The 57,671-nt window shown below is 72.1% G+C and carries 35 protein-coding genes (2 of these 35 cut by a window edge); 16 read left to right on the top strand and 19 right to left on the bottom strand.

The annotated features are described in order from the left end of the window. The 3 genes from WMF22_RS24900 to WMF22_RS24890 form a co-directional block, all read left to right on the top strand. On the top strand, window positions 1–2,842 hold the 3' portion of the coding sequence (locus WMF22_RS24900; protein WP_437292494.1) for an nSTAND1 domain-containing NTPase. The gene continues 2,147 nt to the left of window position 1, outside the view; 2,842 of the gene's 4,989 nt are visible here — the last part of the coding sequence; its start codon lies off the left edge, out of view; it ends in the stop codon at window positions 2,840–2,842. A gap of 1,032 nt (window positions 2,843–3,874) precedes the next feature. After that, entirely contained in the window at window positions 3,875–8,317 is a 4,443-nt protein-coding gene (locus tag WMF22_RS24895) for an nSTAND1 domain-containing NTPase (RefSeq protein WP_438037280.1), read from the top strand. 506 nt (window positions 8,318–8,823) lie between these two features. After that, window positions 8,824–13,413: an nSTAND1 domain-containing NTPase gene (locus WMF22_RS24890; RefSeq protein WP_438037279.1), complete on the top strand. Its 4,590-nt coding sequence runs from the start codon at window positions 8,824–8,826 to the stop codon at window positions 13,411–13,413. A gap of 25 nt (window positions 13,414–13,438) precedes the next feature. Here WMF22_RS24890 and WMF22_RS24885 read toward each other — a convergent pair whose 3' ends face one another. Beyond that, window positions 13,439–14,689: an MFS transporter gene (locus WMF22_RS24885; RefSeq protein WP_438037223.1), complete on the bottom strand. Its 1,251-nt coding sequence runs from the start codon at window positions 14,687–14,689 to the stop codon at window positions 13,439–13,441. Between the two features lie 242 nt (window positions 14,690–14,931). Here WMF22_RS24885 and WMF22_RS24880 point away from each other — a divergent pair, with 242 nt between their 5' ends. Together WMF22_RS24880 and WMF22_RS24875 are read left to right on the top strand one after the other, a co-directional pair. Further along, entirely contained in the window at window positions 14,932–17,334 is a 2,403-nt protein-coding gene (locus WMF22_RS24880) for a hypothetical protein (RefSeq protein WP_438037222.1), read from the top strand. 47 nt (window positions 17,335–17,381) lie between these two features. Continuing rightward, on the top strand, window positions 17,382–19,601 hold the full coding sequence (locus tag WMF22_RS24875) for a hybrid sensor histidine kinase/response regulator (protein WP_437301604.1): 2,220 nt from the start codon (window positions 17,382–17,384) through the stop codon (window positions 19,599–19,601). A 102-nt stretch (window positions 19,602–19,703) separates the two neighbouring features. On the opposite strand, the gene WMF22_RS24870 is transcribed toward WMF22_RS24875, so the two are convergent. Beyond that, window positions 19,704–20,336 (bottom strand): COMM domain-containing protein, encoded by a 633-nt coding sequence (locus WMF22_RS24870; RefSeq protein ID WP_438037221.1) that lies wholly within the window; start codon window positions 20,334–20,336, stop codon window positions 19,704–19,706. A 35-nt stretch (window positions 20,337–20,371) separates the two neighbouring features. Between WMF22_RS24870 and WMF22_RS24865 the strand changes: the two genes are divergently transcribed. Together WMF22_RS24865 and WMF22_RS24860 are read left to right on the top strand one after the other, a co-directional pair. Further along, a complete protein-coding gene (locus WMF22_RS24865) occupies window positions 20,372–21,895 on the top strand; it encodes an AAA family ATPase (RefSeq protein WP_438037220.1) in 1,524 nt (507 codons plus the stop codon). Further along, complete coding sequence (locus WMF22_RS24860; RefSeq protein WP_438037219.1) at window positions 21,892–22,539, top strand: HNH endonuclease; 648 nt, start codon at window positions 21,892–21,894, stop codon at window positions 22,537–22,539. Before WMF22_RS24865 ends, WMF22_RS24860 begins: the two co-directional genes overlap by 4 nt. A gap of 126 nt (window positions 22,540–22,665) precedes the next feature. Here WMF22_RS24860 and WMF22_RS24855 read toward each other — a convergent pair whose 3' ends face one another. Both WMF22_RS24855 and hisS read right to left on the bottom strand, forming a co-directional pair. After that, complete coding sequence (locus WMF22_RS24855; protein ID WP_438037218.1) at window positions 22,666–24,453, bottom strand: hypothetical protein; 1,788 nt, start codon at window positions 24,451–24,453, stop codon at window positions 22,666–22,668. After that, window positions 24,450–25,712, bottom strand: a complete 1,263-nt coding sequence (hisS, locus tag WMF22_RS24850; RefSeq protein WP_438037217.1) for a histidine--tRNA ligase — start codon at window positions 25,710–25,712, stop codon at window positions 24,450–24,452. Before hisS ends, WMF22_RS24855 begins: the two co-directional genes overlap by 4 nt. A 138-nt stretch (window positions 25,713–25,850) precedes the next feature. On the opposite strand from hisS, the gene ruvX reads away from it, so the two are divergent. Next, complete coding sequence (gene ruvX / locus WMF22_RS24845; protein WP_437292487.1) at window positions 25,851–26,273, top strand: Holliday junction resolvase RuvX; 423 nt, start codon at window positions 25,851–25,853, stop codon at window positions 26,271–26,273. Between the two features lie 7 nt (window positions 26,274–26,280). On the opposite strand, the gene WMF22_RS24840 is transcribed toward ruvX, so the two are convergent. Continuing rightward, a complete protein-coding gene (locus tag WMF22_RS24840) occupies window positions 26,281–27,849 on the bottom strand; it encodes a serine/threonine-protein kinase (RefSeq protein WP_437292486.1) in 1,569 nt (522 codons plus the stop codon). 355 nt (window positions 27,850–28,204) lie between these two features. Here WMF22_RS24840 and rpsO point away from each other — a divergent pair, with 355 nt between their 5' ends. From rpsO to WMF22_RS24815, 5 genes are all read left to right on the top strand, one after another. Continuing rightward, window positions 28,205–28,471 (top strand): 30S ribosomal protein S15, encoded by a 267-nt coding sequence (rpsO, locus tag WMF22_RS24835; protein ID WP_012237174.1) that lies wholly within the window; start codon window positions 28,205–28,207, stop codon window positions 28,469–28,471. Window positions 28,472–29,035: 564 nt separating this feature from the next. Then, window positions 29,036–31,309 (top strand): polyribonucleotide nucleotidyltransferase, encoded by a 2,274-nt coding sequence (pnp, locus tag WMF22_RS24830; protein WP_437292485.1) that lies wholly within the window; start codon window positions 29,036–29,038, stop codon window positions 31,307–31,309. Between the two features lie 288 nt (window positions 31,310–31,597). Next, the gene (gene pyk, locus WMF22_RS24825) at window positions 31,598–33,025 is read left to right on the top strand and encodes a pyruvate kinase (RefSeq protein ID WP_437292484.1); all 1,428 of its coding nucleotides are present in this window, start codon (window positions 31,598–31,600) and stop codon (window positions 33,023–33,025) included. Further along, window positions 33,022–34,944, top strand: coding sequence for a serine/threonine-protein kinase (locus tag WMF22_RS24820; protein ID WP_438037216.1), 1,923 nt, complete (start codon window positions 33,022–33,024; stop codon window positions 34,942–34,944). The genes pyk and WMF22_RS24820 overlap by 4 nt, the downstream gene beginning before the upstream one ends. A gap of 85 nt (window positions 34,945–35,029) precedes the next feature. Then, window positions 35,030–36,091, top strand: coding sequence for a hypothetical protein (locus WMF22_RS24815; protein WP_438037215.1), 1,062 nt, complete (start codon window positions 35,030–35,032; stop codon window positions 36,089–36,091). Window positions 36,092–36,109: 18 nt separating this feature from the next. Here WMF22_RS24815 and WMF22_RS24810 read toward each other — a convergent pair whose 3' ends face one another. After that, window positions 36,110–36,868 (bottom strand): class I SAM-dependent methyltransferase, encoded by a 759-nt coding sequence (locus WMF22_RS24810; RefSeq protein WP_437292481.1) that lies wholly within the window; start codon window positions 36,866–36,868, stop codon window positions 36,110–36,112. A 96-nt stretch (window positions 36,869–36,964) separates the two neighbouring features. On the opposite strand from WMF22_RS24810, the gene WMF22_RS24805 reads away from it, so the two are divergent. After that, window positions 36,965–37,462, top strand: a complete 498-nt coding sequence (locus WMF22_RS24805; protein WP_438037214.1) for a hypothetical protein — start codon at window positions 36,965–36,967, stop codon at window positions 37,460–37,462. A gap of 64 nt (window positions 37,463–37,526) precedes the next feature. On the opposite strand, the gene WMF22_RS24800 is transcribed toward WMF22_RS24805, so the two are convergent. After that, window positions 37,527–42,647, bottom strand: a complete 5,121-nt coding sequence (locus WMF22_RS24800; RefSeq protein WP_438037213.1) for a translocation/assembly module TamB domain-containing protein — start codon at window positions 42,645–42,647, stop codon at window positions 37,527–37,529. 210 nt (window positions 42,648–42,857) lie between these two features. Then, window positions 42,858–44,564 carry a protein kinase domain-containing protein gene (locus WMF22_RS24795; protein WP_437292479.1) on the bottom strand — a complete coding sequence of 569 codons (1,707 nt, stop codon included), beginning with the start codon at window positions 44,562–44,564 and terminating at the stop codon, window positions 42,858–42,860. 329 nt (window positions 44,565–44,893) lie between these two features. Between WMF22_RS24795 and WMF22_RS24790 the strand changes: the two genes are divergently transcribed. Further along, on the top strand, window positions 44,894–46,417 hold the full coding sequence (locus tag WMF22_RS24790; protein WP_438037212.1) for a phytoene desaturase family protein: 1,524 nt from the start codon (window positions 44,894–44,896) through the stop codon (window positions 46,415–46,417). Window positions 46,418–46,598: 181 nt separating this feature from the next. Here the strand turns inward: WMF22_RS24790 and WMF22_RS24785 are convergent, their stop codons facing one another. Together WMF22_RS24785 and WMF22_RS24780 are read right to left on the bottom strand one after the other, a co-directional pair. Further along, on the bottom strand, window positions 46,599–47,954 hold the full coding sequence (locus tag WMF22_RS24785) for a hypothetical protein (RefSeq protein WP_438037211.1): 1,356 nt from the start codon (window positions 47,952–47,954) through the stop codon (window positions 46,599–46,601). 354 nt (window positions 47,955–48,308) lie between these two features. Continuing rightward, window positions 48,309–48,902: a hypothetical protein gene (locus WMF22_RS24780; protein ID WP_012237163.1), complete on the bottom strand. Its 594-nt coding sequence runs from the start codon at window positions 48,900–48,902 to the stop codon at window positions 48,309–48,311. A gap of 525 nt (window positions 48,903–49,427) precedes the next feature. Between WMF22_RS24780 and WMF22_RS24775 the strand changes: the two genes are divergently transcribed. Then, window positions 49,428–49,940 (top strand): GNAT family N-acetyltransferase, encoded by a 513-nt coding sequence (locus WMF22_RS24775; RefSeq protein ID WP_437292476.1) that lies wholly within the window; start codon window positions 49,428–49,430, stop codon window positions 49,938–49,940. A gap of 66 nt (window positions 49,941–50,006) precedes the next feature. On the opposite strand, the gene WMF22_RS24770 is transcribed toward WMF22_RS24775, so the two are convergent. The 9 genes from WMF22_RS24770 to WMF22_RS24730 form a co-directional block, all read right to left on the bottom strand. Then, window positions 50,007–50,813 (bottom strand): ferritin-like domain-containing protein, encoded by an 807-nt coding sequence (locus tag WMF22_RS24770; RefSeq protein WP_437292475.1) that lies wholly within the window; start codon window positions 50,811–50,813, stop codon window positions 50,007–50,009. A gap of 70 nt (window positions 50,814–50,883) precedes the next feature. Further along, window positions 50,884–51,921 carry a hypothetical protein gene (locus WMF22_RS24765; RefSeq protein ID WP_437292474.1) on the bottom strand — a complete coding sequence of 346 codons (1,038 nt, stop codon included), beginning with the start codon at window positions 51,919–51,921 and terminating at the stop codon, window positions 50,884–50,886. A 316-nt stretch (window positions 51,922–52,237) separates the two neighbouring features. Next, window positions 52,238–52,570 carry a cytochrome C oxidase subunit IV family protein gene (locus WMF22_RS24760; protein WP_437292473.1) on the bottom strand — a complete coding sequence of 111 codons (333 nt, stop codon included), beginning with the start codon at window positions 52,568–52,570 and terminating at the stop codon, window positions 52,238–52,240. A 26-nt stretch (window positions 52,571–52,596) separates the two neighbouring features. Then, a complete protein-coding gene (locus WMF22_RS24755; RefSeq protein WP_438037210.1) occupies window positions 52,597–53,259 on the bottom strand; it encodes a cytochrome c oxidase subunit 3 in 663 nt (220 codons plus the stop codon). Beyond that, on the bottom strand, window positions 53,234–54,892 hold the full coding sequence (locus WMF22_RS24750; protein ID WP_438037209.1) for a cytochrome c oxidase subunit I: 1,659 nt from the start codon (window positions 54,890–54,892) through the stop codon (window positions 53,234–53,236). Before WMF22_RS24750 ends, WMF22_RS24755 begins: the two co-directional genes overlap by 26 nt. Then, entirely contained in the window at window positions 54,889–55,977 is a 1,089-nt protein-coding gene (gene coxB, locus WMF22_RS24745) for a cytochrome c oxidase subunit II (RefSeq protein ID WP_437292470.1), read from the bottom strand. Before coxB ends, WMF22_RS24750 begins: the two co-directional genes overlap by 4 nt. After that, a complete protein-coding gene (locus WMF22_RS24740; RefSeq protein WP_438037208.1) occupies window positions 55,974–56,810 on the bottom strand; it encodes an SCO family protein in 837 nt (278 codons plus the stop codon). Before WMF22_RS24740 ends, coxB begins: the two co-directional genes overlap by 4 nt. After that, a complete protein-coding gene (locus WMF22_RS24735; protein WP_437292468.1) occupies window positions 56,810–57,202 on the bottom strand; it encodes a hypothetical protein in 393 nt (130 codons plus the stop codon). The genes WMF22_RS24740 and WMF22_RS24735 overlap by 1 nt, the downstream gene beginning before the upstream one ends. Beyond that, window positions 57,199–57,671, bottom strand: the end of a protein-coding gene (locus WMF22_RS24730) for a hypothetical protein (RefSeq protein ID WP_437292467.1). It continues 715 nt past the right edge of the window; the window shows 473 of its 1,188 coding nt (coding positions 716–1,188); its start codon lies beyond the right edge, outside the window — the gene reads right to left on this strand; the stop codon is at window positions 57,199–57,201. The genes WMF22_RS24735 and WMF22_RS24730 overlap by 4 nt, the downstream gene beginning before the upstream one ends.

Genomic DNA, 57,671 nt, shown 5'->3' with positions numbered 1-57,671 from the left:
GCAGTTCACGGCCGCGAAGCTGTGGGAGGCGCGGGATCGCGAGCACCGGCTGCTGACGCGAGACAGCTACGAGAGGCTGGGCGGCGTGGCGGGCGCCCTGTCCGCGCACGCGGACGCGGTGCTCTCGGCGCTGCCGGTGCGCGAGCAGCGGCTGGCCCGCGCGGTGCTCGTGCGCCTGGTCACGCCCGAGCGCACGCGCGCGGTGGTCAGCCTGGAGGAGCTCCATGGGGTGGCGCAGAACGGCAGGGGTCCTGCGGGCGAGGCGATCGATCAGGTGGTCCAGCACCTGGCCGGCGCGCGGCTGCTGCTGATCGAGACCGGGGGCGAGCGCGAGGGCACGACGGTGGAGCTGGTGCATGAGTCGCTGATCGAGCGGTGGCCCAAGCTCCGGCAGTGGCTCGCCGAGGGCGAGCAAGACGCGCAGTTCCTGGCCCGGCTGCGCGCCTCGGCGCAGCAGTGGGAGGCGAGCGGCTGGGCCGAGGGGCTGCTCTGGCGCGACCGCGCGGCCCAGGACGCGAGGGCATGGTACGAGCGCCGGCGCGCCGCGCAGGGCGCCGACGGGCGAGCGGGGCTGAGCAAGCGCGAGGAGCGCTATTTGCTGGCCGTCGTGGAGCTCGCCGAGCGCGCGCGGCGCTTGCGACGGCAGTTCGCCGTGGGCGTGATCGCGACGCTCAGCGCGTTCGCGGTCATGGTGTCGTACCTGGCGATCCGCGCGCAGGCGGACGCGCTCCTGGCGCGCAACGCCACCCGCATGGCCGCGGCGCGCGAGCTGCAATCCGATCCCACGACGGTGCTGGCGCTCTTGCGGGAGGTCGAGCCGCCCGAGGTGCCGCGCGGGTGGGCCACCCTCGCGCGCTGGGCGCTGCACAGCTGGGTCGCGCGCGTGGTGCTCACCCACCCGGATTTCGTCATCCGGGCGGCGTTCAGCCCCGACGGCAAGCACATCGCGACGATCTGCGCGGACAGGGCCGTGCGGGTGTGGAACGCGGACGGCACGGGCGAGCCGCTGGTCCTTCGTGGCCACGACGCGCCGATCAACTCGGTGGCGTTCAGCCCCGACGGCGAGCGCATCGTGACGGCGTCGGACGACAGGACCGCGCGGGTGTGGCGCACGGCGGGTGCGGGCGAGCCGCTCGTCCTCCGCGGTCACGAGGACGGGGTCTATTCGGCGGCGTTCAGCCCCGATGGCGGGCGCATCGTGACGGCGTCGTTCGACCGGACCGCGCGGGTGTGGAGGGCGGATGGCACGGGCGAGCTCGCCGTCCTTCGGGGTCATGCGGAGCCGGTCTATTTCGCGGCGTTCAGCCTCGACGGCGGGCGCATCGTGACATCGTCGTTCGACCGGACCGCGCGGGTGTGGAAGGCGGATGGCACGGGTGAGCCGGTCGTCCTGCCCGGTCACGAGGATGCCGTCTACTCGGCGGCGTTCAGCCCGGATGGCAAGCGCGTCGTCACGGCGTCGTGGGACAAGACGGCGCGGGTGTGGAACGCCGATGGGTCGGGCGAGCCCCGGATCCTGCGCGGCCACGAGGATGTCGTCTACTCCGCGGCGTTCAGCCCGGATGGCGAGCGGATCGTCACGGCGTCGTGGGACAAGACGGCGCGGGTGTGGAACGCCGATGGGTCGGGGGAGCCTCGGACCCTGCGCGGCCACCAGGATCGGGTCTATTCTGCGGTGTTCAGCGCCGACAGCAGGCGCATCGTCACGGCGTCTTATGACAAGACGGCGCGGGTGTGGAACGCCGAGAGCACGGGTGAGCCCCTCAGCCTCCGTGGTCATGACGATTCGGTCTCCTCGGCGGCGTTCAGCCCGGATGGCAAGCGCATCGTCACGGCGTCGTGGGACAGGACGGCGCGTGTGTGGAACGCCGAGGTCGCGGGAGCGCCCGTGATCCTCCGTGGCCACGAGGGGGAGGTGTTCTCGGCGGCGTTCAGCCCGGATGGCAAGCGCATCCTCACCGCGTCCGACGACAAGACGGCGCGGGTGTGGAACGCCGACGGCTCGGGCGAACCGCTGGTGATCCGTGGTCATGCGGACCGGGTTCGCTCCGCGGCGTTCAGCCCTGACGGCGAGCGCATCGTCACGGCGTCCTTTGACAAGACGGCGCGTGTGTGGAGCGCCGACGGGTCTGGAGAGCCCGTGACGCTCCGTGGTCACGCGGACAGGGTGCGTTCGGCGGCGTTCAGCCCCGACGGCGAGCGCATCGTCACCGCCTCGTATGACAACACGGCGCGTGTGTGGAACGCCGATGGCACGGGCGAGCCCGTGGTCCTGCGAGGGCACGATCGTTGGGTCGTATCGGCGGCGTTCAGCCCGGATGGCGAGCGGATCGTCACGGCGTCGTGGGACAAGACGGTGCGGGTGTGGAACGCCGACGGCACAGGCAAGCCCGTGGTCCTGCGTGGTCATGAGCACCTGGTCAATGCTGCGGTGTTCAGCCCGGATGGCAAGTATGTCGTGACCGCGTCCGACGACAAGACGACGCGGATATGGAACGCCGACGGCACGGGCGAGCCCCTGGTGCTGCGCGGGTCCGATGCGTCCGTCAACGCAGTGGCGTACAGCCCCGATGGCAAGCGCATCGTCACCGGGTCCGACGACAAGGTCGCGCGGGTGTGGACCGACCTCGAGCCGCTCCGCGGCGTCGATGATCCGAAGCTGTGGACGGCGACGACCTACTGCATGCCTGTCGAGCGGAGGATCGAGCTCCTTCGTGTGCCCGAGTCGGCCGCCCGGGCGAGCCAGGAGGCCTGTCTGCGGCAGGTCGCCGCGGTTCGCGCGGCCGCGCCGAGGGGGCAGGCGGATTCGGGGGGCCGGCTGCGCGGCACGGCCGGCCGATGACGAGCGTCGCTGCGCCGAGCGCGTGAGCGCGTCGAGGAAGCAGCGGGCTCTGGCGCTGCTCGCAGGTCCATGCTGCGTCTCGCGAGGAATGCGCGAGAGCGGCGGCGGGCCGGAGATTGTCGGAAAGAGAGCCGTAGAGACGTCCGGAGCGTCGATGTCGGGCGATGCGTGGGGGCGGATGCTATAGATCATTGAGGACAGGCAGCGAGGCTGCCTGAGCATGGGATCGGGTACGGTGTCGAGCTCTCTCGTCAGACAGGCGGGACAAGCCCGGCCGTCCGGATCGCTGCTTGTCGATTCGGGGTGAGGATGTTGCGCCTGAAGCTGGCGAGCGAGGCGACGGCGAGTCGAGGAGCCAGGATGAGCCGGCGGACACTCGCGCCAGGGGTGGTGTTCCAGGGCCGCTACGAGATCTTGTCATGCTTCCGGGCGAGCCGCCGAGCGGCGATCTACAAGGGGCGGCTGATCGAGAGCGGTCAGCCGATCGTCGTTCAGATCCTGGGCATGGCGCCGGACGGAGCTGGCGCGCATCTGGTGCGGCGTGGCCTGGCGCGATTCCTGCGGGAGATGCGTTGTTGCACGCGGCTCCACCACCCCCGCATCGGCTGGCCCATCGACTGGGGGCACGCTGGCGAGGGGCGGCTCTATGCCGTCTTCGAGCTCGTGCCCGGACGTGCGGCCGGTGTGGAGGGCAGCGGGTGGGAGGGGCGGGAGCCGAGAGGAGCGAGAGGAGAGGACGCGAGCGGAGATTCTGAGGTTCTGGTGCGGCGACAGCCGGACCACCGGAGCTCGATCAGCGCTTCTGTTGAAGAGGCCGTGTGCACGCTCGGTATCGCCGGCATGGCGCCCACGGAGGCCGCGGGAGACCCTATGCCCGAGGAGCAGGCGCAGGAGGCCGCGCTCCTGCCAGCGCAGGATGCGAGGGCGCTGGCGGGAGCGACGGTGGCGGAGCGCGCTCCGGGCTCTGCGCTGGCGGACGTCGGCGGTACGATCAAGCACTACGAGATCATCCGCAAGCTGGGCCGGGGCGGCATGGGGATCGTGTACCTGGCGCGGGACACGAAGCTGGGGCGCCTCGTCGCGATCAAGCTGCTGAGCGAGTACAGCGGGCAGGGGAGCGAGCGCTTCCTGGACGAGGCGCGGGCCACGGCGCGCTGCCGTCACGAGAACATCGTGGTGATCCACGAGGTGGACGAGATCCGTGGATACCCGTACCTGGTGCTCGAGTACATCAAGGGCCGCACGCTGAGCGAATGGCTGGCCCAGCGCGGGCGCCCCTGCGGGCCAGGGCCGGGTGGACCGATGGCGGTTGGCCAGGTGGTCGAGCTGATGATCCCGGTGGTCCGCGCGCTGGTGTGCGCGCACGAGCTCGGGATCGTGCACCGCGATCTGAAGCCGGAGAACATCCTCATCGACGACGCAGGGAGCATCAAGGTGCTCGACTTCGGGATTGCCAAGCAGGTCGATATCCACATGATGTCGACGATCACGGGGGCGCCGGCGGCGCTCGCGGGAGGCGGTGGCGAGGGCCATCGAAGCGCGATCATCGGCACGCCGGCCTATATGTCGCCCGAGCAGTTGCTGGGTGGGAACATCGATCCTCGCAGCGACCTCTGGGCTGTTGGCATCCTCCTGTACACGCTGCTCATGGGGGCGCACCCGCTCGACCCGTTCTCGGTCGCGCGACTCGCGGACATCGTGAACTTGGACGTTCCAATGCCTGGCGTGAGCGCGCGGCGGCCGGACGTGGGCGCGCTCGGCGACCTTGTCGACCGGTGCCTGAAGAAGCGCAAGCACGAGCGCATCGGCTCGGCCAAAGAGCTGCTCACGGAGCTCGAGGCGCTGCTGCCCGGTCGAAGGGCCCCCGAGCTGGGTGAAGGAGAGAGTCCGTTCGCAGGGCTGTCTGCGTTCCAGGAGTCGGACGCGGGGCGCTTCTTCGGTCGCGATCGCGATGTCGCCGCCATGACAGCGCGGCTTCGATACCAGCCGCTCGTGACGGTTGCCGGCCCCTCCGGGACGGGCAAGTCGTCGTTCGTGCGCGCGGGGGTGATCCCGGCGTTGAAGCGTGGCAGCGAGCGGTGGGAGACGTTCGTCGTGCGGCCGGGGCGCCGGCCGCTGGCGGCCCTCGTCGATGTGCTCGTGCAGGTGGCCGAGTCCGAGGTCGCCGGCACGGCGTCGTGTTCGGCCGAGCTCGCCGAACACGACGGGATTGTCGCCACCTTGCGCGCGCAGCCGGGGCACCTGGGCGCTCGGCTGCGCGCGCGTTGCCGCCGGGAGGGGAGGAGGCACCATGTCCTGCTCTTCGTCGATCAGTTCGAAGAGGTCTACACGCTCGGCGTTGGGCCCGAGGAGAGGGCTGCGTTCGTGGCCTGTCTGGAAGGCGCTGCGGACGACGCGTCGTCGCCCCTGCGTGTGCTGCTCGCCATCCGCTCGGACTTCCTCGATCGCATGGCCGGGGAACACCCCCAATTGACCGACGTGGCCCGCGGGCTCTCGGTCCTGCCACCTATGGGGCGCGAGGGCCTGCGCGACGCCTTGGCAAGGCCGATCGAGGCGACGGGTCACCGCTTCGAGACCGACGAGATGGTCGAGGACATGCTGGACACGCTCGAGAGCGCCCGTAACCCCTTGCCGCTGCTGCAATTCGCCGCCGCGAAGCTGTGGGAGGCGCGGGATCGTGAGCGCCGGCTGCTGACGCGCGAGAGCTACAAGAAGCTGGGCGGTGTGGCTGGCGCCCTGTCTGCCCACGCGGATGCGGTGCTCTCGGCGCTGCCGGCGCGCGAGCAGCGGCTCGCCCGGGCGGTGCTGGTGCGCCTGGTCACGCCGGAGCTCACGCGCGCGGTGGTCAGCCTGGACGAGCTTTACGGTGTCGCGATGGGTGGCGAGGAGGGCGCCCATCTGGCGATCCCGTACGTGATCCAGCACCTCGCCGGGGCGCGGCTTTTGCTCATCGAGACTGGCGGCGAGCGCGAGGGCACGACGGTTGAGCTGGTCCACGAGTCGTTGATCGAGACGTGGAGGCGGCTCGGGCAATGGCTTGCGGAGAGCGAGCGCGACGCGCAGTTCCTCGCCCGGCTCCGCACCGCGGCTCAGCAGTGGGAGGCGAGCCGCAACGCCGAGGGGCTGCTCTGGCGTGATCGCGCAGCGGAGGAGGCCCGAGCGTGGTACGAGCGCCGCCGCGCTGCGCAGGGCGCCGATTGGCGCGTCGGGCTCGGCGAGCGCGACGAGCGCTATCTTCGAGCGGTCGTGACCCTCGCCGAGCGCGCGCAGCGCTTGCGGCGGCGGCTCGCCATGGGCGTGATCGCCACGCTCCTTGCGTTCGCGGTCATCGTGTCGTGCATCGCCGTTCGCGCCGACCGGCAAGCCACGCGTGCCGACCAGGAAACGGCCCGTGCGCAGGCCGAAGCCCGAGAGGCGCGCAACGCCACCCGCATGGCCGCTGCGCGCGAGATGCAAGCCGATCCTACGACGGTGCTCGCGATCTTGCGCGAGATCGAGCCGCCCGATGTGCCGCGAGGGTGGGGAGCTCTCGCACGCTGGGCGCTGCACAGCTGGGTCGCTCGTGCGATGCTCATCCATCCGGACGGCGTGTTTCGGGCGAGCTACAGTCCCGACGGCAAGCGAATCGTCACTGCATGCTGGGATAAGACCGTGCGGGTCTGGAACGCGGGTGGTACGGGCGAGCCCCTTGTCCTTCGCGGTCACGAGAACGCCGTCCGTTCCGCGGTGTTCAGCCCCGATGGCAAGCGCATCGCGACGGCATCGGAGGACAAGACTGTGCGGGTGTGGGACGCGGAAGGTACGGGCGAGCCTTTGGTCTTCCGGGGTCACGAAGATCTGGTCCATTCGGTGGCGTTCAGCCCCGATGGCAAGCGCATCGTCACAGCGTCCTGGGACAAGACCGCTCGCGTGTGGAACGCGGATGGTGAGGGCGAGCCGCTGGTCCTGCATGGTCACGAGCACTGGGTTCATTCGGCGGTGTTCAGCCCCGACGGCAAGCGCATCGCGACGGCATCGTCCGACAAGACGGTGCGGGTATGGAACGCGGATGGCACGGGCGAGCTCCAGGTTCTCCGCCGTCACGAGAATGGGCTCACTTCGGCGGTGTTCAGCCCCGACGGCAAGCGCATCGCCATCGCGTTATCGGACACGACCGTTCGTGTGTGGAACGCGGATGGCACAGGCGATGTCATGGTCCTCCGCGGTCACGACGGTGGGCTCACTTCGGCGGTGTTCAGCCCCGACGGCAAGCGCATCGTCACCGCGTCCTGGGACAAGACGGCGCGGGTGTGGAACGCCGACGGCACGGGCGAGGCCCTGGTCCTTCGCGGCCACGAAGATGGCGTCCACTCTGCGGCGTTCAGCCCCGACGGCAAGAGCATCGTCACCGCGTCAACGGACAGGGCCGCTCGCGTCTGGAACGTGGATCGCATCGGTGTGCCCCTGGTCGTCCGTGGTCACGAGGAGTCACTCCATTCGGTGGCGTTCAGCCCCGACGGTGAGCGCATCGTCACGGCGTCCTGGGACAAGACGGCGCGGGTGTGGAACGCCGACGGTTCGGGCGAAGCCCTGGTCCTTCGCGGCCACAAGGATTTCGTCAACTCTGCGGCGTTCAGCCCCGACGGCGAGCGCATCGTCACCGCGTCTTGGGACAAGACCGTGCGGGTGTGGAGCGTGGATGACTTGGGCGATCCCTTGGTGCTTCGCGGTCATCAGAAGCCAGTCCCATCGGCGGCGTTCAGCCCCGACGGCGAGCGCATCGTCACCGCGTCCTGGGACAAGACGGCGCGGGTGTGGAACGCGGACGGCACCGGCGAGGCCCTGGTCCTCCGCGGTCACGAGGGGCCGGTCTCATCGGCGGCGTTCAGCCCTGACGGCAAGCGCGTCGTCACGGCTTCCAAGGACCAGACGGTGCGGATATGGAACGCCGATGGCACGGGCGATCCTATGGTGCTTCGAGGTCATGAGAAGCCGGTCTCATCGGCGGCGTTCAGCCTTGATGGCAAGCGCATCGTCACCGCGTCCCAGGACAAGACCGCTCGCGTCTGGAACGCCGACGGCACGGGTGAGCCCCTGGTCCTGCGTGGTCACGAGCACTGGGTCATTTCGGCGGCGTTCAGCCCCGACGGCAAGCGCATCGTCACGGCTTCCAAGGACCAGACGGTGCGGATATGGAACGCCGATGGCACGGGCGAGCCCGTGGTCCTTCGTGGCAGCGATTCCCCGGTCCATGCCGCGGCCTTCAGCCCCGATGGTCAGCGCATCGTCAGCGCGTCCGGCGACAGGGCCGTGCGGCTGTGGACCGATCTCGATCCGCTCCACGGCGTCGATGACCCGAAGCTGTGGACTGCGACGACCTACTGCATGCCCATCGAGCGGAGGATTGAACTCTTCCGGGTACCCGAGGCCACCGCTCGAGCCCAGCAGCATGCCTGCCTGCGCCGGGTCGATGCGGCCCGCGCGGCTGCTCCTTGAACTCGGCTGGACTCGGCCGTAGGACCGCGCGGCACGCCCGACCGATGACGAGCGTTGTTCCTCCGCGTCGTACATGCTGCCAGGGCGGGTCGGCACGCAGCGCAATATCGCGGTCTGCTCGGCGCCAGGTTGCCCACCCGAGGTGCGACTGCAATAACAGGGTGCCACGACCAGCAAGACCATTGCCCGGAGATCGCTGGAACGTCGAGTGAACTGAGATTGTGGGGAAGGGAGCCGCCTGGACCTCCAGAGCGGCGACGCCGGGCGGGGCGTGAGGGACGATGCCATCGAGCAAGGATAGGCAGCGAGGCTGCCTGAGCGTCGAGCCCGACGCGCCGTCGAGCTCTCTCGTCTCGCGCAGCGCTCCTGGTGAAGAGGCGGCGCGCACGCTCGTGCTCCCCGAGCTCGCGCGCGCGGAGGACGTGGTCGGCCGAGTGCCCGAGGACCGAGCGCAAGAGACCGCGGTCCGGCCATCGCCGGCGTCGACGACGCTGGCGGGCGCGACGATGGCGTACCGCGCTCAGGGCTCGACGCTCGTGGAGGTCGGCGGGACGATCAAGCATTACGAGATCATCCGCGAGCTGGGGCAAGGCGGCATGAGCATCGTGTACCTGGCCCGGGACACGAAGCTCGGGCGGCTCGTCGCGATCAAGCTGCTGCTCGAGTACAGCGGGCAGGGGATCGAGCGCTTTCTCGCCGAGGCGCGCGCCACGGCGAGCTGCCGGCACGAGAACATCGTGGTGATCCACGAGGTGGACGAGCTCCGTGGACACCCGTACCTCGTGCTCGAGTACATCAAGGGTCGGACGCTGAGCCAGTGGCGAGCCGAGCGCGAGCGCTCCGGCGCGCCGGGCCCGATGCCGGTCGGGCTGGTTGTCGAGCTGATGATCCCGGTGGTCCGCGCGCTGGTGTGCGCGCACGAGCTCGGGATCGTGCACCGCGATCTCAAGCCGGAGAACATCCTCATCGACGACGCAGGGTGCATCAAGGTGGTCGACTTCGGGATCGCCAAGCAACTCGATGCCAAGCTGCTGTCGACGCTCACGGAGGCGCGGGGGGAGCTCCCGGGAGAGGATGAACAGAGCTTTCGGAGCGCGCTCGTCGGAACGCCGTCCTACATGTCCCCCGAGCAACTGCTGAGTGAGGACGTGGACGCGCGCAGCGACCTCTGGGCCGTGGGCATCCTCCTGTACACGCTGCTCACGGGGGCGCACCCGCTCGACCCATCGCAGATCGAGCGGCTCGCGGACATCGTGAGCTTCGATGTTCCCATGCCGCGCGTCGGCGCGCGGCGCCCTGATGCGGGCGCGCTGGGCGCCCTCGTCGACCGGTGCCTGAAGAAGCGGAAGGACGAGCGCATCGGCTCGGCCAGGGAGCTGCTCGCCGAGCTCGAGGCGCTGCTGCCCGGTCGCAAGGCGCCCGGGCTCGGCGAGGACGACTGTCCGTTCGCGGGGCTCTCCGCGTTCCAGGAGTCGGACGCCGCGCGCTTCTTCGGCCGCGATCGGGACGTGACCGCCTTGACGGCGCGGCTGCGCTACCAGCCGCTCGTCACGGTCGCCGGCCCCTCCGGGGCAGGCAAGTCGTCGTTCGTGCGCGCGGGGGTGATCCCGGCGTTGAAGCGCTCCAGCGATCGCTGGGAGACGTTCACCCTGCGCCCTGGGCGCCACCCGATGGCGGCGCTCGTCGATGTGCTCGCGCAGGTGGCCGAGTCCGAGCGCGCGGGCGCGCCGGCGGGCCCGGTCGAGCTCACCGGGAACGGTGGGCTCGTCGCCACCTTGAGCGCGCAGCCGGGCTACCTGGGCGCGCGGCTGCGCGCGCGCTGCCGCCGTCAGGGGACGAGGCACCATGTCCTGCTCTTCGTCGATCAGTTCGAGGAGCTGTACACGCTCGGCGCGAGCCGCGAGGAACGGGCGGCGTTCGTCGCCTGTCTGGAGGGCGCGGCCGACGACGCCTCGTCGCCCCTGCGGGTCCTGCTCGCCATCCGCTCGGACTTCCTCGACCGCGTCGCCGATGACTACGAGTTCATGACCCACGTGACGCGTGGTCTCTCGTTGCTGCCGCCCATGGGGCGCGAAGGCTTGCGTGAAGCCCTGATGAGGCCGCTCGACGCGGCCGGTCTTCGCTTCGAGACCGCCGAGATGGTCGAGCACATGCTGGACACGCTGGACAGCACGCGGAGCCCCTTGCCGCTCTTGCAATTCACTGCCGCGAAGCTGTGGGAGGCGCGGGACCGCGCGCGCCGGCTGCTCACCCGGGACAGCTACGAGCAGCTCGGCGGCGTGGCCGGGGCGCTGTCCGCGCATGCGGACGCGGTGCTCTCGGCGCTGCCGGTGCGCGAGCAGCGGCTGGCTCGGGCGGTGCTCGTACGCCTTGTCACGCCCGAGCGCACGCGCGCGGTGGTCAGCCTGGACGAGCTGTGTGAGCTCGCACAGGACGGCGAAGACCACGCCGGTGAGGCGATCGCGCAGGTGGTCCAGCACCTGGCCGGGGCGCGGCTGCTGCTCACCGAGGCCGGCGGCGAACGCGAGGGCACGACGGTGGAGCTGGTTCACGAGTCGTTGATCGAGAGGTGGGCAAAGCTCCGGCAGTGGCTCGCCGAGAGCGAGCAAGACGCGCAGTTCCTTGCCCGGCTGCGCGCCGCGGCCCAGCAATGGGAGGCGAGCGGTCACGCCGAGGGGCTGCTCTGGCGCGATCGTGCGGCGCACGAGGCGCGAGCGTGGCGTGAGCGCCGCCGCGCCGAGCAGGGCGCCGAGTGGCGCTCCGGGCTTGGCCAGCGCGAGGAGCGCTATCTCCTTGCCGTCGTGGCCCTCGCCGAGCGCGCGCGGCGTGTGCGGCGGCGGATCGCCATGGGCGTGATCGCGACGCTCACCGCGATCGCGCTGATGGTGTCCTATCTCGCGATCAGCGCCGACCGGCAAGCCAGGCGCGCCGAGCAGCAAGCCGCGCGCGCCGACCAGGAAACGGCCCGTGCACAGGCCGAAGCCCTGCAAGCGCGCAACGCCACCCGCATGGCCGCGGCGCGCGAGCTGCAGGCCGACCCCACGACCGCGCTCTCGATATTGCGCGAGGTCGAGGCGCCCGACGTGCCGCGAGGGTGGGCCGTCGTGGCGCGCGGGGCGCTGCACAGCTGGGTCGCTCGGGCGGTGCTCACCCATCCAGGCGGCGTCATGGGCGCGAGCTTCAGCCCCGACGGCAGATACATCGTCACCGCGTCGTTGGACATGAACGCGCGCGTGTGGAAGGCCGATGGCACGGGCGAGCCGCTGGTCCTCCGAGGTCATGAGAACGGGGTCAGCTCCGCGGCGTTCAGCCCTGATGGAAGGTGGATCGTCACGGCGTCATGGGACGGGACCGTACGTGTGTGGAAGGCCGATGGGACGGGCGAGCCGCTGGTCCTCCGGGACCATGGGGGGCGGGTCAATTCGGCGGCGTTCAGCCCCGATGGCCAGCGCATCGCCAGCGCGTCCCACGACAGGACCGTACGTGTGCGGAAGGCCGATGGGACGGGCGAGCCGCTGGTCCTCCGGGGGCACGACGCTCCGGTCTATGCGGTGGCATTCAGCCCTGACGGCAAGCGCATCGCGACCGGATCGTACGACCACACCGCGCGCGTGTGGAGCGCGGATGGCACCGGCGAGCCAGTCGTCCTTCGCGGCCATGAGCACGAGGTTCAGGGGGTGGCGTTCAGCCCCGATGGCAAGCAACTCGTCACGGCGTCGTCGGACAAGACCGCTCGTGTGTGGAAGGCCGATGGGACGGGCGAGCCGCTGGTCCTCCGGGGTCACGAGGCGCCGGTCTATTCGGCGGTATTCAGCCCCGATGGCCGGCGCATCGTCACCGGGTCCAGGGACAAGACGGCGCGGGTGTGGAAGGCCGACGGGACGGGCGAGCCCCTTGTCATTCGTGGTCACCAGGATGCCGTCTGGGCGGCGTTCAGCCCCGACGGCAAGCGCATCGCGACCGCATCGTACGACAACACCGTGCGCGTGTGGAGCGCGGATGGCACGGGCGAGCCGCTGGTCCTTCTCCGTGACAAGGAGCCGATCGCTTCGGTGGCGTTCAGCCACGACGGCGGGCACATCGTGACGGCGCCCGAGGACAGGACCGCGCGCGTGTGGAACGCGGATGGCACCGGCGCGCCCGTGGTCCTTCGCGGTCACAGGGACGCGGTCCATTCGGTCGCGTTCAGCCCTGATGACAAGCGCATCGTCACGGCGTCGTGGGACAGGACGGCACGTGTGTGGAACGCGGATGGCACCGGCGATCCAGTGGTCCTTCACGGTCACGAGGCTCAGGTCTGTTCCGCAGCGTTCAGCCCCGATGGCGAGCGCATCGTCACGGCGTCGTGGGACAGGACGGCGCGTGTGTGGAACGCGGATGGCACCGGCGATCCAGTGGTCCTTCGCGGTCACGAGGCTCAGCTCTATTCAGCGGCGTTCAGCCCCGACGGCAAGCGCATCGTCACCGTGTCCTTCGACAAGACGGTACGGGTGTGGAACGCGGATGGCGAAGGTGAGCCGCTGATCCTTCGCGGTCACGAGGATGTCGTCTACTGGGTGGCGTTCAGCCCCGATGGCGAGCGCATCGCTACGGCCTCCTGGGACAAGACGGCGCGCCTATGGAAAGCGGATGGAGCCGGTGCCCCGGTGGTTCTTCGTGGTCATGAACACTGGGTTCTGGGGGTGGCGTTCAGCCCTGATGGCAAGCGCGTTGTCACCGGGTCCCAGGACGGAACGGTACGGGTATGGAATTCCGATGGTACTGGCGAGCCGTTGGTTCTTCGCGGCTCCGAGTCTCCGGTCAACAGCGTAGCGTTCAGCCCCGACGGCATGCGCATCATCAGCGCGTCGGATGACAGGGCCGTCCGGGTGTGGACCGATCTGGAGCCGCTCCACGGCGTCGATGACCCGAAGTTGTGGGCCGCGACGACCTACTGCATGCCGATCGAGCGGCGGATAGAGCTTCTCCGTCTGCCAGAAGCCCTGGCCCGGACCCATCAGGAAGACTGCCTGCGCCGCGTCGCGGCGGCCCGCGTGGCCGCCCCCGGGTCCCAGCCAGGCTCGGCTGCCCGACCGAGCGACACCGCCGATCGATGACGAGCACCCTCCATCGAGCGCGCCCTCACCCCGCCCGCAGCCTCCACACCGCGGGCCGCAGCAGCAGCAGCGGCGCGGCAAAACCCGCGATGACGAACGCCCAGACGGTCGCCTCCACGCCGATCCGCCCCGCGAGCCAGCCGGCCGCCAGGGTGCCCGCCGGCAGGAGCGCCCCGGTGAGCACATGGAGCGTGGCATCGACCCGGCCGAGCACGTGCAACGGCAACATGGATTGCCGGGCGCTCACCGCGTGGATCATGAACGCCATGAGGAACGCGTCCCCCACGAGCTGGTGCACCACGAGCGCAGGGACCGCGAGCCGCCCGAGCTGCGCCGCCAGCGGGATGAGCGCGCAGCCGGCCTGGCTCATGAACAGGCTGACGATCATCGCCGGCCCGGCGCCGAGGCGTCGGCCGAGCCAGCCCGCGAGGAAGCTGCCGCCCAGCGCGCCGATGCCGCCCACGCTGATGATCAGCCCGACCGTTGTCGTGTCCAGCCGCAGATGCTCCAGAAGAAAGAGCATGTACAGCGCGGAGAAGGCCCCGCCGAGCAGGAGGGCGTGGGCGCCCATCGCCAGGAACGTCGCCCCGACAACGGGGTGGCCCAGGCCGTGGCGCAGCCCCACCCGGAGATCCTCGACCAGCGAGGCGCCCCCATCGCCTCCGCCGCCCGCGGGGACGGCCGGCGCCTCCGTCGCCCGGATGCGCCCGAGGAGCGCCGCCGACACGAGGTACGACAGCGCGTCCACCACCATCGTCACCGGCGCCGTCAGCGCCTGGATCAGGATGCCCGCGGCGCCGGGGCCGGCGATCTCCGCGGCGGCCTCGGTCCCCTCCAGCCTGGCGTTGGCCTTGACCAGCTGCTCCTGCCCCACGAGCGCCGGCAAGTAGGCGTTGTCGGCGATCTGGAACAGCGACGTGGCCATGCCCACCAGCGCGGCCACCACGGAGAGCTGGAGCAGGGTGAGCGTGCCCGTCCAGGCCGCGATCGGGACCGAGAGGATCAGCGCCGCGCGCACGAGATCCGCGCCGACGAGGAGCGGCCGCTTGCGCGAGCGATCGACGAGCCCGCCCGCGAAGAGCCCCACGAGGACGCCCGGCGCGGTGGACACGGCGGAGAGGAGCGCCACGCCCGACGCGTCGGCCCCGAGGCTCACGATGGCGATCACGGGCAGCGCCGTCCGGCTGATGCGGCTGCCCACGGCGCTCACCGCCTGCGCCGCCCAGAGGCGCAGGAAGTCGGGGTGACGAGAGAGGCCGGCGGGGGGAGGGGACATCGTCTGGGGCGTGAGCAGAGCAGAAAGAAGGAGGGAAGGAGAAGCGCGCATTGTCGAACGCGGCGGATCGGCGGCCATGCGATGACCGCTCACGGTCGCGTCGGGTTCTCGGAAGACACCGCCCTCCTCCCCGGACCGTCCACCGAGAACGCAACTCGCTGGATTGCGTCGGGGCGCCCGCATCCCGCTCGCCTCTCCGGGCAGGCGCGGCTACGAAGGCAGGCCTGGAGTCCCACGCGACCATGCCCACGCTGCTGCGTTCACCGGCCACCAGGCTCGGCGCCGCGCTCGTCGCCATCGCGATGGCGCTCGTCGGCTTCCTGCCCCTCTTCGACGGCCCCGGCTACGAGAGCGCGCTCGCCGCCGGCCTGATCGTCCCGGGCGCCGCGGCGATCGTGACCGCCCTCGACGTCGCCGCGCATCGGCCGCCGCCTGTCGAGGCGTTCCGCCGCGGCGTCGCGAGCGGCGCCCTGCTCGCGGTCGTCGCGTACGCCACCACGCTGGCGCACGGACTGCGCGCCGGCTTCTGCGATGTGCTCGGCGGCTCGGCGCACTTCGCCCTCGGGCCCGGGATCGGCGCGGCGCTCGGCGGCGCCTGGGGCGCGGTCGCGGGCGAGATCGCCGCCGGCATCCGCCGCGACGACGCCGCGCCTCCCCGCCCGGCGTGGCGGCGCCGGCTCATCGCCGTCGTCGCGGCGCTCGCCGCCCCCCTCGGCGCGATCGGCGTGAGCGCCGTCCGCTTCTACACGAGCCCGATCGTCTTCGCCTACGACCCCTTCGCCGGCTTCTTCAGCGGCACCCTCTACGACACGGTCGTCGACGCGTCCGGGCTGCTGACGTACCGCGCGGGGACGCTGGCCACGCTTTTCGCGGCGTCGGCGCTCGCGCAGCACCTCGTGCACGACGCGGGCGGGCGGGTGTCGTTCCAGTCGCAGGGCCGGCCCGGGCTGCTCCTGCTCGGCGGCGTGAGCGCCGCGCTGAGCGCCGCGACCGTCCTGGAGGGCGCGCGCCTCGGCCACTTCCAGACCTCCGAGACCATCGCGGCCGAGCTCGGCGCGCTCTCGAAGGGCCAGCGCTGCGAGGTCGTCCACCCGCGCGGCATGCGCGAGGCCGACGTCCAGCGCTTCGTGCGCGAGTGCGACGCCCACATCGAGGCCGGCGAGCGCTGGCTCGGGGCGCCCGCGGTGGTCGACGGCCAGCCGCTCCGGGTCCGCGCCTACCTGTTCGAGAGCGCGGCGCAGAAGGGCGCGCTCATGGGCGCGTCGCGCACGTACGTCGCGAAGCCGTGGCGCCGCGAGGTGTACCTGCAGGCCGCCGGCTACCCGCACCCGACGCTCGGGCACGAGATCATGCACGTGCTCGCCGGCGCCTTCGCCCGCGGCCCGTTCAAGGTCGCCGGGCGGCTCGGCGGGTGGCTCCCCGACCCGGGGCTCATCGAGGGGATCGCCGTCGCCGGCTCGCCCAGGGAGGGCGAGGACCTGAGCCCGCGCGCGTGGGCCAGGGCGATGAAAGATCTCGGGATCCTGCCGCCGCTCGCGCGCCTGTTCGCGCTCGGCTTCCTCGCCGAGAACTCGTCGACCGCCTACACCGTGAGCGGCGCGTTCGTCGGCCACGTGCGCGCGACGTACGGCGCCGACGCGGTGCGCGCCTGGTACGGCGGCAAGGCGCTGCCGGAGATCACCGGCGCCTCGTGGGCCGTGATGGAGCGCGCGTGGCACGCCGATCTCGACGCGCTCACGCTCCCCGACGCGGCGAAGGCGCAGGCGAAGGCCCGCTTCGATCGGCCGGCGCTCTTCGAGCGTCGCTGCCCGCACGTGGTCGACGCGTGCACCCACGAGGCGGAGGCGCTGCGCGCGCGCGGCGACCACGAGGGCGCCATCGCCGCGTACCGGCGCGTGCTGTCGCTCGACCGGAGCCCCGCGCCGCGCATCGCCATCGCCGAGACGCGGCTCGCCAGCGACGCGCCCGGCGAGCGCAGCGAGGGCATCCGCGAGCTCGAGGGCATCGCCGGGGACGGGTCGATCCCGCGCCACCTGCGCGACCGCGCGGCCGAGCGCCTCGGCGACGTCGCGCTCGCCGCGGGCGACCGGGAGCGCGCGGCGGCGCGGTACAGCGAGGTCGCCGGCCGGCTCGTCGACGAGGATCGGCTCCGGACGCTCGACGTGAAGATGGCCGCCGCGAACGACGAACGCGCCCGCGCGGCCATCGTCGAGCTGCTGATCGGCACGCGCGGCGGCGCGCCCGACAGGATCCGCGCGGCGGAGCTCCTCGGCGCGTGGGCCGCGCAGTCCCCCGGCGACGGCCTGCCGAACTACCTGCTCGGCCGCCATTACCTGGGCGACGGCCGCTTCGATGAGGCCGCCGATCGCCTGGATCGGGCGCTCGCGGCCCACCTGCCCGTCCAGCGGGTCTGGATCGAGGCCGAGCGGCTGCGGCTCGTCGTCGCGTGCGGCGTCGAGGACGTCGAGACCGCCCGCAGGATGTTCGCCCAGTACGCAGCGCACGACGGGGCCGCCGGCACGGGGCCGGCCGTGAGCGAGGAGCGCCGGGACGCCGCCCTCCGCCTGCTCGAGCGCTGCGCCGGCGCGGCGGCCCGGCCTACGTCCCCGGCGACCGCGGGCGACCCGCCGGCCGGAGAAAAGTGAAGAATGCCTCTCGTCCCTGCGCGCTGACGTGGTGAGATGTCGTGGAAATGCACGCTGAGCCTGCGAGCGAGAGGGTTGGCCGCCTCGTCGCGCTGAACGCCGTCCTCACCGTCGTGGCCCGCCACTCGAACCTGCTCCTGCCGAGGCCGTTCGAGGAGCTCGCCGGGGCCGTCGGCCGGTTCGCCGCGTTCCAGGTCTTCGCGGTGGTGTTCCCGGAGCCGGAGGGCGGGCTCCGCGCGTACGCGGTCTTCCGCGGCGACGCGCTCGCCGCCGCGCCGTTCGGCGCGCGCCTGCCGGCGCCCGCGGCGCTCTTCCGGCGGGTGTTCGCCGAGGGCGAGCCGTTCTCCTGCGACGACGCCCGCGCGGGGAACGCCCTCGCCCAGATGGGGGCCGGCGAGGGGTGCCTCTCGTACGTCGCGCTCCCGGTGCGGGCCGCGCCTCCGGGCGCCGAGCCCGGCCACCCCGCCGCGCGCTCCGGGCCGGCCGGCGCCGCGGCCGGCGGCTTCGGCTGCCCGATCATCGCGGCGCTCGTCGTCGGCTACGGAGACGCCGGCGCGGCCGCCTCGGCGCCGATCCCGCTCCTCGAGGAGATCGCCGACGCGCTCGGCGCCGGCCTGGATCGCTCGCTGCGCGTCGTCGCCGGGGAGCGCGAGGCCGCCGAGCGGCTGCTCAGGATCCGCGAGCTCGAGGAGCAGCACCGGAACCTCCTCGACAACGCGCCGCTCATCATCTTCCGGCTCGATCCCGAGTCCGGCGAGCTCTCTTTCCTGAACCGGCACGCCGAGCGGCTCCTGGGCGTGCCGGTGGCCGAGGCGCTCAGGACGCCGGGCTTCCTCGGGGAGGCCCACGCCGACCCGGAGGGCGTGATGTGCTTCGAGGACGCGGTCGCGCGGGCCAAGCTCGGGGCCCCGTCGGCCTCCTACGAGGCGCGCCTGCGGCGGCGGGGCGGCGACGCGATCACCGCGCGCGGCACGGTGTACCCGCTCGTCTCGGATCGCGGCCGCGTCGTGGCGATCGAGGGCGTCCTCGCGGACGTGAGCACCGAGCACGCGGCGCGCACGCGGCTCATCCAGGTCGATCGCCTCTCGACGCTCGGCACGCTCGCGGCCGGCGTGGCGCACGAGATCAACAACCCCGCGGCGTTCATCCTGCTCGGCCTGGACATGCTCGACCGCCTCCTGCGCGGCCCGAACGTGCGCATGGAGGGCAGCGCCGCCTCCAGCGCGTCGGAGCTCGTGAAGGAGCTGCGCGACTCGATCAAGCGCATCGTCGACATCGTCCGCGATCTCAAGCTGTTCGCGAGCCCGCCGCAGCCCGAGGGCTCGCGGCGCACGCTGACGGACGCGAACCGCACGGTCGAGTCCGCGCTGAGCCTCACGCGCGGCCAGATCATCGAGCGGGCGCAGATCGTGAAGAACCTCTCCGAGGTGCCGCCGATCCTCATGGATGACGGCCGGCTCGGCCAGGTCATCGTGAACCTCCTCGTCAACGCGGCCCAGGCGATCCCGAAGCCGGGCTCGAAGCACGAGCCCCGCGACCAGACGGTGACGGTCGAGACGCGCAGCGACGGGGAGACGGTCGAGATCGTGGTGAGCGACACCGGCGCCGGCATTGCGGAGGAAAACCTGCCGCGCATCTGGGCGCCCTTCTTCACGACGAAAGGTCCGGAGGTCGGCACGGGGCTCGGGCTGTCGATCAGCCGCGAGATCATCGAGCGCGCGGGCGGGCAGATCACGGCGGAGAGCCCCGTCCCGGGGCGCGTCCCGCCCGGCGGCGCGCGGTTCATCATCTCGCTGCCCGCGGCGGGGCGGACGGACGAGGCGACGCCGAGCGTCTCGCCTGTGCCGCGGCTCGTCTCGAAGCGGGTGCGGGTGCTCGTGGTGGAGGACGAGGCGTCGCTCGCCCGCGCGCTGTCCGATCAGCTGGGCCGCGTGCACGAGGTGGCGCTCGCGCCGAGCGCCGACGCCGCGATGGGGATGCTCGCGGGCGGGCAGCGCTTCGACGTGGTGCTCTGCGATCTGCGCATGCCCGGCATGTCGGGCGACGTCTTCTACACGCGGATCCGCGAGAGCGATCCTGTGCTGGCGCAGGGGTTCATCTTCATGACCGGCGTGGGCTTCGGCGCGGACGTCGAGCGGTTCCTCGCCTCGTCGGGCCGCCCGCTCCTGGAGAAGCCGTTCTCCGCCGAGGACGCGCTCTCCGCGATCGCCGAGGTCGTCTCCGCGAACTCCGCGCCCCGCCCGGAGGCGCGCGACAGCAGCAGGTGAGAGGCGCCCGCGCTGTCGCCAGCGGGGCCTCGCCGCCGCCCACGCCGCGCGCTCGCGATCCGTGGCCGGCGCGCCCGCTGGAGCGCGCTGGTCACGGACGGATCAGCCGAGGAGCTGCGCGCAGATCTGCTGGAGCTCCCGCAGCACGTCTGGGGTGGCCTGCAAGGTGATCCGGGAGCGGTGCTCGCCCTCCTGGTAGCTCAGCGTGAGCAGGACGACGGGCGCCGTGATCTTCGCCCCGCGGCTCGCGGCCGCGATCGTGTCGACGCGCCAGTCGACGCCGGTGAGCAGCTTGCCGTGGTCGAGCAGCGCGCCGCGCACGATCTCCCGCCGCACGACCGCTCGTGCCTGGTCGTAGCCGGCGAGCAGGATCGCCTGGAGCTCCTCGGCGCCGTCGCCCGGCGCGAGCGCCGCGAGGTCGGCCGCGAGCGCGGCGCGGTCGAGGTCGCGCTTGCTCGCCTCGCGGACGAGGAACCGGCACGCCTTGAGCACGCGCGCGAGCGCCTCGGAGCCGACCTCGTGCCGGCGGCAGAACGCGTCGAGGAGCCGCTCGACGGCGGCGGGCACCGGCTCGCCGAGGCTCGGCCCGAGCGCCTCCCAGAGGCGCTGCCGCGCGCCCTCCGGCAGCTCCAGGAGCCGGCGCAGGTCGACGGCGAGCTCCGGGGGCGGCGGCGCTCCGCCGAGGCAGCGGAGCTCGGCGCGGGGGGAGGGCGCTTCGCGGGCGGGGGTGCTCATCGCGATCGCGCCAACCATCGCTGAGCCTCTCGTTTATGTCCACCTTCGTGCTCGACCTGGGCGACGGCGATGCCGAGCGCGGCCCCGTGGGGTGGGTTTCGGCTAGAGTGACCGACATGCGCCTCACGAGGCTGAAGCTGAAGGATATCGGTCCGTTCGAGGATGCGACCTTCGAGATCCCGGAGCCGCAGGGATCGGGGGAGCTCGTACTGTTCGAAGGACCGAACGGAAGCGGGAAGACGACCATCATCGAGGCGATCGCGGTCCTCCTGTCCGGCTCCTGGAAGCGCGGCGACGTGTCGGTCGACGAGGCGGCGCAGCGCATGGATGAGTTCCCCTGGCTCTGTACGACTCCCCCGCTGCGCAGCTTCCTCCGAAGGCGGCGCGAGCCCCGCTACGCAGCGGCGGCGAGCATCGAGCACGACGGGCACTCAATGAACGTCGTGCTCACCCCTTCAGAACGGCTGCGGTCGCGCGGCAATGAAACGACCATCGAGTGGAGCGAGCGTACCTACGGCAACGCCGTGCTCGCGAGGCTCGATCGCTTCGGGACCTGGGTCGAGCGCGACGAGCCGGTCGAGTGGGCCGCGTTTGCGTACCGGGCTCACCAGCAGTCGGCCGAGCTCGCCACCGCCGGCCCGCGAGACATCGACGTCGCGCCGCTCTCGGGTGCGCTGTCATTCGGCGCCCATCACCCCGAGTCGGGCCTGCTCGGGCAGCTCCTCGCGAACCTGGAGAACGAGCGCACCAAGGCGCTAGTCTACTCGAGCGAGGCCGACGAGCGGCGGCGGCGCGAGCTCGCTTCGGTCGCGGAGTCGCGGAAGGAAGCCATCCGCCGCTTCGAGCGGGTCTTCTCCGAGGTCCTCGGGCGTCGCACCACGATCCAGTTCTCGCTCGATCGACAGGCGCCCGAGATCCTGTTCGACGGTGAGCCCATCCCCATCGAGCTGCTGGGCGAAGGGCTGCGGAGCACGATGGCGTGGCTCTCCGATCTCCTCGTACGGCTTGAGCGAGTCCGCTGGGCCGATGTGACGAGGGCGCCGGTTGACCAGGATTTTTGGCTGATCCTCGACGAGATCGACGAGAGCCTCCACCCCACGCTGCAGGCCCGCATCCTGCCAGCGGTGCGCGAGCTGTTCCCGAACGCCCGCATCTACGCCACCACGCACTCGCCGTTCGTCGTCGCCTCCGCGGGGCAGGGCGTCGTCTTCCCGATCCGACCAGCGGCGGATCATCGCGTCCGCGGCGACGTCGCGCCGATGACGCTGGAGCCCGGCCAGTCGCTCGAATGGGTGGTCACCGAGATCTTCGAGGCGCAGGCCGGCTTCGTCGACCAGAAGACGCGCGACCTGCTTGACGCCCACAGGCGCGAGATCCGCCGTGTGCAGCGCAACGGCTCGATCGATTGGGATGCCTTCCTCGCGCGGCGAGCAGATCTCATGGCGCTCAACGACGAGGTGCGCGCCGTGGTCGCCATCCAGGAGGTGCCCGTCCGGGTCGAGGTCGATCGGCACCTGCGCGCCAGGGCCGACGCGCAGAGCGATCAGGCCGGCGCGTGACGCCCTTTCGAAGGCAGCCAGAGCCGCCGTTCTGGGCGGCCAGGGAGCAGAAGTGGCACGACCATGCGCGCGACTGGCGAACCACGGACCCGCTCAACAAGTGGCGCCATCAGAAGCGATCTCTCGCATCGTGGTTCCATGAGCTGGTGCGAGAGGCGTCCGAGCCGAGGATGTGCGCCTACTGCGATGGACCGCTCCTGGAGCAGTCCCGCGAGACGATCGATCACTTCCTGCCCGTCCACGAGTTTCGTGAGCTCGCCCTGTCATGGGAGAACCTCTTCCCAGCCTGTGATCGCTGCAACAGCACGTACAAGAGGGAGCGCTGGTCGTGCAGGCTCGTGCGACCCGATACGGATCCCGTCGGCGAGCTCTTCGACTTCGACGACGACAGCGGATGGCTGCGGCCGCGCGCGAGCCTCGACTGGCCCACGAAGGTCAACGTGCGGCTCACGATCCGCGTGTTCCGCCTGAATGAGCGTCACCGCTGCGAGGCACGTAAGCGGGTCGTCAAGGAGATGCTCCGCGCTTCGAAGTTGCGGGACGACGCCGCCTTGGATGAGTGCGCTGCACGGGGTCCCTACCGCTTCGTGGCGCGGCACGTTCTCCGGGCGCTGCGGGCGCTCGAGGGCACACCCTCCACGTGAGCTTCGAAATCACGTGCGTCATCCAGCAGCGATGACTCGACTACGGATGCGCTGCCGCGAGCGCGCCGCGACGTCCGCGTGGCCATCACTGCGACCTCGCGCCGTGCTCTGACGCGAGATCGTGCCTCACTTGCTCAGCTTGATCGGGACGTAGAGCGCCCGCATCGTCGCCGCCGTGCCCGCGCGCGTGTACCCGGCGAGGCCGAACAGGACGTTCCACCAGTGACCTTCCGGGGTCTCGCCGTACGAGAACAGGGGGACGAGGTGGAACTCCCACTCCTTGCCGTTCCGCACCCGGTGCTCCCGGTACACGGTGTTGAGCGCGACCTGCGTCACGGAGTTTGGATCCGCGAACCGGAAGAAGAACGGCAGGGCCACCGTGGTGCGCGACGTCGGCGACGCGAAGTCCCAGAGGAACGGCGCGACGACGAGGTGCGTCGAGTCGCGGTTCCTCCCCGAGTAGAAGAACGGATAGATGTCCGTCTCCCAGCCGGTGAGATCCCGCGTGTGCCGCACGAGCGGCGTGAGCCACGTGGTGTCGCTCAACCCGTGGCGCTTGAAGCGGCCATAGAACGGGAAGAGGACGAGATCATCGCTGCGCGGCGAGGTGTTCCGGTAATAGAACGGGAGCAGGAACGTCCGCTCGAGATCGATGGCCGGATCCCGGTACTGCCAGAAGAGCGGCGTGATCATGTCGAGCTCCGTCCGCCCTCGGTAGCGAGCGTAGCCCCAGGTCGCGAAGGTGCTCTCCCCCTCCTCGCCGCGCGCCTTCAGGAAGAGCGGCGTGACGAGCAGGCTCTTGTTGCCCTCGTACCCGTAGTGGAAGAACGGGAACAGCGTCGTGCGATCGTGGTTCTTGCCCCAGCTGTGCCAGTAGAAGGGCATGATGTTGAACACGTCGCCCTTGCGGGAGTGCTGCCACATCAGCGGGCCCCACACGTTCGTGGAGCGGTCTCCGACGTCGCTGTAGTGGTAGTAGTGCAGGAGCGGCGGGATGACCTCGTACTCGCTGCTCTCGTCGTGGCCGTAGAAGTAGAGGGGGGCCAGGCCGAGATCGATCTTGTCGGCGGAGCGCGTGTCGCACGCGGGGCCGCCCTTCCAGCTGCAGAAGAGGGGGCCGATCAGGTTGAAGCCGCTCTGCGCCGTGTGATGCGTGAAGGTCAGCAGGGGAGGGATGTGGAAGTAGCCGCTCCCGTCGTCGCGCTTGCCCTCGAAGAAGAGCGGCGCGAGCCAGTTGTCGTGCCGGCCCGGCTCCGCCTTCCGCCCCGGGCTCGCGGGGCGCCCCTCGGATTCGCGGTGCATGAACGGGCCGACGATCGTCGTGTACGTGTTCTCGTCGCGGAGCTTCCAGAAGAAGGGGAAGAGCACGTCGGCGTCGACGTCCTTGCTCCGGCGGTTGTAGTAGAGCGGCGTCACCATCGTGGCGCGGTCGCCGGGCATCCGGCGCTCCGCCCACAGGGGGAAGAGCGTCCTGAACTGGTAGCTGCCGCTCCGCTCGCTGTAATAGGGGCCGTACCAGTCGCGCTGGATCTCCTCGGCGCGCCCGCGCTCCCACTCGCCGACGTCGTTCGTGCCGATCTGCTTCTTGACCGCGGGCGGCACCGCCAGCGGGTCTTCCGGCAGGGTCGGCTCCTGGGTCTGGATCGGGCTCTCCTCGGACGTCGGCGCCGCGTGCGTCTCCGGCGTGCCGGGCGGCGGCTTCGGCGGCGCGCTCGCGGGCGGCGGCTGCGTCATGCCGGGCTGGCCGAAGCCGAGCTGCGCCGCCGCGACGGACGGCGCGGCGAGCGCGGCCAGCGCCGCGGCGAGCGACAGCGCCGATCCCGCGCGGCGAGCGCGGCCCCGCCCCTCGCCCGCCGGCGCGCCGCGCGCCCCTCGCGAGCAGCCCCGCGCTCCCATCGCCTCGGAGGAGGTCAACGCGCTCCCCGCTGGCCGCCGGGCGACGCCTCTAGGGCCCGATCCGCGAGCACGCGCGCCGCACCCTCCAGCGGGATCTCCTCCTGCACGTGCGCCACGAGATCCTTGATCTGGAGCACGCCGCGCTCGATCTCCGCGTCGCCCAGGATCACGCAGAGCCGCGCGCCGAGGGAGTCCGCGCGCCGGAGCATCGCCTTGAGCCGCCCGCCGCGCCCGTCGAGCTCGACCGGGACGCCGAGCGCGCGCAGCTGCTTCGCCAGCACGAGCGCCTGATCCGCGCCGCTCTGGCCGAGCGGAGCGAGGAAGCAGCCTGGCCTCCGGCGGGGCGAGGCGCCGGGCATCATCGTGAGCAGCCGCTCCATCCCCATCGCGAAGCCGATCGCGGGCACGCTCGGCCCGCCGAGCCCCGCGACCATCGCGTCGTAGCGGCCGCCGCCCGCGAGCGTGCTCTGGGCGCCGAGATCGCCCGCGGTCGCCTTCACCTCGAAGAGCGTGCGCGTGTAGTAGTCGAGCCCCCGCACGAGCGATCGATCGACGACGTAGTTCACGCCGAGCACGTCGAGGCAGCGGCGCACGCCCTCCCAGTGCGCCCGGTCCGCGTCGTCGAGCAGATCGAGGATCGACGGCGCGTCGCGCGACACCTCGTGATCGCGCTGGTCCTTCGAGTCGAGGATGCGCAGGGGGTTCTTCTCGAGGCGGCGCTGCGAGTCCTCGCTGAGCTCGGCCTTGCGCGGCGTGTAGTGGGCGAGCAGCGCCTCGCGGTAGCGCTCGCGCGTGCCCGCGCTGCCGAGCGAGTTCACGTGGACCACGAACTCGCCGACCCCGATGCGCTGCAGGAAGCCGGCGACGAGGTCGATCGTCTCGGCGTCGCAGAGCGGCCCGGGATCGCCGAAGAGCTCGCAGCCGGCCTGGTAGAACTGGCGGTAGCGCCCCTTCGCCGGCCGCTCGCCGCGGAACATCGGGCCGAGGTAGTACCAGCGGGTGACCGGCTCCTTCGCGTGGACCGCGTGCTCGACGTAGGCGCGCGCGGCGCCCGCGGTGCCCTCGGGGCGGACGGTGAGGTGATCGCCGTGGCGTTCGAAGGAGTACATCTCCTTCTCGACCACGTCCGTCGTCTCCCCCATCTGGTGCCGGAAGAGCTCCGTCGGCTCGAGCAGCGGCGTGCGCACCTCGGCATAGCCGTGGAGCTCCGCGTGGAGGCGGAAGGCCCCCTCGAGCTTGTGCCAGCGCTCCACCTCTTCGGGGAGGATGTCGTTCATCCCCCGTACCGCGCGCAGTTCCATCGCGCGGCGCTTATGGTCGGTGCTGGCGAGCGGGTCAAGCCGGTCGGATGCTTCCGGGTTACGCTCGGGTCTCGCCGGCGCGTCGCCCGAGGACTATGGGGTCTTTCCAGAGGCATGGCGAAGGCGAAGACACGCGCTGCGGCGATCGATCTTGGGAAGGCCCGCGTGGGCGTGGCCGTGACCGACGAGCTCGGGCTCTACGCGCACCCGCGGCCGCTGCTCGACGGGCGGAACCGGAAGGCGCTCCTGGAGGCCCTCGCGGCGCTCGCTCGGGACGAAGGCATCACCCGGTTCCTCGTGGGGCTGCCGCTCGAGATGAACGGGGACGAGGGGCCCGCCGCGCGGCGGGCGGTGGCCTTCGCGCAGGCGCTGGCGGACGCGGCCGGCGTCGAGGTGGAGCTCGTCGACGAGCGGCTGACGACGGTCGAGGCGGCACGGCGGCTGCGCGACGGGGGCGTCTCGGGGCGGAAGAGCAAGGAGCGCGTCGACGGGGCGGCGGCGGCGCTGCTGCTCCAGGCGTGGCTGGACCGGCGCTAGGGCGGGGCTACCGGCTCTCGCTGCGGAGCAAGAGGTACGCGCCGGCGGCGCCGACCGCGCCGACCGCGAACAGCACGACGTCCCACATGGGCCACGCGACGCCGGCCGCGCGCCGGAGGACGACGGCCTCCACCACCCGCACGAGCAGCGACGCGAAGCCGTACGCGCACAGGCCGACCACGATCGGCCGGCGCAGGTTGTCGGCCAGATCGACCGCCTTCATGCTGTTGTTCCAGACGGTCTTGCGCACGTGGCTCGCGCTGATCAGCGCGGGGGTGATCAGCGCGAAGCCGATCCCGGACGCGAGCAGGACGGCCTCGAGGCCCGTCAGGTTGTCGGTCACCTGGCCGCCGCGCGACAGGCGGATGATCGCGGTGACGAGCGTGATCAGGCTGCCGGCGACCCAGAAGAGGCCGAGCGCGAAGAGCAGCAGGATGAGCGGCCTCGCCATGGTCACCTGCTGCGCCTGGCGGAGCTGCATCGTCGGCGCAACGCGCGGCGCCGACGGCATCGACACGCGCGGCCCGGGCAACCCGGGGGCGTCGAGCTCCTTGGGCTCGGCCTCGCTCGTGTCGTAGAGCGCGAGCTCCGCGTCGAGCTCCTCCATCGTCTGGTACCGATGGCCGGGCTCCTTCGCCATGGCCCGCTGGATGATCATCTCGAGCGGCTCGGGGATGCTCGGCTCGAGCGAGCGCGGGCGGGGCGGCTCCTCGGTGAGCACCGCGGTGAGCGTCGCGGTCGGATCGTTGCGGTCGAACGGGCGGCTGCCGGTGAGGGCGCAGTAGAGGATCGCGCCGACGGCGTAGATGTCCGCCCGGTGATCGACGCGCTCGCCGCGGGCCTGCTCGGGCGCCATGTACGAGGGCGTGCCCATGATCATGCCGGTCTGCGTGAGCGCGGCGCCCGGCGCGTCGTCGACCTTGGAGATGCCGAAGTCGATCACCTTGGCCGTCGGCATCGCGAGGTCGCCGGTGAGGAACACGTTCTCCGGCTTCATGTCGCGGTGCACCACGCCCTTCGCGTGGGCCGCGGCGAGCGCCTTGCAGATCTGCCGGACGATGCGCACGGCGGGGCCGGTCTTCATCTTGCCGGCCTCGTTGAGGTAGTCGGCGAGCTCCTTGCCTTCGAGGAACTCGTTCACGAGGAACGGACGGCCCTCCGCGGTGCGGTGGACGTCGAAGACGGTGACGACGTACGGGCTCTGCACAGCGGCCGCGGCCTCGGCCTCGCGCTGGAAGCGCGAGATCACCTGGGGCTGCCGCGCGAACTCCGGGTGCAGCATCTTGATGGCGAACCGCTTGCTGGCGATCCGCGTGTGGCGCGCCTCGTAGACGCGCCCCATGCCGCCCTCGCCGACGACGCGCACGACCGTGTACGTCTCGTTGAGCGTCTTGCCGACGAGATCGTCGCGGAGCGCGTCGTCCTCCGACTCGTCGAGCGTCGCGGCGTCGCGCGGGCAAACCCTGAACTCGGCCGGGTACCGGACCCCGCAGGTGGGGCAGACCTTGGGGGTCGAGTTGTCGCTCCCGGGGGTCGGGAGCGCCGTGGCGGAAGCGGAAGAGGAGAGGCTCGTCATCGCGGTCGCGATATGAAGGTCCGACTGCGAGCCGCGCGCGTCCGACTGCGGTCGGGAGGCTTCGTCAGGGGGCCGGATGGTGCCGGGCATCGCCGACCGAGGGTAACCAATCGGCCGTTCTGGGGGTGACAAATCGCGCGGCCGTGTCGACCGCGTTGACGGACCGAGGCACCTGCGTATACTCGCGCGCTCCTCAGCTCACTGGCCTGAACTTCGCGGGCTCCCGCCACTACGGGCGTGGGGCTCACATTCAGGCGTCACTTGGCCAGCCGCCGGTCCCGTTCTTCCGTTTTCGGGGAAGACGAGCCGGCCCGGACGCTCGGTAGCGCACCGGCAGGGCCATGGAGAGCCAGCCATGCTGCACTCGGTTCAGAAGACGGACATCATCCAGAAGTACGCGATCCACGACGGCGACACCGGGTCGCCGGAGGTCCAGATCGCCCTCCTCAGCGAGCGGATCAACCAGCTGCAGGAGCACTTCCGCACGCACCAGAAGGACCACCACTCCCGCCGCGGCCTGCTGAAGCTGGTGAGCCAGCGCCGCCGGCAGCTCGACTACCTGAAGCGCGTCGACATCGAGCGCTACCGCAGCCTCATCAACCGCCTCAACCTCCGCAAGTAGCGCGATAAGTAACGCGATCCTCGGGCCGATCGGGCCTGAGGTCCCGGCGCGAGGCGTGCGCCGCACGACCGCGCTGCGCGAGAGCAGGCGACCTCGCCTGCCGTCGGCCTGCCGGGCCTGTCTGTCCCACCTGCTGCTTCACCCCACCACCGGCGGTTCCTTCAGCGGCCCGTCCGCGTGTGATCGATCCTGCTCGCGGCCAGCACGCGCGCGGTCCGCCTCATCCGCGGTTCCGCGCGCCTTTCTGCACAAGCGCCCCTCTGCGCGCGGCCGTTCCGGTCCCTTCCGTTCGGGAGGTTTTGCGAGACGCACCCCTGAACGCCTGCGTTTTGCGCTGGCGAGAGTGGAGCGGACGCTCTAAGGAGGTCACTCATTGACCACGGACCGGCGGGGCGATCGGGCCTCGCCGTTCCCGAGCGCGGGCTCCGCGCGTCTTCGTCTTCGCTTCGTGCGCAGCAGGTCGGCTCCTGCGCAGGAACCGAGGAAGAAGAGCAGCCCCTCGCGCTCGGCGTAGCGCCGCACGCAGCGGCCCTCGCGATCGCGCGAGAGAGAGCTGAAATCCCAATGTTCGTTCGTGAATCCGTCATGGTGGGCGGCCGTGCCCTCACCCTCGAGACAGGCCGCCTGGCCAAGCAGGCCCACGGGGCCGTGCTCGTCACCTACGGCGATACGATGGTGCTCGTGACCGCCGTCTCGCAGGACGAGCGGCCGGGCCTCGACTTCTTCCCCCTCACCTGCGAGTTCGTCGAGAAGACGTACGCCGCCGGCAAGATCCCCGGCGGCTTCTTCAAACGTGAGGCGCGCCAGCGCGAGGAGGAGATCCTCTCGAGCCGCCTCATGGATCGCCCGCTCCGCCCCCTCTTCCCGGAGGGCTTCAAGCGGGACACGCAGATCATCGCGACCGTCCTCTCCAGCGACAAGCAGAACAAGGCGGACGTCCTCGCCCTCACGGGGGCGAGCGCCGCGCTGCACATCTCGGACATCCCCTGGCAGGGGCCTGTCGTGGGCGTGCGCGTGGGCCGGCTCGACGGCGAGTTCGTGGCGTACCCCACGGTCGCCGACATCGAGCGCTGCGACATCGACCTCGTCGTCGCCTGCTCGCGCGACGCGATCGTGATGGTCGAGGGCGGCGCCGCGGAGGCGACCGAGGCGGAGATCATCGACGCGCTGATGTTCGCGCACGAGACCGCGCAGCCGGTGATCGATCTGATCGAGAAGATGCGCGCCGCGGTGGGCAAGCCGAAGCGCGAGTTCGTCGCGCCGGCGCTGCCGGAGGAGATCAAGCGGCGCGTCGCCCAGATCGTCGACGAGGACCTGAAGGCCGCGACGAAGGTGACCGACAAGAAGGCGCGCTACGACGGCTACAGCTCGCTCAAGAAGAAGCTGACCGAGACGCTGAACGCCGAGCTCGGCGCCGAGAAGCTCCTGCCCCTCCAGGGGCTCGTGAAGGCGGAGTTCGAGGAGCGCAAGGCGCACGTCGTCCGCACCTACGTGACCGAGGAGGGCAGGCGCATCGACGGCCGCGACGGCAGGAGCATCCGGCCGATCATGTGCGAGGTCGGCCTGCTGCCGCGCGTGCACGGCAGCGCCCTGTTCCAGCGCGGCGAGACGCAGGCGATCGTCACGACGACGCTCGGCACCTCGACCGACGAGCAGAAGATCGACGGCCTGATGGGGGAGACGTGGAAGCGCTTCTACCTCCACTACAACTTCCCCCCCTTCTCGACGGGCGAGACGAAGCCGCTCCGCGGCCCCGGCCGGCGCGAGATCGGCCACGGCGCGCTCGCCGAGCGCGCGCTCTCCCGGATGATCCCCGCGCCGGATCAGTTCCCGTACACGATCCGCATCGTGTCGGAGACGCTCGAGTCGAACGGCTCGTCGTCGATGGCGGCCGTCTGCGGCGGGTGCCTCTCGCTCATGGACGCGGGCGTGCCGATCAAGTCGCCCGTCGCGGGCATCGCGATGGGCCTCATCATGGAGGGCCAGCGTTACGCGGTGCTCTCGGACATCCTCGGCGACGAGGATCACCTCGGCGACATGGACTTCAAGGTCTGCGGCACGGCGCGCGGCGTGACCGCGATCCAGATGGACATCAAGATCGCGGGCCTGAGCCGGCAGATCCTGGCGCAGGCGCTGGATCAGGCGCGCGAGGGGCGGCTCCACATCCTGGGCAAGATGCTCGAGACGCTGCCGACCACGCGGCCCGAGCTCAGCCAGTACGCGCCGCGGATCACCACGGTGCGCGTGAAGCCCGACCAGATCCGGCTGATCATCGGCCCCGGCGGCAAGACCATCAAGGGCATCGTCGACCAGACCGGGGTCGCGATCGACGTCGAGGACGACGGCACGGTGAACGTCGCGTCGGCCGACTCCGACGCGGTGAAGAGGGCGCTCGACATCATCAAGGGCCTGACGGCCGAGCCCGAGGTCGGCGCGACCTACAAGGGGACGGTCAAGCGCATCACCGACTTCGGCGCCTTCGTCGAGATCCTCCCGAACACCGACGGCCTGCTGCACATCTCGGAGATGGCCCACACGCGCGTCGAGCGCGTCGAGGACGTCGTCAAGGAGGGAGATTCGCTCGACGTGAAGGTGCTGAGCGTCGATCGCGAGGGGAAGATCCGGCTGAGCCGGCGCGAGCTGCTCCCGCTCCCGGAAGGCGAAGAGGGGGATCGGGCGCGCGAGCGCATGGCGCAGGCGCGCGACGCCGGCCCGCCGCCGCGGCGCGATGGACCGGGCGGGCGGGGCGGCGATCGCGGCGGCGATCGCGGATCGCGGCCCGGCCTGGAGCGCGATCGTGGCGGCCCGCCGCGTGAGCGCCGAGAGCGCCGCTCCTAGTAGATACAAGCCCCCAGGGCGGGACCTCATGCCGCGCTGCGGCGCGCGCCCGAGCCGTCCCGCCGCTCACTCGCCCTCCGAGAGATCTCCGATTCGCAGCGATCCGCGGCCGTGCGCGCGGATCGCCGCTGCGCACGGCCGGGCGCCGCGCTGCTGCGTTGACGCGCGCGTGCGCCGCGCCGCGCAGCGGCTCATCCCCCAGCTGCTTTGTTGGAATCCGGTGAAGTCCGCATGGCCCGTTCACAATCAGGGTAGTGTCGCGACCCCTGCTCGTGGCATGCTCCGCCCGTGCTCGTACGCAGAGCGAAAATCGTCTGTACCATTGGCCCTTCGTGTGACTCTCAAACGACGCTGGAGCAGCTCATCCGCGCCGGTATGGATGTCGCTCGACTCAACTTCTCTCACGGCTCGCATGAGGATCATGGCAAAGCAATCGCCACGGTCCGTGCGGCTGCGGAGGCATGCGGGAAGCCTGTGGCTATCCTGCAGGACCTCTGCGGCCCGAAGATCCGAGCCGGTCGCTTCCCCGGCAACACCTTCGAGGTGGCTGACGGGGCTACCGTTTGGCTGACCGAGGCGAACAGGGACAGCCCTGTCGCGACGCCCGGCGAGATCCCGATCCTCTACGAGGGGCTCGCGTCCGATCTGCAGCCGGGTGACGTCGTCCTGATGGACGACGGCCGCGTCGTCGTCACCGTGACCAAGGTCGAAGGAGACCGCGTCCAGGCCGGCGTGACGCAGGGCGGACGTCTGCGCGATCGCGTCGGCGTCCACCTGCCCGCCAGGCGTGTGCGCATCTCCGCGCTGACCGAGAAGGACAAGGCCGACCTCAGCTTCGGCCTCGCGCAGGGGGTCGACTATGTCGCCCTCTCGTTCGTCCGCAACGCGGACGAGGTCCGTCACGTCCGCGACATCTGCGAGGCCTGGGGTCGCCCGACGCCGATCGTCTCCAAGATCGAGACGCCAGGCGCCATCGACAACCTCGAGGCGATCATCCTCGCCTCGGACGGGGTGATGGTCGCGCGCGGCGATCTCGGCGTGGAGTTCAACCCGGAGCGGGTGCCGATCATCCAGCGCGAGATCCTCGGCCTCGCCCGCGTGCACCAGAAGCCGGTCATCGTCGCGACCGAGATGCTCCAGTCGATGGTGACCGCGACGCGCCCGACGCGCGCCGAGGCGAGCGACGTGGCGACGGCCGTCTTCGACGGCACCGACGCGGTCATGCTCTCGCAGGAGACCGCGACGGGCGCGCACCCGCCGCTCGTCGTGCGGATGATGGCCCGCATCGTGACGGAGGCCGAGCAGAGCTCGTTCTACCGTTATCTCTCGAGCGAGCAGCCCGGCCAGCGCGCCAACGTCCCCGAGGCGACCGCGCGCAACGCGTGCGACATCGCGCGGGACATCGGCGCGAAGCTGATCGTCGCGTTCACCGAGAGCGGCCTCACCGCGCGGTACGCGTCGAAGGCGCGCCCCGTCGTGCCGATCGTCGCGTTCTCGCCGAACGACACGACGCGCCGGCGCCTCGCGCTGCTGTGGGGCGTGGTGCCGCTCCCGATCGACGCGCTCATCAACTCGGACGAGATGATCGAGCGCGCCACCGGGTACCTGCTTGCGAACGGCCTCGTCTCGCCGGGCGACAAGCTCGTCACCATCTTCGGCGCTCCTGTCGGCGTCTCGGGGTCGACCAACACGATTCGGGTGAAGGTCGTTGAATGAGCCTGCCCGCCCGCGATAGGGGCTCGTCGGGCGAGCAGGAATCCCTCTCCAGAAACGCGGGCGCAGAAGTCCTCCCGAAGCTCGAGAAATACGAGCTGATCGAGGAGCTAGGCCACGGCGGGATGGCCACGGTCTACCGCGCCCGCGACCCGCGGCTCCGCCGCGAGGTCGCCGTCAAGATCATCCACAAGCACCTCCGGGAGAACGCGGAGGTCGGCACCCGCTTCGTCGCCGAGGCGCGCGCGGCGGCGAAGCTGCGCCACCCCGGCATCGTCGAGGTGTACGACGTCTCCAGCGAGCAGGACCGCGAGCGCTACCTCGTCGTCGAGCTGCTCCGCGGCGCCACGCTGCGCAAGATCCTGGGCGCCCACCGCGAGATGCCGGCCGAGATCGGCGCCGCGGTGGTGCTCGAGCTCTGCGACGCGCTGGAGCACGCGCACGCGTCGGGGATCATCCACCGCGACGTGAAGCCGGAGAACGTGCTCGTCGAGCTGCCCTCCGACCGCGACGGTGAAGGCCGCCGGGACGGCGCGAGCGTGGTGATCAAGCTCACCGACTTCGGCATCGCCAAGATCCTCGACGCTCAGGGCGTCACCTCGACGGGGCAGGTGCTCGGCTCTCCGGCGCACATGGCGCCGGAGCAGATCGAGGGCGGCGAGGTCGACGCGCGCACCGACGTGTTCGCGCTCGGGGTGCTCTTCTACGAGTGTCTCGTCGGGCACCTGCCGTTCGAGGGCAAGAACCCGGCGCAGGTGCTCCGCAAGGTGCTCGAGGGGATCTACCCGGAGGCCGAGCGCGAGCGAGCCACCGTGGGCGCGCGCTGGAGCCGGATCGTCGCGGGCGCCCTCGCGCACGACATCGCCGCGCGCCCGGCGAACCCCCGCGCGCTCGCGGATCAGATCAGGGCCGAGCTCACGGCGCTCGGGATCGCGGAGCCGCGCGCCGAGCTCGCCGCCTACTTCGCCGACCCGGCAGGCTACGCCGAGCGGCACGTCGCGGGGCTCGTCCCGCGCCTCGTGGCGCGCGCGGAGGCCGGCCGCAAGCGCGGCGACGTGCCCGGCGCGGCCGCCGACTACAACCGGGCGCTGGCCCTCGCGCCGAACGACCTCACCATCCTCAAGCGGCTCGCGAAGCTGAACGCGAGCCGCAACCGGCAGAAGCTCGCGCTGCGCGCGCTGCTCGTCGCGCTCGGGTCGGTGGCGCTCGGCCTCGCCGCGTTCACGATCGCCCGCGCGCTCCGCGACCCGCCGCCGGTGGACGTGGACGCGCTCGCGGCGGCCGAGCCGCCGCCGGCGCCCCCGACGCCGCCGACGCGCATCGACGCCCTCGTCCCGTCGCCGAACGTGCGCGCCGTCGCGCCGAGCGCCAGGGAGGTCGCGAGCGCGCCGCGGCCCCGCGCGCGGCCACCGTCGCCGCACATCTCGCCCTCGCCCGCGCCGACGGAGGACGTTCCGGCGGTGCGCGACGTCGTCTTCCAGATCGTCCCGAGCGGAGCCAGGCTGGTGCTCGATGGCGTCGAGATCAGCTGGTTCGGCGCGAACAAGGTCACGCCGCTCAAGATCGGCACACACACCGTTCACATCAGCGTGCCCAGCTCGCGGTGCTGCAAGCCGTACGCGGGTGTCATCTCGGTCGTGGCGCCGAAGCCCGGCGCCTCCGCGCCGCAGCGGATCATCCACAAGCTGGAGATCCTGCCCAGCACGGTCGTCCTGAGCGGCGCGCCGCCGAGCGCGCAGGTCGCGTGCCCGCAGATCGGCCTGATCGGCTACGCGGGCACCCCGCAGGCCGTGACCTTGAACGACGTGTCCTGGAGCGGGAGCTGCCTCTTCACGCCCGCGACGCCGGAGGCCGCGCCGCGCGTCGGCAACGTGACGCTGGTGGCCGGCGAGCCGAACACGGTTTCCTGGCCGTCCGGCTGACGGCATCGCCGTCATTGTGGCGTCCGCTCCGGAATTCTCAGCATCCCCGTCCAAACTCCGCTACATCACGGCGCACCCCTTCCGCATGGCTGCGCGAACTCCAGGCAGGAGATCTCCCGGCGCTCGCTTCCCATCGGTCGGGGGCTGCCGCGCCCTGCGCGCGCCGCGGCGCCTCGCGGCGGCGGCCGCCGCCGCCCTCGCGCTCTGCTTCGCGGCGCCGGCGCGCGCCGACGACGTGCAGCAGTTCGAGCTCGCCAAGACGCGCTTCGACGCCGGGCACTACGAGGAGGCCGTGAGCCGCTTCGCGGCGATGCTCGATCCCGCGAACGCGCTTTGCGAGCGCGGCCCGATCGAGGCGGAGGGCAAGCCGTGCAGGATCTCCGAGCCCGGCCTGGTCGAGCGGGCGCGCGGCCTCGCCGCCGCGGCGCTCGTGGCGCTGCGGCGCACGAGCGAGGCCGAGGCGTACATCGAGAAGATCCTCCTCGACAACCCGATGTACTCGCCGAACCCGGCGGTGTTCCAGCCCGAGGTCATCGATCGGTTCACCGCGGTCAGGGCGCGCATCCGGGCGCGCATCGAGGAGGTGACGCGGCAGAAGGCCGAGGCGCAGCGCGCGGCGCGGCTGCGGGTCGAGCGGAGCCGCGAGGACGAGCGCCGCTGGGTCGCCGAGCTCCATCACCTCGCCGGGCGCGAGCGCGTCGTGGCGCAGAACTCCCGCTGGACCGCGATGCTGCCCTTCGGGGTGGGGCAGTTCCAGAACGGCGACGATGGGCTCGGCTGGTTCTTCCTGGTGAGCCAGGCCGTCGCCGGCGGGACCTCGATCGTCTCGGCGATCGCGCTGGCCAGCTACGAGAACGTCGACGTCTCGCCGAGGTCCTCGGGGCAGGGCGGCGGCCCGGTGCAGCGCGTCGACATCGACGCGCTGAACAGCCGTATCGGGACCGCGGCCGCCGTCAACCGCGTGGCCTTCGGGGCGTTCGCGACGCTCGTCGCGGCCGGGATCGCCCACGCGCAGATCACGTTCGTCCCCGAGCGGGTCTCCTTCCGGACGCGCCCCGTGCCGCCGCCGCCGCCGAGCTTCACCGCCGCGCCGACGATCTCCGTCGTCCCCGGCGGCCTGATCGCGGGGCTCACCGGACGGTTCTGACCGGGGGCGCCGCGCGGCTCACGCCTTCCGCGCGGCGGCGATCCAGAACCCGCCGAGCTGGGCGAGCGGCGTGTCGCACAGCGCCCACTCCGCCCTGTGCAGGAGGCGCCCGAGGCCCGGCACGCGCATCGCGGCCGCGAACGGCGTCACGATGCGCACCCCGCGCGAGGCGACGACGCGCACGCCGTCCGGCATCAGGGCGGCGGCGGCGCTCGGCGCGTCGAAGCGCGTGAAGACGGCGCTCTCCCGGGTCCTGTCGCTGATGGCGCCCGCCGGGCCGAGCCGCTTCACGAGCCCGCGCAGGCTGTAGGGGTTGTAGAACTCGGCGATCACGTGCCCGCCGGGCCGCACCACGCGCGCCATCTCCGACAGCGCGCGACGGATGTCCTCCACGTGGGCGAGCACCTTGAACGAGCACGCGACGTCGAAGCTCTCGTCGGCGAACGGCAGGTCGGTCGCGCTCCCCTCCACGACGTCGAGCCCGCGCTCCCGGGCGCGCTCGAGCATGCCGGGCGAGAGATCGACCCCGCGCGCGGCGCGCGCGAACGCGCCGATCCGCGCGAGCAGGAGCCCGGTCCCACACCCCACCTCGAGCACGTCGCGGCCCTCGCCGAAGCGGCGCACGAAGTCGACCTCGAGCGCGTCGACGAGGTCGTGGTAGCCCCCGGGATCGCGCCCTCCGCGCCGGGCCTCGTAGCGCGCCGAGAACTCGTCGTAGTACGCCCGCGTCGCGCGCAGGTGCTCGTCCGTGCCGACCTCTACCGTCTGGGCTCCCATGGGCCCGCTATAGTACTCCGCGCCGCGCGCTGCCCGCGCTCGTTGCGCTCCTTGCGATTCACCGCGCCGGGCCGCATCTCTCCTGCGAGGTGACCCATGAAACCCGGCGACCATCCCGATTTCTTCCGCTTCGCGCCGCCCCCAGGGATCTCCCGCGAGAGCTCGATCCGGCTCGATCGCGAGGGCCGCTTCTGGCACGACGGCGCCCGGGTCGACCATCCGGCGATCGAGCGCGGGCTCCGGTCCTGGATCGGGCGGCACCCGGACGACGGCCGGCCGATCCTCACGAACGGCTACGACTGGTGTTACTTCCAGGCCGACGACGCGCCGCTCTTCGTCGACGCGCTCCGGATCGGCGAGGGCGGCGCGGTCTCGCTGCTCCTGTTCGACGGCACGGAGGAGCCGCTCGATCCGGCGACGCTCTCCCTCGGCGAGGACGGCGTCGTGTACGCGCGCGCCCGGAGCGGCGCGCTCGAGGCGCGCTTCTCGCGCCACGCGCAGACGCAGCTCGCCCCGCTGCTCGTCGAGGCCGAGCCGCCGACGCTCCGCGTGGGCGGGCGCGAGGTCACGCTGCCCCCGCGGGCCGCGCGCTAGCCCCGCGCGCCGGAGATCCAGGGGGGGATCGCCGTCGCGCGGGGCCGAGGCGGCCGCGCTCGGCTCAGTACCGGTACTGCCAGAGCAGGTCGAGCATGCCCGAGGTCGCCTGGCGCGCGTCGACGCCCACCGTGCCGCGGAGCGTCCAGTGCTCGCTGAAGCGCCAGTCGATGGTGACCTCGGTCCGCGTGCCGCGCTCGCTCGCCGTCCCGCCGGGGGTCGGCCCGCTTGAGCCCGTCGCGGCGCTCTGCTGCGCGCCTTCCTGGAAGGTGGCCTGCGCCGTCAGGTTGTCGCTCAGCCGGTAGACCAGGCTCGTCCGCAGCGCGCCCTCCGAGGTCGTCCCGAACCGCGTCGTCAGCCCGCGCAGCGGCGCGATGCCGCTCAGCAGCGCGTTGAACTGCGCCGACGCGATCTCGCTGCCGACCGACGCCGCGACGCCGCCGGCCGCGAGGCCCGCGGGCGTCTGGGAGCCCGCGGCCTGCGCGCCCTCCGAGAAATCGGCGCCGAACAGGAGCCGCGCGAGGATGTCCTGCTGCGAGCTCGGCGGGCTCGAGGTGAAGCGCAGCGACCTGTCGGTGATGGGCCGGAGGTTGCCGTTGAAGGCGACGTGGATGCGCGTGCCGTCGGGGGCGTCCCAGTGCGCCGTGGCGTTCAGGTGCGGGTTCGACGCGTCCTCCTCGCGCAGGCGCACGCGCCCGCCCTCGATCTCGAACGCCTTGCCGTAGATCTCGAGCTCGCCCCGCGTGATCTCGATGCCGCCCGACACCCGCGTGTCCTCTCCGATCACGACGCGCGGCGGCGCGTCCTCGGCGCTCTGGAGGCGCAGCCGCAGCCCCGCGCCGCTGACGAACGCGTCGCGCACGTCGAACGTCGCGGAGTAGCGGAGCGCGTCCGCCGCGCGCCGCTGCTTCTCCGGCCCGAGCGGGTGCGAGACGGAGATGTCGGGGTTGTCGCCGAGCGGCTGGACGTCGCGGCTGCTCGTCGCCGGCAGCGAGACGCGGAGCGTGGGGACCGTCGCGTACAGGGCGAGCTCGCCCGGCTTCTTCTCCGCGATGAACGACAGCGCCCCGGAGGCGGTCCCGAGCGGCACCCCCTCGAGCGTGAGCGGGAGGGCCTGGTCCTCGGCGATCGTCAGCGCCCCGGCGCCGTCGCGCAGCGAAAGCCCGGCGAGCCGGAACAGGGCCCAGCCCTGCGCCATCCCGGTCGTGCCCGCCGCGCGGAAGCCCTCGAGCCGGACGACGCCGCCCTCGGCCGTGACGCGGGCGGCCACGTCGCGCAGCTCCTGCCCGAGCTCCGGGATGTGCACGACGCCGTCCCTGACCTCCAGCTGGGCGCGGAGGTTGCCGTCCGCGTCGGACGGGCCGCCGAGCTCGATGCGGAGGTCGCCGTCCAGCGTCCCATCGACCTTGCTCAGCAGGCCGCCGACAAGCGGCTGGAGCGCCGCGAGCCGGAAGCGCTCCGCGGAGATGGCGAGGTCCGTGCGCTCGCCGTCGAGGACCGGGATGAGCCCGCCGCGGAAGCGCACGCTGGCGAAGGCGTTCGCGCGGATCTTGCCGCCGCGCCGGCCCTCGAGGGCGAGCTCGGTGACGCGGAGGTGCCCGCGCCCGGCCTCGCGCATCGGGTCGATCCGCAGCGCGAGCACGCCGCGCTCGAAGGCGAGGTCGCTCCCGAGCGTGACGCCCGGCACCGTGAGGCGCGCCTTGAGCGACGGCGCGATGTTGAGGCCGCGCATCTCGATCTCGCCGCTCACGCGCCCGGCGATGCCGCTGTCGGCGAGCAGGGGGATCTCGCCGAGCGGGACCTCGCGCAGCGTCGCGCGGAAGGAGCCGGTCCACGCCGGGGGCGGAGGCGCGCCTTTGAGCGCGCGCGCCGGGACGTCCGCGAGCAGGCGCTCGAGCGGCGCGAGCACCTCGGCGCTCACGGTCGCGATCTCGGCCGCGCCGCGCGTGACGTGCGCGTCCAGCGTGGCCTTCTCGCTGTCGTACGTGAGCCAAGCGTCGAGATCGGTGGGGAACAGGAGATCCGTCGCGCTCGAGGCGCCCGGCGGCGCATAGGTCAAGCCCCACCAGAGGGTGCGCGCCGTCAGGAACGGACGCTCGATCGTGCCGTTTGCGTACGCGTCGATCCGCACCTCGCCGGCGAGCGGCGGGAGCGCCTCGCGCACGAACGAGGGCAGCGTGGCGAGCTGGTCCATCCCGCGCCGCGGGATGGAGGCGTGCGCGGCGATGGGCGAGCGCAGGAGCGACGACCAAAGGGCCGCGGGCGGCCCCGTGAGCGCCTCGAGATCGAGCTCGATCGCGCCGGAGACGTCGGCGAGCAGCCCGCCGTCGTACAGGGTCAGCGCGGCGTCCGCCTTGCCGGTCGCGCCGCTGAACGAGCCCTTGAGCTGCGCGTCGACGAAGCGCGACTCCCAGGCCGGGCGCTCGGCGCCCAGCCGATGAGGCCCGGCGACCGCGAGGCCGTGCGTCCGCACGAGCACGTCGTGCAGCGAAGGCAACGGATCGCCGGCCGCGCGCGACACCCCGAAGCTGGTCGTGAGCTTGCCGCGCACCTCGCTCACGATGTGCCCGATCGGCATGAGCTGCGCGAGGCAGCCGAGGTCCCAGTCGTCCGCGGCGACCTCGGCCTTCCCGACCAGGGTGGCCCAGGTCTCCGCGCGCAGGAGGGGCCCTTCCAGCGTGCCCTCGGCGCCGGACACACGCACGCTCGCGAGGGTGCCGGCGCACCGCGGCGGGGCGTCGTTCCAGGCGCCGTTCGGCGGCTGCCCGCCGTTCCCGTTCGGCTGCGGCGACTTCGCGTCGATGCGCACGGATCCGTCGGCCTTGACCTGGTCGCGCTCGAACGTCGCCGTGAGCTGCGCGGAGATGCCGGACAGGAACGCGAACTCGCCCCCCGTAAGGCCGAGCCGTACGTGGCCCGAGCGCCCGGTCTCGCGGTCCCGATCGAGCGCGACGTCGACCTCCGCGCGCCCGCGCACGCGGATCGGGATCCCGAGGATCCGGGCCAGGCGGCCGACGTCGATGCCGTCGCCCTGGAGGCGCCCGGTCACGTCATCGCCCCGCACCGCGAGCCGGCCCTTCAGCGAGCCGAGCTCGGTCGAGGAGAGATCGAGCCCCTCGACGGCGAGCCCGCCGGCCGAGGAGGTGATCGCCGTGATCTTCCCCGCGACCGCGGCGCCGTCGCGCTTCAGCTGGAGCTCGACGTCGCGGAGGGCGAGGGGCGTGGAGCTCAGCCGCGCGGAGGCGCTCAGGGCGTCGTCGCCGTCGGTGAGCGTCGCGCGGAGCCTCGGCGAGGCGAGCGGGCCGGAGATCTGCGCGGTGACCTCGTCGACGGTGTGGCCGCCGGCGAGCGCCTCCTTCCCGGAGAGCGAGGCGTCGATCGAGAGCGCGTCGATCGGCCCGGAGACCCGCCCCGCGACGCGCGCGCTGGCGAGCGCGACGTCCTGGCCGACCCGGAGCCCGGCGAACGCGCCTTCGACGCGCGCGTCGAGCGCTCCCCCGCGCAGGCTCCCCTCGACGCGCACGCGGCCGGCGCCGTCGACGGGCCCGGCGAGGCGCGGCGCCGCGGCGATCGCCGGGATGTCGGCCGTCGCCGCGAAGCGGAGGCCCTGCCCGCCCGGCAGGAGGGAGACGGCGGCGTCGATCGGCGCGCCCGGCTCGTGGAGGTGCGCGCGCGCGTGGAGCTCGCCGCGGTCGAGCACGAGGTGGACGTCCGCCGCCGGCACGCGCTGCCCGAGCAGCGCGGTGGGCTCGGTCCGCGCCTCGACGGAGAGCCGGAGCAGGTCGCCGAGCTCGACGCGCACCCGGCCGTCCGCGGTGATCAAGGGCGCCGGATCGGAGCCGCGCTCCGGCGCGGGCTTCGCCGCGGCAGCGCGGAGCCGGGCGGGCGCAACGCGGGGCAGGGAGGGCGCGGCGTGGGTCGGGGTGGGTACGGCGCGGGGTCGGGCGGGCGCGGCCGGTGCGGGCGCCGCGCCGGCCGGTGCGGGCGCCGCGCCGGCCGGTGCGGGCGCCGCGCCGGCCGGTGCGGGCGCCGCGCCGCTCGCCGCATCGGGCGAGAGGCGCACGCCGAAGAGCCGCAGATCGACGTCGCGCGCCTGGACCTCCGCGTCGAGCCGCACAGGCCCCGCCACGTCGAGCCGCCCGGTGAGGGCGAGGCCGCCGCCCGCGGGGCCGGCAGGATCCGCCGAGGCCGACGCCACCACGTCGAGCCGAGGGAGGTGGCCGTTCACGGCCACGCGCGCGGAGATGGGCTCGGTGAGGGGGTGATCCGGGAGGAGGCTCCGCAGCTGCTCCGGCGTGGCGCGCGGGACGCTCGCCTGCGCCTCGAGGTGCTCCCCGTCGAGCACGGCCCGCGCGGTGACCTCGACGTCGGCGAGCCGACCGGCGAAGCTGCTCCACATCCGGACCTCGGCCCCGGCGCGGAGGTGGTAGTTCGCCGTGCCCGCCGTCCTGGCCGGCAGGAACGCGCGATCCACGAGGCCCGTCTGATCGACGTCGACCGCGACGCCCTCCGGGCCGACGTGCACCGACCCGAAGAGCCGGCTGACATCGGCGTCCAGGGCGCGCGGCGGAGCGACCTGCCCGTGGACCCACCCGCGCCCGATCTCGACGTGCGAGAGGGCGACGACGACGTCGCGCGGAGGCCCCTCGGGCCTGGACGAGGGCGGGCTTCGCGGCGGCAGCGGCGTGAACGTGTCGCCGAGGGTGACGCCCCCCGCGCCGTTGTCCTGGACCAGCACGTCGGCCTGCTCGACCCGGATGTACGGGACCTCGATGCGGAGCGCGCCCGCGCCGAAGAGCGCGCCGCGGAGCATCGCGAGCACGTCGGCGCGCGCCTCGAGGCCGCTCGCGCGGATCACCTTGTTCCCGCGTGGATCGAGCGCGACCGCGGAACGGATCCGCACGCCGCCCAGGCCGAGCGCGTCGATCTCGTCAGCGACGATCCGCCCCTGGAACAGCGAGCCGAGGAGCCGGTTCGTGGCGTCGCGGGCCACGCGGCGCGCGGCGGGCGTGTCGAGGTGGAGCGCGACGCCCACGGCCGCGGCGCCCGCGAACGTCAGCGTGAGCCCGAGCGCCGCCGCGACGGCGGACGCGGCGCGGCGCGCGCGTCCCGGCGCGCGCGGCGGGCGCGGTGGGCGCGTCGGCGAGGAGCGCCGCGCCTCGTCGGGTGCGGGGTCGGGCGTCACGGCGGGTAGCTTAGTACGCACGGGGCGCGGCGACCGTGCTGGCGCGCGGCGTGACGGCTGGCGGCGGAGGAACGCCGCGCCGCCGGGTCGAGCTCCGCGGGGGCGCGTCCGAGCCGGATCCACGCGCGCCGCAGGGGAGTCCTCGCCGGAGCGCCGCGACCTGCGACACGCCGCCACGATGTGCGCCCGGGGCGCGCCGGCGCGGAGCGGTCAGCCGGCGAGCCGCTCGAGCTCCACGAAGAGCGTGCCGAGCTCCGGCTTCGATCGGAGCGGCGCGCAGAAGCGGCTGGCCAGGTGGAGCAGCTCGGCGTCGAGCTGATCGACCCTCCGCCCGATCTCGGCGATGCGCTCCTGGGACTCCCGGCGCCGCGCCTCGAGCTGCCGGTCGAGCTCTTCGAGGCGCTCGCGCAGCTTCTTGATCTGCGCGTCCACCTCGGCCACCTCGTGCTCGCGGGCGATCGCCTCGCTCTCCGCCTCGTAGTCCGCCTTGCGCGACGCGTACCAGCCCTCGACGAGCTCGGCGAGCTTGCGGTAGCTGGCGGCGAGCTCGAGGTAGGGCTCGGCGAACCCGCACCGGCCCTCCCAGCGCACGGCCTCCTTGTGCGCGATCAGCACCTCGGGGACGAACGCCTGCGTCGCCGCGCTGAGCGGCGCCACCCTGGCGCGGAACGACCGCGCCTCCTCGCGCGTGAGCGAGGCGTCGACCGTGAGCGCGTCCATCGCCCGCCCGATCTGCATCCGGCCGTCGCGCCACTCCTCGGCGACGCCCTCGAGGCGCCGCTGCTCGTCGAGGGCCCTCGAGCGGAGGTCGGCGTGCTCCCGCACGACGCCGCGCAGCGCCTCGAGCTGCCGCTGGATCTCCCCCGGCGCCGACGCGCCGAACGCGCGGGCCGTCATCCGCTCGAACAGCTCGAGCCGGCTGACCCAGGGATCGCGCCCGGCGCCCCTCGAGCGCACCGCCGAGTCGCGCGGCATCGCCTCCGGCGGCGGGGGGAGCGCGATCCGGCCCGCGGCCGCGATCTCCTCGAGCTCCGCGAGCACGCGGTACGCGTCGACGGGGCGCTCGGAGGGCTCCTTCGCCATCAGGGCGCTGACGAGGCGGTCGAGCGCGTCCGGCATCTCCGGAGCCAGCTCCTTGAGGTGCGGCGGCTGCTCGTTCATGTGCTTCAGGATCCAGCTCGCCGGATCCGGGGCGTCGAACGGCAGCCGCTGCGTGATCATCTCGAACATGATGACCCCGAGCGAGTAGAGGTCCGCCGGGGGGCCAGCGTCGATCGTCGTGCTGCGCTCTGGCGCCATGTACTGCGGTGTGCCGAAGATCTCGCCGAGGTTCGTGAGGCGCGCGTCCTGCGCGCAGCGGGCGATGCCGAAGTCGAGGAGCTTCACCCAGTCGCCCTTCATCAGGAACACGTTCTCCGGCTTGAGATCGCGGTGCACGACGTCGAAGTCGTGCGCTCGGCCGAGGGCGCGCGCCATCTGCACCCAGATGGGCAGGGCCCGCGCGAGCGGCACCCGGCTGCGCTCCACGACGTCGGCGAGGCTCGTCCCCTGGAGCAGCTCCATCACCAGGAAGGGCAGCCCGTCGTCGGTGTCGCCCTGATCGAAGATCTCGATGATGTTCGGGTGCGCGAGGCGCTGCGCGTGCCGCGCCTCGCGCCGGAAGCGCTCCCGCGTCGTCGTGTCCTGCGCGAACTCGCGGTTCAGGATCTTGATGGCGCACGGGGTGCCGATCAGCTTGTTGTATGCCCTGTAGACCGTGGCCATCCCGCCGATCCCGAGGCCCTGCTCGATGACGTACCGGCCAGCGATCGACGTCCCGATGCGGGGATCCTTCTCGGAGACGAGCGACGAGCCGTCGATGAAGCAGAAGGCGCTGTCGGCCGGGTAACGCTGATGGCACTGCGGGCAGGTCTTCATAGCGGGCACGTCGGCTGCAAGGCTACACTCTACGGGGGGCCGCTCTCGAGGGTCAACGCTCGGCGCGCGCCTCGGCGCTTTGTCGATCGTGGTGTGCTGCGCCGCCTTGCCCTGCGTGATTCCGCGTAGCCCGGTGTCTCCTCGCGCGGCCCCGCGTCCTCCCACGTGGCTCACGCGCCTCCTCGCATCCCGCGGCCTCCCCTCGCGTGGCCTCGCGCCTGCCAGCGTCTCCTGGCGCCTGCCAGCGTGATTCCAGCGCGGTTTCCGCGTGATTGCCGGTGGCGCGGCGCGCGCCGCGCGGGCTCTCCGCGATATGTTCTCGTGACGTCATGGACGAGGCTCCCTTGCGCGCGGTGGTGATCGGCTCTGGCGTCGGCGGCGCTGCCGCGGCGCTCCTCCTTGCGCACGCCGGCATCCCCACCCTGCTCGTCGAGAAGGAGCGCCGGCTGGGCGGATCCTCTGCCGCTTACGAGAGGGACGGCTTCCGTATCGACACAGCCACGCACATGCTCGGCTGCGGCGAGCAAGGCCCGCTCGGCGACGTGCTCCGCCGCGTGGGCCAGGGCGACGCGGTCACCTTCCAGCAGAGCGACGAGCCGGCGGCGCTCTGCTTCACGGGCGCCCGCGCCGGGACCGCGCGCGCTCGCCGCGTCGTCCTGCGGGCAGATCTCCTCCGGCTCGCCGGGACCGCCCTGGATCTCGCGCGCGGCCTCGACCTCACCCCGCTGGAGGCCGCGGGCGCCGCGCGTCTCTTCGCGCACGCGGCGGCGATGCGCGACGTCGATCTGGCCGCGTGCGACGACGTGACGGCCGAGGCGTACGTGGCCCGCTTCATCCCGCGCGCCGCGGCCGCCGCTCGGCTCGGCGGGCTGCTTGGCCTGCCGCTGCTGCTGCCAGGAGCCGAGGCGTCCGCGGGCGAGGCGCTGTTCTCCTTGCGCCGGCTCGCCCGCGCCGGCCGGCAGCGTTATCCCGAGGGAGGTGCCTCGCGGATCCCCGAGGTCTTCTGCCGCCTGGCCCGGGAGCTCGGCGCTGCCGTGTGGACGGGCGCGACCGTGCGCCGCGTGCTGGTGCGCGATCGTCGCGTGCAGGGCGTCGAGCTCGAGGACGGAACGGCGCTCCCCGCGCGCATCGTTGTGAGCGCGGCCGGGCTCCTGCGCACCGTGTCGGGCCTCGTTGGCGAGCCGCACTTCCCCGACGCCTACGTGGCGCGCGTCCGTGCGATCGCGCCTCGGCCGAGGCTGGTCGAGGTCAAGATCGGGCTGCGCAGGCGGCTCGTCCCGGCGGGCGCGCTCGCCGGTCTCGCCGGCGGCGCCGGCGCGCCAGCGTTTCCATTCTACTGCCTCGCGCCGACGCGCTTCGACCCGTCGCTCGCGCCGCCTGGGCATGAGCTCCTCTGCGCGTGCGCCGTACCGGGGGGGAGCGGCGGCGCCTCGCGCGGCGGACCCGGCGCGACGGTCGACGATCTCTTGCGCGCGCTGTCGGCGGCGGTGCCCGGTGTGCTCTCCCAGGCGATCTTCGTCGACGGATCATCCCCGGACGGAGGCGGAGATGCGTGCGCTCCGGGCGGCGAGCTCGCGTCGGGGACGGCGCAGACGCCTGGCCAGGTCGGCCGCGCGCGGCCGGCGGTGTACACGCCCGTGAGGGGGCTGTACCTCGCGGGGCGCGCGGCCGGCGGGCGCGGCGCGGGGATGGATCTCGCCGCCTCGAGCGCGATGGAGTGCGTCGACCGCATCCTCGTCGATCTCGGCCGCGATCTCGGCGCGCCCGCCCCGCCCGCGCTGCTCGACATCGCGAGCGATCTGCTCGGGCGCGCCGCGGGCTCCACCGCATCGTGGCTCACCCGCCCCCGCTAGAGCGAGCGGCGGTCACCCGCTTCGGATACGGGCCCACCTCGACGTTTTTGGTGCTCAGCGCACCGGAGTGCGCTTCCGCGCCGAAAACGCCGATCTGGGCCCGTCTCCTGTGCGGGTGACCGCCGCTCTGCTGTCGCTCTGCTTGGTGAAGAGGGGGGCGGAAGACGCGCTGGACCGCGGTTCAGCGCGTGGTCGTGGTGCCGCGGTTGCTCCGCGCGAGCGCGTCGAGCGGCAGCTTCTGATCCTCGAACACGGCATCTAGCTCCTCGCTGCCCCGCTCTCGCACGCCGGAGCGCGGCGACAGCTCGGGGCGCACCGAGGACGCCGGGGCCATCCGCGCCGACAGGGGGCCCATCGTCTTGATCGACGGCGGGGGCTCGGCGCTCGAGGGCGTGCCGGGCGGGACGGAGCGCACCGAGGCGGGCGAGCTCGCCATCGTGCGCAAGGACGGCGGGCTCGGCAGGCTGCGCCTGGAGGACGGCGGCCCTGCCGGCGCGCTCGACGGCGTCGGCGTGGGTCGACGCGCCGCAGGGCCCCCCGGCAGAGGGCGCGACGAGGGGACCGGCGGCACGCTCGGCTGCGCGCGCGTCGACGGAGGTGGACCCGACAGGAGCTGCGAGCGCATCGACGGAGGCGGGCTCGACAGGGGCTCGGGGCGCGACGGCGGAGGCAGGCTCGACAGGCGGCCGCCCCCGGCGCCCTCCGCATACGCATAGGCGGGGCTCGAGAGCGGGCGGGCGGAGGGCGGCGGTGCCGATGGCGACCCGCCCGGCGCGAACGCGCTCGGCTGCGTGCGCGCCAGCGGCGGCGCGGAGGGCACCGACGGCGGGGAGCGGAACGAAGGCGGCGCGCTCGACGGGGGCACCGGCGTGAGCGCGTGGCTCGCGAGGGGCGCCCGGGCCGACAGCGGAGCGGCGGAGCGCGCCGATGGCGGCGGCAGCGTGCTCTGGCTCGTCGACCTGTCGCGGACCTGCGGCGCGAGGCGAGAATCCGCGCTCGCGCCCGCCCGCTGCGGTGCGCGGGAGTCCGCGCCCGAGGCCGCCTTGTGGCCGAAGGTCTCGCTGCGCTGCGCCCCGATCATCGTGTAGCGCCCGCCTCCCTCGTCGCGCCGACCCGCGTCGCGCGGCGCGTTCATCTCGCGCGTCTCGCGCAGCGCGCCGTGCAGCATCGCCTCGAGCTCTCGCTCGCTGACCTCCTCATCGAGCCGCAGCAGCGTCGAGTGGACGTCCCGGGCGAGCGCCTCGAAATCGGCAGGATCCCTCGCGTAGATGCTGTTGGACAGGAGGATCGCGAGCGGCCGCCGCTCGGCGGCGATCGTCGCGGCGGTGGCCGCGTCGCAGCGGTGCAGGAGCACCCCGCAGCCCGGCGCCACCGCGAGGCACAGGCTGAAGAGCGCCGGCCACGCGGGATCAAGGACCACAAGAATGCTGGGCACATGAAGCGGGGTTGCGGTGATCTGCGCGCGGCGGTCCATGGCAGCCCGAGGATAAACGAAACTGCCCGAGCGATCGTAGTTCTCTTTCTCTGAATCGGTCATTTTTACTCTGCTTGTACATTCCGCGTACATTCCGCGTACGTTCTGCGATGAGGCCAGTGGCGTCGATCTCCTACAGCTCGATTGCGTGTGCGCCATTCATTGCGGCGTCGCGTCATCACGTCGTCGCGTCACGGCGTCGTCGTCGTGACATCGACCTTTCGGCTCCCGCGTCCACCCGGTGCGCGTCCTGCTCCGGGCGGGGCGCGCGCGCCGCGCTCCCCCGCCCGGTCGAGCGGCGGAGGGCGCGCGGCGCGGCAACGCCGGTATCGCGGTGGGCGTCGTGGGCTCGGTGGACGCCGGGAGACGACGTGGTGTGATGTCTGCGCGGCGCCGCCCCGCCCGGCGGCGCCGCGATCACAGCCCGGTATAGATGGTGGCGAAGGAGGCCGCCTCGCCGCGGAGGAGCAGGCTGAGCCGCGGGTTCGGCACCTTGAAGGTGTGAATCTTGGCGTTCCGCACGTCGAGCACCGCGAAGGCGCCGCCCGGCGTGCTCTCCGCGAGCCCGTTCATGAGCAGGTTCAGCACGACCGAGACGCGCTTGGACGACAGGGGCTCCCCGCGGAAATACATCTTGATGACATGCGGCGTCCCATCGATGACGAGCCCGAGCTCCGGGTTGACGTTGATCTCGAGATCGCCGAGGCGGTACGTCGACGCCGGCGGCTCGAACCACGTCATCCTCGTCGAGGCGAGGAACTTGCGATATCCGTTCACCACCGACGGGTAGATGCGGCGGCGCCGCTCGTCGTGCTGCGCGGCGAGGAAGCCGTCGAGCACGCTGGTGGGCTTTCCGCTCCTGTGCATGTCGACGATCGCCTCTCGCACCTGCCTGTAAAAGTCCGTGTGGAGCTCGTCCTTCCGCTCCTTGAACTCCCTGACGCCCGTCAGCTTGGGCGTCCCGGCCTTGAGAACGAAGTCGACAAAGTACGTGAGCGAGATCTTTTCCATGAAGTCTCCTCCAAAACGAAGCATTCGGGCGCGCCATTTACACGCTCGTGCGAGAGACACGCCGTCGCGCCGCGTTCTTGATGTCTACCATGGATAGTCATCTTCGACCCGTCGGGAAAGGGATCGATCGGACGGACATTGTCCCAACCCGTCAGGGGCGGACGGCGGTGCCTGCGACCGTGATAATCATTGTAATTTCGTATGTTTACGTGTGTCGCCGGGCGCCGGTTCACCCTGCGGCGCGGCGTTCCGCTAGGCTGTGCGAATGGCCATGACGAGACGCGGCGCGCGCGGCGAAGGTAATCGACAGAATCCAGCTGTCGTCCAGGGGATGTCCTGTGGAGAACGCCTGTGGAGAACTGGAGAGCAAGGGGCGTTATCGAGGTGTCGACCCGGTGGGACATGGTCTGTCATAACCGCGCCCTCCCTGGCGCTTGACGCGGCTCGCGGGCGGGGGATCGCGCCGGACGCTGCCCCTCGCGCAGGCCGATCCGCGGAGCGGCGCCGGCCCGGCGGGGTGCGTCGATGATGCACGTCAGGCCGGAGCGCGCGGGCGATGAAGCGGGGATCCGCGCCGTTCACCTCGCCGCGTTTCCCTCGACGCTCGAGGCGGATCTCGTGGACAGGCTGCGGGACGCGGGGCGCGCGGCCGTCTCGCTGGTCGCGGAGACGGACACCGGCATCGTCGGACATGTCCTGTTCAGCCCCGTGACGATCGCCGGCGACGGCGTCCCCGGCAAAGGCGTCGGCCTCGCGCCGCTCGCGGTCTCGCCTGCGCTCGCGGGCCGCGGCATCGGCTCCGCGCTGGCGCGGCGGGGGATCGCGGCGTGCAGGGACGCCGGCTTCGCGTTCGCCGTCGTCCTCGGAGCGCCCGAGTACTACGCTCGGTTCGGGTTCGAGAAGGCCAGCCTGTACGGCCTCGGCAACGAGTACGCGGCGGACGAGGCGTTCATGGCGATCGAGCTCGCGCAGGGCGCGCTGGAGCGCGCCCGAGGCGTGGTCATCTACAGCCCCGAGTTCGGCGTCTTCACGACCTGAGCCCGAGTCCGGTCTTCACGGCCTGAGCTCGCGTCCTCTCCGCCGGATCGCCCGCCGCCGTCCGGCTCAGGGGGGCGCGGCGGACCTGTCCGGCGCTGTCGCCGCGCGCCACGCGGCGACAGCGTCGAGGCCGTGCTCGCCGAAGCGAGGCGCGTAGTCCCGCTCCACGGCGCGCTCGAGGATCTCGCCGTACCGCGCGGGCGGCATCAGGCCCCAGGCGCGGTCGTCGTCGGACATCGCCGCGCGCCTCGCGCCGCCAGGGGGCATGTAGCTCCTGCGAAGCCGCGTGAACATGGCGTGGAGCTCGCGCTCGACCAGCTGCCGCACGGCCGGCGCGCACGGCTGCTCGAGCAGGTAACGGAGCAGCGTCCAGCCGAAGTCGCGGTGCCGCACCTCGTCGCGCAGGATGCGATCGAGCGCCCGGCGCGCGACAGGCACGGTGCACCCCTCGCGGAGCACCTTGAAGAGCGGGACCGCGACCGTCTCCCCCAGGCAGAACACCTCCACGCCCGCCCGGGCGACGGACATCTCGAGCGGCTCGTCTCCGCTGCTCCTGAGCCCGAGCGTCTCGCGGCGGAGCGCCGGCAAGGCGCCGCCGCCCGCGCGGGCGTGGACGCGATGGCTGAGGCGCGCGTGCGCGAGCTCGTCCTTGACGATGCGGAGGCCGTCGTCGATGAGATCCGGCGACGCGCCCATCTGGATCAGCCAGAGCGTGAGGTGCTGCGTGATCGCCGCCGAGCGGTACTCGGCCTCGACGCGCCGCCCCCACTCGGCGCGCACCGCGTCGCTCGCGGGAGGGAGGGGGGCGCGCTGCCCGCGCGGCGCCTCCGCGTCAGCGTCGCTGTCCTGCTCTGCGTCGGAGGCGTCCGTCATGGGATCACGCTAGGCGGGGAGTCCGGGGGCGGCAAGACGGGAGACGGGCGCTCGCCGCCCCTGGACGAGCTCACGGCGACGCGCTCGGGCGCCCGCCAGGCGGCGCGCACACCTGGATGGTCGAGCCGCACGCGTCACAGGCCTGCTTGTAACAGGGGTTGATGACGAGCTCCTGGCAGCGCGTCCCGCCCGGACACGCCTCGTCGACCTCGCAACCCTGGCTCGGGAAGCAGCCTGCCTCGGCCAGCACGGGTGTCGTCGACGCGTCGCCGCAGCCCGGCGTGAGCCAGCGACACGCCGGCCCGAGGTTTTCGCACGCGTCCTCGGTGGCGGCGTTGAGACAGACGGCGGGGGGCGGCGGGTTGCAGAAGACCTCGGCCACCTGCCAGCTCCAGGTGTCCTTCTGCTGAACGCACATGGCCTGGGTCGGCATCGGGCCGCAGCCGGTCATCATCTCGTAGGGGCAGGGCCCGCTCGCCGCCGCGCAGGGATCCCCGTCCGTCGGCATCACCTCGGGACACACCGGCGCCGGCGGGTTGCAAGCCGCCGAGATCGGTTCGGACCACGTGCCGTCGTCACCGCAGCTCACCACCGCAGGGCAACCGGTGGCGTCATAGTGGCAGGTCGTCCCGGGCTCCGCGCAGGCGCCGCCGGCCTTCGGCACCTCCACGGGGCACTCCGGCGGCGGCGGGTTGCAGGCCGGCGAGATCGGCTCGGACCACGTGCCGTCGTCACCGCACGTCACCACCGAGGGGCAACCGGTGGTGTCATAGTGGCAGGTCTTCCCGCGCTCCTCGCAGGCGCTGCCGGCCTTCGGCACCTCCGCGGGGCACTCCGGCGGCGGCGGGTTGCAGGCCACCGTGGGTCCCTCAATCCACTCCCCGCTCACACACGTGCTGTCGATCGGGAGGCCGCACGACTCCTTACCATAGTTGCACGTGAGGCCGTCGTCCTCGCAGCTCGAGCCGACCTCCGGCGCCGACTCGGGACAGCTGCCGCTCGTCACCGTGGGATTGCACCCCGGCAGGGCCACCGCGCCCGCGAGCGAGGCCGCCGCGGCGACGGTCACGATGAACGGCGCCTTCAGCACCTTTCGCTTCTTCTGCATGGCCATGGTTCGATCCGTCCTTTCTTTTGGCACAGGTTGGCGCAAGGTTCCGTTCTCGCGCGCTCCAAGGCTGGGTCGAGCAAGCGAGGTGCCAGGGCGATCCATGGCGGGCCCGGAGGCGAGGTTTGTCAGCAGGAAAGGAAAATGACGCTCCGAGTGTGTGTTTCACCGCGCTCGTGGGAGCCCGCGAGCGCTCTCGCGCTCGGGCCATGAGCCGATTCAGCGGCAGGCGCTGATGCGACGGCGGGACGGCGGCCCGCTACGGCCCCGCCGGCGGGCGCGCTCGCGCGACGGACGGATCACCGGGGCGCGGCCGTCATCGAGGCGTGGCCGCGGGCGGCCGGGGCAGCGGGGTCGGCCGCTGCATGATCGCCTGGCGGCTCGTCACGTCGCTGAGCATCAGCGTGAGCATCAGGCCGACGAGGAGCGCCGCCACGATCATGGGGAGGGCGTTCGTGAAGCGCTGCTCGATGAGGTGCATGAAGAAGAGCAGCACGAGCAGCGTCTTCACCGTGGCGATGAGCAGCGCCGCGACGACGTCGGCCGCGCCGAGGTGGGCCAGCGAGAGGAGGTACGACGCGAGCGTCAGCCCCATCAGGAGGAGCCAGACGATCACGTAGGTCCGCGAGGAGAGGTGCTTGACGGTCATGGGCGCAACGTGCCGTTAGCGGTGCATCAGTGCATCAGGTAGAGCATCGGCCAGAGGAATATCCAGATCACGTCGACCAGGTGCCAGTAGAGGCCGCCGAGCTCGATGTGCGTGTCGTTGCCCGCGCCGTACCGGCGCCGGAAGCACCCCCACGTGAGCCAGCCGAGGACCACGAGCCCCGCCGTGACGTGGATCGCATGGAGCCCGGTCGTCAGGAAATAGAGGGTGAAGAACATCTTCGCGCCGGCATACGGGAGCTCCTCGAAGCGGTAGGCCGCGCCGGGGAAGATCCCCTCGTGGAAGTGCTGGGTGTACTCGACGCCCTTCAGCACGAGGAAGGCGAGGCCGAGCGCGATGGCGCCGAGCAGGAGGCGGCCGGCCATCGTGGGCCGGTCGAGGCGCACGGCGTAGACGCTCAGCGCGACGAGCAGGCTGCTCGTCAGGAGGATCGCGGTGTTCGCGGTCCCGATGACGGCGTTGTTGTGCGCGACGCCGGCGCTGAACTCGTGGCCGAAGACCGCGCGGTAGGAGGCGTAGAGGGCGAAGAGCCCGGCGAAGAGCAGGACCTCGCTGGCGAGGAAGATCCACATGCCGAAATGCGCGGCGTGGGTCTGCTTCTCGAGATCCTCGAACTGCATGGCCAGCCGCGCCGGCGCGAGCTGCTCAGCGGGCGGTTGAGACTCGGGCATGGGCTTCCTCTTCGGTCAGGTGGTAGTCGTACGGGCCGCGATCGATGACCGGCGTCACGGGGAAGTTGTGCTCCGGCGGGACGGGCGGCGTCATCCACTCGTAGCTCCGGGACCTCCATGGATTGGCGCTGGCGCGCGGCCCCCAGCGCAGGGCGATGAGGAGGTTCACCAGCGCGAGCACGAGCGCGCCCGCGAGCAGGTAGGCCCCGCCCGTCGAGAGGACGTTCAGCCACTGGTACTCCGCCGGATAGCTGTAATAGCGGCGCGGCATCCCGGCGTTGCCCGCCAGGAACTGGGGGAGGAACGTCAGGATGAACCCAAGGAACACCCCGAACGACGTGAGCAGCCCCATCGGCTCCGAGTAGGCGCGGCCGAACATCTTGGGGAACCAGTAGTGCGCCGCCGCGAGGAACGCGGTGAGCGTGCCGCCCACCATGATGAAATGGAAGTGGGCGACGACGAAATAGGTGTCGTGCCAGTGGACGTCGAGCGACTGCGTGGCCACGGCGACGCCGGTCATGCCGCCGAAGACGAAGAGGAACAGGAACCAGAAGAAATAGAGCATCGGGGTGTTGAACTGGATGGCCCCCTTGTGCAGCGTCGCCACCCAGGTGAAGACCTTGATGGCGGAGAAGATCGCGATGAACATCGAGAACGCGCCGAAGATCCCGGCGTCGAGCTCGCTCATCCCGGCCACGAACATGTGGTGCCCCCACCCCGCGAACCCGATCAACGCGATGCCGAACGACGAGAGGGCGATCGCCCAGTAGGACGCCGGCTGCCGCTGCGCGAAGGTGCAGACCACCTCGCTGATGACCCCGAGCGCCGGGAGCACCATGATGTAGACGGCAGGGTGGGAGTAGAACCAGAACAGGTGCTGGAACAGCACGGGATCGCCGCCGAGCGTCGGATCGAAGACGCCGAAATGGTAGATGTGGTCCAGCCCGACGAGCAGGATCGTCAGGCCGAGGACGGGCGTCGCGAGCAGCATGATGATGCTCGTGCTGTAGATGGCCCACACGAAGAGCGGCACGCGTCCCCAGCTGATCCCGCGGGCGCGCATCGTGTGGGTCGTGGCGATGAAGTTCACCGCCGTCATGATCGACGAGGCGCCGAGGATGAAGATGCCGATCACGACCGGGAGGACGCCCGCGGGCGTCGTCGTGTTGTACGGCGGGTAGAACGTCCAGCCGGTGTCGGCGCCCCCGGCGATCGTCGCCGCCAGCGTGATGACGGCGCCGATCGCGTAGACGTAGAGGCTCGCCAGGTTGAGGCGCGGGAAGGCGAGATCCTTGGCGCCGATCATGAGCGGGAGGACGAAGTTCCCGAAGATGTTCGGGATCGACGGGATCATGAAGAGCCAGACCATGACCACGCCGTGGAGCGTGAACATGCGGTTATAGACCGCCGCGCTGATCACGGTGGGCCCGGGGGTCAGGAGCTCGGTCCGGAGGACCAGCGCGAAGGCGCCGCCGAGCAGGAGCATCAGCGCCACGAGCACGTAGAACATGATCCCGATGCGCTTGTGATCGGTCGTGAGCAGCCACGACCGCACGCCCGCGCCGGCGCGGAGATAATCGACCTCGTGCGCGCCGTGGACGGGCGCTGTCCCCTCGACCTCGTGGGCGATCATGGCGCTACCCCCTCCGGCGTGACGCTGCTCCCAGGGACCCCGCCGTCCCACGGCACGTCGGGGCCGTGAGGGACGTCGCGGATCGATTTCATGAGCTCGATGATCGCGGCGACGTCGGGCGGCGCGATCTGTCCGAGATAGGACGGCATGACCGGCGGGAACCCGCGGTGCAGCGCGGCGAGCGGATCCATGATCGACTCCGTGATGTAGGCCTCGTCGGCGGCGCGCTCGCCGCCGGACTCGAGCGGCACGACAGCGCGGTAGAGCCCGGCCCAGCTCGGGCCGACGTGCGGTGTTCCGTCGAGGGTGTGGCAGCGGAGGCAGCCGTGCTTCGCGGCGGCGCGCTCGCCGCGGCTCGGCATCGTCGGCTCCGCCTCGGCGAGCTCGTTCTCCGCCTCGGCGGCGGCCTCCTGCGCGAACGCCGGGGCGCTCGCCAGGCCGCCCGCGAGCCAGCGCTCGTAGTCGACCGGGTCGAGCGCGATCACCTGGCCGCGCATCTCGGAGTGGCTCGTGCCGCAGAACTCCGTGCAGAGGATGGGGTAAGCGCCGGGCTCGTTCGCCTCGAACCAGGCCGTGGTGTACCGGCCAGGGATGACGTCCTGCTTGATGCGGAACGCGGGCACGTAGAAGCTGTGGATGACGTCGCGCGACGTCATGATGAGCCGGACCGGCCTGTGCGCGGGGACGTAGAGCACCGAGATCTCGCTGTCTCCCCCCGGATAGCCGAACTTCCACATCCACTGCTTCCCCGTGACATAGACGTCGAGCGCGTCGTCCGGCGCCGTGCGCAGGTCGGCGAACTGGCGCGTGCCGATGGTCCAGAACGTGAGGAAGAGGAAGCCCAGCGCGAAGAGCGACACCGTCTCGAGGAAGAGCGCCGGCCGCGCGAACACCCCGGGGTGCGGCCGCGGCGTGTCCTGGAGCCGCCGGCGATAGCGGATCAGGAAATACCCGCCGATGAGCGTGATGAGGGCGGCGCCGCCCATCGTCACCAGGATGACGAAGTAGTGCAGCCCGTCGATCTCGCGGGCCAGCGAGGAGCGCTGCTCGGGCAAGAAGAGCAGCTGGCGCAAGAGCTCGTTCATCGCGCGCGCTCCTGTCTCCTGCGCCGCCGCCCTTGCCAGCCGAAGAAGGCGACCACCGCGGCGACCCAGGTCAGGATGGCGGCCCCGCCGAGCCTCAGGAAGCCGGCCACATAAGGGCCGTACCGGCGGCTCGCGGGGTCGTAGCGATAACACGTCATGAGCACGCGCTCGAGCGGGGTGCCTATCTGCCCCCGGCTCGCCTCGAGGAGCGAGAGGCGGAGATCGAGGGGGGAGAACTCGATGCCATAGAGGATCCGCGAGATGCGGCCCTCGGGCGTGAGGACGAAGACGGCGGCGGGGTGCGCGTACTGCTCCGTCCGGGGGTCGTACGCGAACCGGAAGCCGAGATCGCCGGCGAGCGCGCGGATCTCGGGCAGCGCGCCGGTCAGGAAGGGCCAGGTCTCCGGCGTCGGCGCGCCGGCCAGGCCGAGGGCCGACAGCGCGGCTGTCCTCTTCCGAGCCGCCGTGGCCGGGGTGTCCCGCGGATCGAAGCTCACCGTGAGCGCGCGGTAGTCCTCGCCCAGCCGGTAATCGAGCTTCGCCATGCCGGCGACCAGGCCGCGCAGCACGAGGCCGCAGAGCGTCGGGCAGCGGTAATAGGCGAGGACCAGGAGGACCGGCCGCCGCCCGTCGAAGTGCTCGGCGAGCGGGGCGCGCCGCCCGTCCATGTCGGTGAAGTGGAGCGCCGTGCCGATGGCGCTCCCGAGGCGCTCCTCGATGTCGGCCTCGCGCGCGGCGGGCGGGAGCGACGGCGGATCGGCGGCGGCCGCGATCGGCGCGCGCGCGAGCACGAGCGCGAGGAACGCCGTCGTGGACAGGTGTTGCATCCTCATCAGCGGCTCTCCTCCACGACGAGATTCATCGCGTCCTCGATCGGGATCTGCGCGAGCCCGCGGCTGCGGTCGACCCAGCCGAAGCGGCCGAGCTCCTCGCGCTTCCGGCGGTTCAGCGCCGTACCGACGCCCTCTTCGCCCATCTCCTCGCGCCGGAAGATGCGCTGATCCACCCCGGCCACCTCGCCGCGCGGCAGGGAGATCTCACGGCCGCGCTCGGCGCTCCTCCCCGCGGGGCGGAGCTCCGCCTCGCGCCCGCGCATGAGCATCCAGGCCCAGAGCCCCAGGACGATGAAGATCACGACGACGGCGAGCGCGACGGCGAGGATCGTCTTCCACTGGACGACATCCTCTTCCTGGTGCACGTCGGGGCGGCGATAGTTGGACGTCATACGCTCTCGTAGCGGAAGGCGGCCGGCAGCGCCGGGTCGTTGACGGGGACGAGCGGCTTGCCGCGCACCCGCAGCACGGTGAACGCGACGCACGAGCCGACCACGGCGAGGAGCGCCGCCGCGTCGAGCCAGTGGAACGGCGCGCGAGCGCCGGGCGCCTCGGGCGCGACGAGCCAGTGCATGTCGAGGTAATGCGCGACGAAGATCCAGGCGGCGACGGCCGACAGCCAGGCCGGGCGCCGCTTGATCCTGTAGTTGAGCAGGATCAGGAAGGGGATCACGAACCGCGTGAGCACGAGGATGAGAGACACGACCGCCCACGGGCCGTGGGAGCGGAGGACGTAGAACTCCACCTCTTCGGGCCTGTTCGCGATCCATATCAGCAGGAGCTGGAAGAACGCGGCGTAGGCCCAGAAGATGGTGAACGCGAGGAGGAGCCGGCCGAGCGCGTAGTAGTGCGACGCGTTCA

It is taken from the genome of Sorangium sp. So ce204 (assembly GCF_051526795.1).
Classification (GTDB): Bacteria; Myxococcota_A; Polyangia; order Polyangiales; family Polyangiaceae; genus Sorangium; species Sorangium cellulosum_B.
The sequence above is the reverse complement of the archived record's forward strand: the minus strand, read 5'-3'. Positions and strand labels throughout refer to the sequence as shown.

What these genes read in the sequence shown, in the direction of transcription:
- coxB (WP_437292470.1), bottom strand. Translation starts at nt 55,977, where the DNA reads ATGAACGAGCTCTTGCGCCAGCTGCTCTTCTTGCCCGAGCAGCGCTCC.
- ruvX (WP_437292487.1), top strand. Translation starts at nt 25,851, where the DNA reads ATGGCGAAGGCGAAGACACGCGCTGCGGCGATCGATCTTGGGAAGGCC.
- WMF22_RS24875 (WP_437301604.1), top strand. Translation starts at nt 17,382, where the DNA reads ATGCACGCTGAGCCTGCGAGCGAGAGGGTTGGCCGCCTCGTCGCGCTG.
- WMF22_RS24780 (WP_012237163.1), bottom strand. Translation starts at nt 48,902, where the DNA reads ATGGAAAAGATCTCGCTCACGTACTTTGTCGACTTCGTTCTCAAGGCC.
- hisS (WP_438037217.1), bottom strand. Translation starts at nt 25,712, where the DNA reads ATGAACGACATCCTCCCCGAAGAGGTGGAGCGCTGGCACAAGCTCGAG.
- WMF22_RS24790 (WP_438037212.1), top strand. Translation starts at nt 44,894, where the DNA reads ATGGACGAGGCTCCCTTGCGCGCGGTGGTGATCGGCTCTGGCGTCGGC.
- WMF22_RS24810 (WP_437292481.1), bottom strand. Translation starts at nt 36,868, where the DNA reads ATGGGAGCCCAGACGGTAGAGGTCGGCACGGACGAGCACCTGCGCGCG.
- WMF22_RS24755 (WP_438037210.1), bottom strand. Translation starts at nt 53,259, where the DNA reads ATGCCCGAGTCTCAACCGCCCGCTGAGCAGCTCGCGCCGGCGCGGCTG.
- WMF22_RS24735 (WP_437292468.1), bottom strand. Translation starts at nt 57,202, where the DNA reads ATGACGTCCAACTATCGCCGCCCCGACGTGCACCAGGAAGAGGATGTC.
- pnp (WP_437292485.1), top strand. Translation starts at nt 29,036, where the DNA reads ATGTTCGTTCGTGAATCCGTCATGGTGGGCGGCCGTGCCCTCACCCTC.
- WMF22_RS24785 (WP_438037211.1), bottom strand. Translation starts at nt 47,954, where the DNA reads ATGACCGATTCAGAGAAAGAGAACTACGATCGCTCGGGCAGTTTCGTT.
- WMF22_RS24880 (WP_438037222.1), top strand. Translation starts at nt 14,932, where the DNA reads ATGCCCACGCTGCTGCGTTCACCGGCCACCAGGCTCGGCGCCGCGCTC.
- WMF22_RS24805 (WP_438037214.1), top strand. Translation starts at nt 36,965, where the DNA reads ATGAAACCCGGCGACCATCCCGATTTCTTCCGCTTCGCGCCGCCCCCA.
- WMF22_RS24885 (WP_438037223.1), bottom strand. Translation starts at nt 14,689, where the DNA reads ATGTCCCCTCCCCCCGCCGGCCTCTCTCGTCACCCCGACTTCCTGCGC.
- WMF22_RS24870 (WP_438037221.1), bottom strand. Translation starts at nt 20,336, where the DNA reads ATGAGCACCCCCGCCCGCGAAGCGCCCTCCCCCCGCGCCGAGCTCCGC.
- WMF22_RS24895 (WP_438037280.1), top strand. Translation starts at nt 3,875, where the DNA reads ATGGGGATCGTGTACCTGGCGCGGGACACGAAGCTGGGGCGCCTCGTC.
- WMF22_RS24840 (WP_437292486.1), bottom strand. Translation starts at nt 27,849, where the DNA reads ATGACGAGCCTCTCCTCTTCCGCTTCCGCCACGGCGCTCCCGACCCCC.
- WMF22_RS24890 (WP_438037279.1), top strand. Translation starts at nt 8,824, where the DNA reads ATGGCGTACCGCGCTCAGGGCTCGACGCTCGTGGAGGTCGGCGGGACG.
- rpsO (WP_012237174.1), top strand. Translation starts at nt 28,205, where the DNA reads ATGCTGCACTCGGTTCAGAAGACGGACATCATCCAGAAGTACGCGATC.
- WMF22_RS24865 (WP_438037220.1), top strand. Translation starts at nt 20,372, where the DNA reads ATGTCCACCTTCGTGCTCGACCTGGGCGACGGCGATGCCGAGCGCGGC.
- WMF22_RS24765 (WP_437292474.1), bottom strand. Translation starts at nt 51,921, where the DNA reads ATGCAGAAGAAGCGAAAGGTGCTGAAGGCGCCGTTCATCGTGACCGTC.
- WMF22_RS24740 (WP_438037208.1), bottom strand. Translation starts at nt 56,810, where the DNA reads ATGAGGATGCAACACCTGTCCACGACGGCGTTCCTCGCGCTCGTGCTC.
- WMF22_RS24820 (WP_438037216.1), top strand. Translation starts at nt 33,022, where the DNA reads ATGAGCCTGCCCGCCCGCGATAGGGGCTCGTCGGGCGAGCAGGAATCC.
- WMF22_RS24795 (WP_437292479.1), bottom strand. Translation starts at nt 44,564, where the DNA reads ATGAAGACCTGCCCGCAGTGCCATCAGCGTTACCCGGCCGACAGCGCC.
- WMF22_RS24815 (WP_438037215.1), top strand. Translation starts at nt 35,030, where the DNA reads ATGGCTGCGCGAACTCCAGGCAGGAGATCTCCCGGCGCTCGCTTCCCA.
- WMF22_RS24760 (WP_437292473.1), bottom strand. Translation starts at nt 52,570, where the DNA reads ATGACCGTCAAGCACCTCTCCTCGCGGACCTACGTGATCGTCTGGCTC.
- WMF22_RS24770 (WP_437292475.1), bottom strand. Translation starts at nt 50,813, where the DNA reads ATGACGGACGCCTCCGACGCAGAGCAGGACAGCGACGCTGACGCGGAG.
- WMF22_RS24750 (WP_438037209.1), bottom strand. Translation starts at nt 54,892, where the DNA reads ATGATCGCCCACGAGGTCGAGGGGACAGCGCCCGTCCACGGCGCGCAC.
- WMF22_RS24775 (WP_437292476.1), top strand. Translation starts at nt 49,428, where the DNA reads ATGATGCACGTCAGGCCGGAGCGCGCGGGCGATGAAGCGGGGATCCGC.